The following is a 57671-nucleotide window of genomic DNA, read 5'->3' on the forward strand; positions in this document are numbered from 1 at the left end:
GCTGACCTTTTTCGGCAAATCCAAGAAACGGCGCACCGTCAGCGGCATTGTCTGATCGATGTGCAGCTTTTGCGGCACATAACCGATTTTGATGCCCTTGGATCGCGTGACAGTTCCCGTGCTTGGTTTCAACGCGCCAATCAAAACGCGCAATAGCGTTGATTTTCCGGACCCGTTTGGCCCCACAATCGTCACGATTTCACCCGGCACCAATGCCATGGTGACACGATCCAGAACTGTTTGGCCACCGTAGCGGACAGCAACCTTGTCAGCAGTCAAAAGTGTCATGACGGGTCCTGACAAGTTGGGCACAGACCTTCGGCCTCGATCACAGTTTGCTCGATCTGGAAACCGGCAGAGGCCGCACTTTGACCCAAGGCGCTATTACCTGCCTGCGCTTCAGCGACAGTTCCGCAACCACGACAGATCATAAATGCCGGATCGTGGGTCGTATCAGGATGCGCGCAGGCCACGAAGGCATTCAAACGTTCGATCCGGTGCACAAACCCTTGATCCACAAGGAAAGACAACGCGCGGTAGGCCACAGGTGGCTTCGCCCCAAAACCGTCTGCATCAAGCCGCGCCAAGACATCATATGCGCCAAGGGCTGCATGTGCTTCGAGCAAGATTTCAAGCGTCCGACGCCGCACCGGCGTGAACTGCACCTTCCGCGCCAGACACGCAGCATCCGCCGCTGATAACGCGGTGGCCACACAGGCACGATGGTCGTGCTTTGCGAATCCTTTGGCGGGTGTCGTTTCCATCTTGCCATCCATGTTACGTTATAACATACCACAATTTATGTTGATTCACTCAAAGAGGCAAGTCATGTCCCTACGTTCTCTCCCACTTTTGTCACTACTGGCGGCTGTCCCTGCCGCTGCTTGGGCCGATGCGCCACAAGTTATGACCGATTTTGGCCCGACCCATAGCATCGCGACGACATTGATGCAGGGCGTTGGAACTCCGGACGTCCTGCTAGCCCCCGGCGACGATCCCCACGATTTTACATTGCGTCCATCACAGGCCCGCACACTTTCCCAAGCTGATCTTGTGATTTGGGTGGGCGCATCCCTGACACCTTGGCTGGTTGATCCGCTTGAAAACCTCGCGGGTGACGCCGCGCACCTGTCACTGCTTGAAACGGAAGGATGGAACCTGCTGCCATTCCGCGATCTTGATGAGGCCATGGGCCATGATGATCATGCAGAGCACGACGATCACGCGGAACATGAAGATCATGCGGAACACCGTGATCATGATGATCACGAAGACCATGATGACCACGCGGAACATGACGATCATGATGATCATGCGGGCCATGACCATGGTGAATTTGATCCGCATGCGTGGCTCGACCCATCGGTCGTATCCGCATGGGCCGATGCAGCTGCACAAGCCTTGATCGCCCAAGACGCGGAGAACGCGGAACAATACGCCGCGAACCTTGCGGCATTCCAAACAGACCTCACAACACTCTCGGCAGAGCTGGCCGCCATTGCGACACAGATCGACGGCACACAGATCATTCTGCCGCACGACAGTTTCCAGTATTTTGAAGTCGGTGTCGGACTGACCCCTGCGGGCTTTATCTCCAACTCCGAAGACGCCGATCCTGGCCCCGGCCACCTGCGCGAGCTGCGTGAGATGGTCGAAGCGGGCGACGTAACTTGCGTGCTGCACGAATCCCCAACGGACGCGGAATGGGCTGCTGTTCTGATAGAGAACACAGCAGCACAAACGGCGATGGTCGATGCAACAGACCGCGCGGGCGTGGGTTACATCGCGATGATGACAAACCTCGCAATGACTCTGCGCGATTGCGCCAACTAAGGGTCAGCTGACGCTTCCAGTGCGGGGTATTTCATGCCCAGTGTGATGCCCCGCACCACAAAACTTAACAATAGCCCAAGCCATAAGCCGTGGTTTCCAAACGCGGCCATCAATGGAAACACACAGGCGAAATAGACCAAGGCCGAAATGATCATCATATTGCGCATGTCTTTGGTTCGTGTGGCCCCGATAAAAATACCGTCCAACATCCACGACGCGACCCCCACCAAAGGGGCTGCAATCATATAGGGCAGGAAAGTACGGCCCGCCGATTGAACCTCTGGCGCTTTGGCCATGGTGTCGATGATCGCAGGTCCGAAGATCGCAAAACAGGTTGCTAGAAGTAGTCCGGCCGCAGCCCCCCATCCAAAGGTCAAAAAGGCGGCGCGGCGCAATGCAGCACGTTTTTTGGCCCCCAAAGCTTGACCCACCAGCGATTCCGCAGCGAAGGCAAATCCGTCTTGCGCATAAGACGTGATATACAGAAACTGCAGAAGCACTTGGTTCGCGGCGAGATTCACGTCACCAAAATCAGCCCCCCAGAACAGGAAGCTGACAAAAATCGCCTGTAATAGAACGGAACGGATCATGATGTCCGTGTTCACAGCCGCCATATTTTTCAGGCGAATGCGGTCGAAGATACGTTCTGCATTACGCCATGCAGTGCCTTTGAAAGCGTCGCGGCAAAGCCATAGACCCAAAGCAAGTCCTGCCCATTCGGCAATAAACGTGGCCCAGCCAACACCAGCTACGCCCCAATCAAAGCCCAGCACGAATACCAGATCGAGGATGATGTTTGCCCCGTTCATCAACACTTGGATCGCGAGGATTGCCTTGGTGCGTTCTGACGCCACCAGCCAACCCGTAATCCCGTAAAGCGCAATAGTCGCAGGGGCGGACCACACCCGAATCGCCATATATTCACGGGCAAGGCTTTCGACTTCGGGACTGGCAGGCGACAGGTTGAACGCGCCATAAAATAGCGGGATTTGCAGCAGAACCATCGCAAACCCTGCAGTCGCGCCAATCAACAAGGCACGCGACAGCAAAGCGGCGACTTCGGGTTGGTCCCCTGCCCCATGCGCTTGGGCGGCAAGCCCCGCGGTGCCCATCCTTAGAAATCCGAAGATCCAATAGAACGCGGTTAAGATAATCGCGCCAATGCCAACTGCCCCAATTGGCGCGGCTTCGCCCATCTGCCCGACAACACCCGTATCCACAGCCCCCAAGATCGGCACGGTCGCATTAGACAGCACAATCGGGAGCGAGATTTGCAGGACCCGGCGATGCGTCAGGCTATCGGTTTTCATCAAGGTTTAGACCTGTCCGGCATCAGGAAGTGACCCGTCGCTTGGGCGAACAGTTTGGACCGGTTGTCTTGCCAGCCTTCGACGTGCACCGATGCGTAACGACGGCCGGACCGGTTCACCCGCGCACGCGCATATGCATCACGTGGCAGGCCGGATCGTAGGTAGTCAACGGTAAAGTCGATGGTCTTTGGCAGCAAAACGCGGGTCGGCACATCGGTTGTCGGGGTTTCGACATCGTCCCAGATCATTTCCCAACTCAACTGGATGATTGCCGTAATCTCAAGAAACGCAGCTGTCACGCCGCCATGGATCGCAGGAAGCATGGGATTGCCGATATGATCTTCTTTGAACGGCAAAACCGCAGTCAATTCGTCACCGCGGCGATCGAACTGCACTCCGAGAAACTGAATGTAGGGCACATCGGCCAGAAGGTTCTGAAGGGCAGCATCGCGCCTTTGTTTGACGACCTGCACGGGTTCTGGCTTTTTCATGTCGCCACCTTTTTCACTTGTGGGACGGTGAACGCACCAGTCGCAGTCGCCACTGGGCGATCTTTATCGTCATCCGTGGCAACAGCGCGTACAAAGGCCACATTGCGGGTGACATGATAACATGTGGCTGTCGTGGTGATCGACTGTCCGGGCGTCGCAGAGCGCATATAATCGATGCGTAGATCCAGCGTGGCAGTGGGTACACCTGCATTCGGGTGACACATAACGGCTGTGCCACAACACGTATCCATCAATGCAGAAACCGCACCACCATGGATCACGCCTGTTTCAGGATCGCCAATAAGGCGTTCGTCGTAGGGCATGGAAATCACCGCTTCGCCATCACCGGAATGTTCCACATGCATCGCGAGCGCTTTGGCGTGGGGCATGTTTTGTATGAACGATGCAACCATTGTTGCTTGCTCGTCTGGTGTCATCTGGTGACCCTCGCAATTGGTATTGCCCCACACCTGACATTCTCGGACGCTTACGAAAAGCTGTTTCTTGGCATCCCCAATGAAGGGCGATTGGCACGTTGCCTTGGATTTAGTGCGCGCTATACTAGCGTCATGGAGAACGAAATGTCTGAGCCCCGCCTGTCCTTTAAAGAAATGTGTGCCAAGTTCGATGTGACCCCACGGACCTTGCGCTACTACGAGTACATCGAACTACTTAGCCCCGAAAAAGAGGGCCGTTCTCGTTTCTATGGCAGCAAAGAGCTTGCACGCATGACTTTGATCTTGCGTGGCCGCCGTTTCGGGTTCGCGTTGGAAGACATTCGCCAGTGGCTGCAAATCTACGAAAACGAAGGTACGCAAGCGCAGATGGAAACGTGGGTCAAACTGGCCGACAAACAGTTGGTTGAACTGGACGAACAGCGCAAACAGCTGGATGACACGATGACCGAATTGAAGCGTTTGCGCGATCTGACAGCCAAAAACGTCGGGTGACCTAGGGTCAATTTTTATCACGGACCCGCATGGGCCCCGTGATCAGGCCCGTCGTGCGGATATCAGGATGCGATACAAATTCTTCACACGCATTGCCTGAATTTTTGACGCTTCGTGAAACCGCAGACATCGCAAAGCCCTTATTCTTAGACGAATCCGGTATGGAAATCCTTACCCGCTTTCCCGTCTGAGGGGAAAACCAACTTTCCCTTCCCTCTTATTAAATTACGCGTGACCTAGGGTGACTTTTGCTGACCTTTCGTCAGGCGCAAAATGACGCCACGTTCCGTTTACGTTAACGTCAACAAAGCTTGTAAGGTTCGAGTCGACGGCGCACCTCGGCTGCACAACGAACAACATGCAGCCCAAGGATTGCACAATGACAACTGAAACAATGACCATTCGCGACATGTGCGCGAAATACGACGTAACCCCCCGCACTTTGCGGTTTTATGAACAGAAAGAACTTTTGTTTCCTATGCGTGACGGCCAGCGCCGGATGTTCACAAAGCGTGATCAAGCCCGCCTCAAATTGATCCTCCGCGGTAAGCGGTTCGGGTTCAGCCTAGAGGAAATCAGGCAGCTGCTGGACATGTACCACATGGGCGACAGCCAACAGGCACAGCTCGCGAAAACATACGAACTGGCCAAAACGCACCTCGCCGACATGATCGCCCAGCGCGATGAACTGAATGTCGCCATCGAGGAGCTGAAGACACAAATGGAATGGGGCGCACAGCGCCTTAAGGATTTGGCAAACGGCAAGATCGCCGCTGCCTAAGAGTTGATACCGGAGGAGACCCGCACATGCCGATCTACAATAGCCCTACAAAAGACATGCAGTTTGTGTTGCACAATCTGCTGAACGTCAGCGCCCAAGACGTCCCGGGCTACGACGATCTTGATGCGGAATTCACAAGCGCCGTGCTTGAAGAAGCCGGAAAAGTCGCAACCGACGTATTGCTGCCGCTGAACGCGGTTGGCGACACCGAAGGATGCGTGCTTGAGAATGGCATCGTGCGGACACCAACCGGTTTCGACGAGGCCTTTAAGGTCATGAAAGAAGGCGGTTGGACCGCAATGGATTGCGATCCGGAATATGGCGGCCAAGGTTTGCCCTATGTGATGAACTCTGCGGCACAAGAAGCATTCGTGTCCGCCAACATGGCCTTCAACATGTACCAAGGCCTGACACACGGTGCCTATTCCGCGATCCACGCCCACGGCACGGACGCGCAGAAGCAAAAATGGCTGCCGAAGATGGTCACATGTGAATGGACCGGCACCATGAACCTGACAGAACCGCATTGCGGGACTGACTTGGGTCTGATGCGGACCAAGGCCGTGCCACAGGACGACGGGTCTTATAAGGTTTCTGGTCAGAAGATCTTTATCTCTGCCGGTGATCACGATCTTGCTGACAACATCGTCCACCTCGTCTTGGCAAAAATCCCGGGTGGCCCTGAAGGCATCAAAGGCGTGTCCCTGTTTATCGTTCCAAAGGTTATGGTCGATGATGAAGGCAACCTTGGTGATCGCAACGGCGTGTCCGTTGGCAAGATCGAAGAAAAGATGGGCATCCACGGCAATTCCACCTGCGTGATGAACTACGACGAAGCGACCGGTTACCTTTTGGGCGAAGAGCACAAAGGTATGCGCGCGATGTTCACAATGATGAACGAAGCGCGTCTGGGTGTGGGCCTGCAGGGCTATGCGCAAGCCGAAATCGCGTACCAGAACGCCGTGTTCTACGCGAACGACCGTCTGCAAGGTCGTGCCGTGACTGGCGTTGAGTACCCTGAAAAAGCTGCTGATCCGCTGATCGTGCATCCTGACATCCGTCGTAACCTGATGGACCAGAAAAGCTTTGTTGAAGGGGCGCGTGCCTTCACGATGTGGGGCGCAAGCCTGATCGACCGTGCGCACAAGAACGACGACAAAGACGCGGACGGCCTGATTTCATTGATGACGCCAGTGCTGAAAGGTTTCTTGACCGACAAAGGCTTTGAATACGCAACAGCTGCACAGCAAGTTTACGGCGGCCACGGCTACATCGAAGAATGGGGCATGTCCCAGTTCGCCCGTGATGCACGGATCGCGATGATCTACGAAGGTGCAAACGGCGTGCAAGCGCTTGATCTTGTTGGCCGTAAACTGGCGCAAGACGGCGGCAAGCACGTGATGGCGTTCTTTGACATGGTGAAGAACTTCATCAAAGAAAACGATGGCGACGAAGCGCTGAAAGCTGACTTCCTTGAGCCACTGAAAGCGGCATCCAAGGACATGCAGGCTGCGGGTATGTATTTCATGCAGAATGGCATGAAGAACCCGAACAACGCGCTGTCAGGGTCTTACGACTTTATGCACCTGATGGGTCACGTTTGCCTTGGCTTGATGTGGGCACGCATGGCGAAAGCCGCGCAAGAAGCGCTGGATGCTGGCGACACCGATGTAGACTTCCTGAACACGAAAATCGCGACCGGGAAATACTACATGGCACGTCAATTGCCTGCGACGGCAATGCACCTCGCGCGGATCAACACCGGCGCGGACACTGTGATGGCACTGGACGCCGCACAGTTCTAACGACACGATGGAAGGCGGGCTTTGCGGCCCGCCTTTCCCCAAGGAGGAGTGTCATGCCCAAACGATTTCGCCTCACACGTCGGTTTCCTGTCGGAATGACAGAAGACGGGTATCGGAGGTTGACCCGCTTTGCGGATGATGCGGGATTGGAAAAAGGGGAGGCTTTGAGTTTTGTGTTCGAAAACTTCGATGCGTTGATGGACGACGACAATCTGCGAAGCAGATTGCGGCAGTTCACGACAACATTGGAGCATCGCAAGCGGTGACGTCGCATTTTCGAGTTGTTTTGGGCAGATGAAACAGCAACGGTGCAGCTTCATCCCATTCGGCTACTCGCACAAAGGCGACTAATCAGCATGGGCCGTTAATTGGACGCAGCGTTCTGCTTTCATCTGTCCAAGAACAACTCAAATCTCTGTCCTATGATCTGGACGCACCCTCGAAAGGGACCACACCATGACAATGACCTTGCACTGCTTCGGCGAAAGCGGAAATGCTTACAAAGCGGCTTTAACACTAGAGCTCGCAGGTGCTGACTGGACACCAAAGTTTGTTGATTTCTTCAACGGTGAAGGCCGGTCCGACGCGTTCCTCGACTTAAACGTCATGGGCGAGGTTCCAGTGCTGGAAGATGGTGATATGGTCCTGACCCAGTCCGGCGTGATCCAAGATTATGTCTCATCAAAGACTGGCAAATTAGGCGGCAAATCGGCTGCGGAACGCCGCGAAGTGCTGCGCTGGATGTTCTTTGACAACCATAAGGTATCCGGCGTTGCTGGTAACCTGCGGTTCTTGATGAATTTTATGCCAGAAGACCGCCGCAACGCTGATGTGATCGCCTTTCAAGCTGCCCGCCTTAAGTCCGCATTGAAGGTTGTCGAAACGCAATTGGGCCGTACTGCATGGCTGGCTGCCGACGACATCACAATCGCTGACATCGCCGTCGCCGGATACTTGTTTTACCCAGAACCGTTCACATTTGACCGTAAAGATTACCCCAATATCGGCCGCTGGATGGACGCAATCGCCGCCCAACCCGGTTGGAAACACCCATACGACTTGATGCCCGGCTCACCTGCCGATCGCACCTAAATACCCGGAGGAAACTATGACCGAAGCCTATATCTATGATGCTGTCCGCACCCCGCGCGGCAAGGGCCGCAAGGACGGCAGCTTGCACGAAGTGACGTCAGCCCGCCTGTCTGCAGGCGTGATGAACGCACTGAAAGACCGCAATGGTCTGGAAGGTCACGCCGTAGAGGACGTGATTTGGGGCAACGCCACACAGGTTGCCGAACAAGGTGGCTGTTTGGCCCGTACTGCAGTGCTGGCTTCGGACCTGGATCAATCGATCCCCGGTCTGTCGATCAACCGCTTCTGCGCTTCTGGCATGGAAGCTGTGAACCTTGCTGCGAACCAAATTCGCGGCGGGTCCGGTCAGGCTTATATCGCAGGCGGCGTCGAAATGATGAGCCGCGTTGCCATGGGGTCAGACGGTGCAGCCATCGCTGTTGATCCGTCTATCGCAATGGATCAATACTTTGTTCCGCAGGGTATTTCGGCTGATATCATCGCCACCGAATATGGGTTTACACGCGAACAGGCCGACCAACTGGCTGTTGAATCCCAGAACCGCGCTGCGGCTGCATGGGCGGACAACCGGTTTGCGAAATCTATCGTGCCTGTCAAAGACCAGAACGGTCTGACCATTCTGGACCACGACGAATACATTCGTCCGGGCACAGATATGGACGCATTGGCCAAGCTGAACCCAGCGTTCCAGATGATGGGCGAACAGATGCCTGGCTTCGATAAAGTCGCGCTGATGAAGTACCCGCATCTTGAGAAGATTAACCACATCCACCACGCTGGTAACTCTTCCGGTATCGTGGACGGCGCTGCTGGCCTGTTGATCGGGTCCAAAGAATACGGTGAGGCGATGGGCATCAAGCCACGCGCGATCATCAAGCACACCGCCAAGATCGGCCTTGATCCGACAATCATGCTGACTGGTCCGGTTCCTGTAACTGAGAAGATTCTCAAAGACAGCGGCATGGCGATTTCCGACCTCGACCTGTTCGAAGTGAACGAAGCCTTTGCATCCGTTGTCCTGCGCTTCATGCAGCGTTTCGATGTCGATCCATCCCTCGTGAACGTCAACGGCGGCTCTATCGCCATGGGTCACCCGCTGGGCGCCACAGGTGCGATCATCATCGGCACATTGCTGGACGAACTGGAACGCACTGGCAAAGGCACTGGCCTTGCCACCCTCTGCATCGCATCCGGTATGGGTGTCGCAACAATCATCGAACGCGTGTAAGGAGCCACCGATATGACTGATTTTACTATGAAAATCGATGCCGACGGTGTTGCAACCATCACTTGGGATGTCGCTGGAAAATCCATGAACGTCCTCAGCCTGCAAGGGTGGGAAGATCTCGAATCTTGCATTGACATGGCGTTGGCAGATGATGCTGTGAAAGGCATCGTTATCACGTCTGGCAAGGATACATTTGCCGGGGGCATGGACCTGAATATCATTGCCAAGATGAAGGCCAGCGCGGGCGACAACCCTGCCAAAGGCCTGATGGACGGCCTGATGAAATCCCATGGCATCCTGCGCAAGATCGAACGTGCGGGCATGGACCCAAAAACCAACAAAGGCGGCAAACCGATTGCTGCCGCCCTGCCCGGCACCGCCTTGGGCATCGGTTTGGAGATTCCGCTGGCGTGTCACCGGATTTTTGCTGCGGACAACCCCAAAGCCAAGATCGGTCTACCAGAAATCATGGTCGGCATTTTCCCCGGTATGGGCGGTACGACCCGTCTGGTGCGCAAACTCGGTGCGATGGCGGCCTCGCCGTTGTTGCTTGAGGGCAAATTGAACAACCCGCAAAAGGCCAAGGCCGCTGGTGTGATCGATGAAGTCGTGGACGCTGACGAAGTTGTGGCCAAGGCCAAAGAATGGGTTTTGTCAGAACCTAAGATCGTAAAACCATGGGACGAAAAGGGCTACAAAATGCCCGGCGGCGCGCCGTACCACCCTGCTGGTTTCATGACATTCGTCGGTGCATCCGCGATGGTGAACGGCAAGACGCAAGGTGTCTACCCTGCTGCGAAAGCGCTGCTTTCCGCCGTTTATGAAGGTGCGATGGTACCTTTTGATACGGCCATTAAGATCGAGGCCCGCTGGTTTACCTCTGTCTTGCTGAATCCATCCTCCGAGGCGATGATCCGGTCACTGTTCATCAACAAAGAAGCGCTAGAAAAGGGTGCGAACCGTCCTGACGTGGCAGACCAGAAGGTGTCCCAAGTTGGCATCATCGGCGCTGGCATGATGGGTGCGGGCATCGCGCTCGTCTCTGCTTTGGCGGGGATCAAGGTCGTGCTGATCGACGCGAAACAGGAAGCTGCGGACAAGGGTAAAGACTACACTGCCGCCTACATGGACAAAGGCATCGCCCGCAAAAAGGCGACACCTGAAAAGAAAGAAGCAATCCTTGGCCTGATCAACGCGACGACTGACTACGACGCGCTGAAAGGTTGTGATCTGATCGTAGAAGCCGTGTTCGAAGACGTCAGCGTGAAGGCTGACGTGACTGCCAAGGTACAGGCCGTGACTGGTCCTGACTGCATCTTTGCGACTAACACATCGACGCTGCCGATCACTGAACTCGCAAAGGCATCAAACGACGCTGAAAAGTTCATCGGCATCCACTTCTTCAGCCCTGTGGACAAGATGATGCTCGTTGAGATCATCAAAGGTGCGCAGACTGGTGATGTGGCCGTGGCCAAGGCGCTCGATTTCGTGCGTCAAATCCGCAAAACACCTATCGTTGTAAACGATGAACGGTTCTTCTATGCGAACCGCTGCATCATTCCATACATCAACGAAGGTATCCGGATGGTAAAGGAAGGTGTCGAACCTGCCCTGATCGAAAACGCCGCGAAACTGGTTGGTATGCCGCTTGGTCCGCTCCAGTTGACCGACGAAACGTCCATCGACCTCGGCGTGAAAATTGCGAAAGCGACAAAAGCCGCGATGGGCGATGCCTACGACGACGCGCAGGACGAAGTGTTGTTCTGGATGTTCGACGAAGGCCGTCTTGGCCGCAAATCTAACAGCGGTTTCTATGCTTACGACGACAAAGGCAAACGCCAAGGTCTGTGGGAAGGTCTTTCCGCCAAATACCCAGCAGCCGACGAACAGCCTGATCTGATCGACGTACAGCACCGCCTGTTGTTCGCTCAGACGTTGGAAGCGGTCCGCGCGCTGGAAGAAAACGTGCTGGAAGACATCCGCGAAGGCGATGTTGGCGCGATCCTTGGTTGGGGTTTTGCACCTTGGTCGGGCGGCCCGTTCAGCTGGCTTGATATCATCGGCACGCCTTACGCGGCAGAACGCTGTGATCAACTGGCGGAAACATACGGTGAGCGTTTCAAAACACCTGCCCTACTGCGCGAAATGGCTGACAAGACCCAGTCGTTCTACGGTCGGTTCGGGACCAAAGCGAACGCTGCTTAAGCTAACCAAATCATCGAAAAGGCCCGCCAATGTGCGGGCCTTTTTGCGTTTAGCGGCCTCTTTTCCAGATGATCAGCCCCGCCAGAACGATCACGCTTGCGCCAACAATCTCGATTGCGTCAGGATAAAGTGCAAAGATCAGAATGTCCGACGCCATCATGTAAATGAGATAGCTGTACGAGATCGGCATCAACGCATTTGCAGGTGCGATATTATGAGCACGTGTCAGGATTTCATGCCCCGCCCAAGCGCAAAGACCCAGCATGCCCCACATCACCAATTCGGGCCACGTATTCGCCGGTTCCCAGACCGCATAAGCCATCGGTGCAATCACAATCGTACCGGTCAAACCGCCGTAAAACTGTAGCGTTTGGGTTTCGACATCTTGGGTCAAATACCGCGTCAAAAGCGAATAGGCCGCGAGTAAGAACGCGTTCACCACGCACAATAGCGCCGCCCAATGGTAATCGACGCCAAAAGGCTGGATAACGATAATGACGCCCACAAATCCCAGCAGGATCGCGCCCCACCGCCACGGTCCAACCCTTTCGCCCAAAACCTGGACGGACAAGAGACACACGATGATGGGGACTGAAAACGCGATGGCCGAAATGATCGTTAGCGGCAGATAGGTGATCGCGATGAAGTTCAACATCGTCGCGACCACCAAAAGCAAGGCCCGCAACACAATTAACGGCAGCTTGGGGTGGCGCAGTGGGGTTTGTCCGGTCGCTGCAATCCCCGCGCTAATGGCAAAGTGACCCGCATAGCGCAGAAAGGCGACCTGCAGCGCCGGAAACCCTAGCCCAATCAACCACTTCGCCGTTGTGTCCACCATGGTGAACAACAAATAGACGACGAGCATCATCAAGATGCCGACGCCTATTCTGTCGGGCGTTGTGGCGTCTCTCACCTAGTTTTGGCCGAACATTTTGGAATAGAAATCAACCATTTGCGACACCATTTCATCGCCATGACCTGCGTCTTTTGCGGACTTCATCGCATTCAACGGGCCACCGACAAGCGCGGACTCTGTACCCGCATCCTTTGCCATCTGGTCGTAATACCCAAGGTCCTTGGCCGCATTACCGATGCTGAAAGCCAACATATCTGGATTGCCGTCGATTGCGTAGCCTTTCACCAGATCCATCATCATCGATTTCAACGGACCCGCCGCGATGACATCAAAAACTTGCTGACGGTCCACACCTGCGACGTCCGACATCGCAAACACCTCGCCCATCGCGTTTGCAACGGTCATCCCGAAGAAGTTGTTCATCAGCTTGATCGTGTGGCCCGATCCAACGGCACCCAAATGAAAGACGTTTTCGCCCAAGTCATCCAAGACTGGTTTGATCTTGTCAAAAGCGGCTTTGTCGCCGGAAGCCATGATATTCAATTTGCCGTCGTAGGCCTGCTGGGGCGTCCGACCCAATGGACCGTCCAGCATCGTGCCGCCCGCCGCCGCGACTTTTTCAGCCAGGGCGCGCGTGCTTCCGGGCAGCGACGTGCCGAAATCGATGACGACTGCGCCTGATTGAAGTCCTGCAATCACGCCATCTGCGCCCGTCATGCGGGCTTCCACACTGGCGGATGTGTCCATGCACAGCATGACGATATCACTGGCATTGGCCACGTCGCGCGCGGTGTCCACTTCGGTCGCCCCGCGTGCAACAGCCGCATCAATGTTCGGGCGAGACCGGTTCGCAGTCACGGTCACCTGATAACCCAAGTCCTGAAGGCGAGAGACCATAGCCGATCCCATCAGCCCCAGTCCGATAAATCCAATGGTGGGTTTCGTCATGCTATCTTTTCCTTCGTATCTTCGGGCTGCAGTATTTGCTGCGCCAAGAGCGTTTCAATGTCACGCGTTACCTTCAACGTCCGCGCAGCATCATCGACATCAATTATCGGTTCGACAGTGCCTGCAATCACTTGGCAAAAATGCGTCAGTTGCGCGATCAATGGTACCGTCTTGGTAGCAGATAAGGTTTGTGCTGTCGCGGGCTGTGACCAATCTGTGGCACCCCCCCATAACGTGAGGGATGGGAACGCGATCCCACCCTGCGTGCCCGTAATCCACCACATATCCTGACCAGTTGTACCAATGTTGGGGTTCTCTGCTGTTCCGGCTTCAAAACCCCACGGGCTGGGCGCGGTATCGGCAAAGCTGATTGTCGCACACAGCCCGCTTTCAAACCGCAAAACAGCGCCACCGCTTTCGACTTTGTCGCTGCCGCGTTGTGCATTTGATCCAAGGGCTGCAATGTCGGTGACCTCGCCAAAGATGAACCTGAGCAAGTCGATGTCATGCACAAGGTTAATCATCACTGGACTGCCATCCGTACGCCGCCAATCCGCGTTAAAATAGCTGTCATGCTTACGCATCGCCCATATCAACGTAGAGGTCACGGGCGCGCCAATCTTGCCAGACAAGATTGCGTCCCGCAGGACGTCAATAGATGGATGATAGCGTCTGTGGTGGCCAACAAGACACCGTGCACCGTGTTTACGGACGGCCCGCCCGAGATCGCGGGCTTCGTCCAAAGTCGCCGTAACCGGCTTTTCGATCAACATATGCCAACCGCGCTGCGCACATTGCATTCCATGGGACGCGTGCAATCCGGTAGGTGTCGAGATGATCACACCATCGACGTGCACATTCACATCGGCAATGTCGCGAAAGACCGGGGCAGCGATCCCATCCACCTGCACCGGATCAACAACACCTGCCAATGTGCAGTCAGGATGATCCTGCACCGCCGCCACATGCCGCGCGCCGATCAGTCCGGCCCCTATAACAAGGATATCAGGCACAGAATGGACTATCCGCTTGCCACCGATGTTGGTCGATATGGGGCGACGTGGCCGCTGTCGTCCGCGCCTGTTCCCACAGACCCAGCCACGTGCGCCAGTCCCGCAATTCCGTCTGCGGCTGCGCCCGCGATCTGGCAACAAAATCGGGGAACTGCTGACGTCCTGTGTTCTGCCCACTCACGTTATATCGAATATCAAACGACCATCTGTAACCGTCAGACGTGTTCGGCCCCGAACAATGCGGGGTCAGCGGGTGTATCAACAGGATACTGCCTGCCGTCATTTCCGCATCAATTGCGCGATCTTGGTCAAGGTGTGCATCAGGGATCGCAGTTTGAATTTGCGGGCAATGCGGCAACATATCATCGGGCGGATTGGGGATCAGGCGCAAGCACCCGTTTTTTACCGTCGCATCCGTCACTGCGATCCACACCGTAACGATATCTGTTTCATCAGCCAACGGATGCCCGACGCCGCGATCCTGATGCCATGCAGTGACGCCGATATGGGCACGCGTTTCACCTTCGGGCACTTCGCGTTGGGGCGGCTTAATGCGGACATGCTGAATCGGATTCGACGTCAGCTCACCACCAAGAACGGTTTCGACGACATCAAGGATCGGGTCATGTGTGACCAGATCAAACACGGCGGGTCCAAAATGAAACGGCGTGTCTTCCGTGATATCAGCATGAGGAAGCGAGATATCGAGCGGTTGAAACCACTCAACTCCAGCCGCCCGAGCCCGATCAAGTTTCGCCCAGAAATCAAGTCCTTCGGCTGGATCAGTCACCAAACCCTGTGCGAACCAATCGTCGTACAATTGGTCCATAACCCCATCGTATTCTCCCCGAATTGCACGCAGCAAATCGGGGGACACGACGTCTTTAACGATCAGGTAGCCGTCCTTCTTGAACAGCGCAATTTGATCTGCCGTAAGGGTCACAGCAATATCGTCACGATGGATGGCCACACGAGCAGCACGGTGATGGCGATCAACTGCACACAGATAAACGGCAGGAACCCACGGAAGATGTCCGTCAACGAAATATGCGGCGGTGCCACCGACTTCAGGTAAAATGCAGCCGGTCCGAATGGTGGCGACAAGAAACTGACCTGCATGTTCATACAGAACAAAACACCGAACCAAATCGAGATTTGTGATGGCTCAAGTTGACCGATAAAGCCGATTTCTTCGATCGGTAGACGTTTCACAATCGGAAGGAATACCGGAATGATCAGCAACACGATCCCGACCCAATCCATAAACGCACCCATAAAGAGCAGGATCAGCATCATCGTCAGCAAGACGGCCATCGTAGGCATGTCCGCGCCAACGATCAGATCTGCGATGTAAGATGGACCGCCCGCAAGTGTGTAGGCCCCCGCCAAGGCGGCCGCCCCGATGGTCACCCAAATGATCGTGCCGGTGGACCGCAACGTCCGCATCAGCGCGTCCCACACCAGTGATTTCGATGCCTCGCCGCGGATCAACGCGATCACAAAGACGGCCAATGCGCCCATGCCCGCTGCTTCGGTGATCCCCGAAATGCCGCCATAGATCGACCCGAGCACGATGCCGATGACGGTGAATGGCGGAACAAGGCCCTTGCCGTGTTCCCAACCGACTTTGACACGTTCTATCCCGAACACAAAGAAAGCCAACACCAGTGCCGCGACCAAATAGCCGATGATATAGGGGATATGATATGCCATCCCCCATGCAATCGGATCAACGTTTTCGCCCATGTTAGTGTTCTGACCTGTCACGGTGAAGAATAAGGCACGCAGCAACAACAGCGTCGTGAAACCCGCCGTTAGGACGGACAAGAACGCACCGAACAGACCCAGCTTTTGGCGTCCTGTCGGCTCACCCGGTTGCGGTTCTGGCAATGGGGCCAGCGACGGGTTCAGGTTCGTCCGGATCAAAATGTAGATGATAAAGAAACTGGCCAGCATGAAACCGGGCAGGAACGCGCCAGTGAAAAGCGCCTTGATCGACGTTTCAGTGATCAGGCCGTAAATGATCAATACGATGGACGGCGGGATCATTGTTCCCAGCGACCCTGACGCACAAATCGTCCCGATGGCGAGGTTCTGATCGTAGCCAAGCCGTAACATCTGCGGCAGTGCGATTAGGCCCAACAGGACGACTTCACCGCCGATAATGCCAGACATCGCCGCCATAATCACAGCCATCAAAGATGTGACAATCGCGATGCCACCGCGCACGCGGGACAGCCAGTAATCAAGCGATGTGTACATTTCCTTGGCGATGCCGGACCGCTCCAGCAAAGCCGCCATAAAGATGAACAAGGGTACGGATATCAGGACATATTCGGTCATAAGATCGAATATCTTCTGGGTGAGCAGGTATAGCGGCCCCGTCCCCGGTCGCCCCGTCAGCATGCCATCACCCCATGAAAACGGGTTTGTCAGCAATGCCGGTTCAAATTTCATCACCAGCACCGCGACCGCCAAAACAGCTGACGCAAAGCCAAGCGGCATACCAATCGCTAGCAGGACCAACAGGCCCAGAACCAGCACAATCGAGATTGTTCCGACGTCCATTATTTCGCCCCTACGCTGCGTTTGATCGCTTCAAGTTCTTCGTCATCCATGTCCGTCGCACTCGCGATCACGGGTTCGGTGTTCCAATCGGCGATCAAGTTGATCACAGACTGGATCGCTACCAGCGTAATGATGATCAGGATCATTGGCTGGATCGTCGCGGGGATCGGCGGATCAAAGGCGGTGCCGAACATCTCCCACCGGTAAAATTTAGTCAGAAACACCTGCTTGTAGCTACCGAAGACGAGGAAGAAGGCGAAAACGCAGATAAAGAAGACCGACGCCGTATCGCACGCTTTTTGCGCCCAACGCGGCATAACTTCGTAAAGGATGAAGATACGGATGTGGCTGCGTTGCTGCATGGCGTAAAAGCCTGAACACAAAAACACAAAACCCGCGATCCACAGCGTCAGCTCATTCGCCCAAAGTGTTGGTTTCTCAATCGCGTAACGCAGGAACACCTCGTACATCATCACCATCGTCATCAGCAAAACCAGCATCATAGTGACGCGACCGATGAAAATCGCCACGCGGTCGATGGCGCGCCAGTCTTGGAATTCCATCGTCGCGACTTTGATGGTCCGCATCCCCAAGACGAACAGGATTGGAATAAGGACCAGCGCTGTCAGGTCGATGATATCAATGTGCCCGCCGACCACGGCTCCGAGATTGGGCGTGACGTCCTTGCGCAATTGCAATGCTTCGATCTGGCCATACAGGCTTTCGTTCGCGGGCGGCAGAAAGTCGAGAATGAACGACGGCATGTGCCAAATCACCCATCCCATGCAGATGATAAACGCCAATGGAATAATCCATTCCAAAAGGCCTCCTGTTTCTGCTTCGTCCATGACTGTCCCCTCCCAAGGTCGTCTAAGTAATCTCGAATTCTTTGATGAAATCCGTGTTTGGCGTAACACCTATTCCCGGTTTGTCCGGGATTGTGACGGTGCCGTTGGTCGTCTTCACTTGGCCTGCGATGTCCAGCGGGTCTTCCAAAAGGTCATCGCGGAAATGATTATGTGTGGTGTCGAATTCCAACATCGGTTCCCACGGGTACAGCCCGCCAGGCATAGGCGGCATCGCTGCAAGCAGTTGCAGGTTCACAGCAACGGCGATGTCTGAACCCCAGACGTGGTTAATAACAGGCGTGAAATGCGCGTGGCAAAGGGCCAGCACCCGTAGATATTCGCTGATCCCGCCAAGGGCGCAAACTTCGGGCTGCGCGATATCAAGACCGCGATTTTCAAGGATTTGGCGCCAGCCCCAGCGGTTGAACTCGGCTTCTCCGCCCGAAATATTGATGTCGAGACCAGCGCGCAATTCGCGATAGCCATCGTGATCTTCAGGCGCGATGGGTTCTTCGAACCAATACGCATCAAGATCTTGCAATGCACGGCCAACGTAAAACGCGTCCGACGTTGTGTAGCAATGATTGGCATCCACCATGAAACGGAAATCGTCGCCGACACCGCGTCTGACCGCTTCGGCCAATTTCGCATCCGGTTTCGGCCCCAACCCGACTTTCATCTTGGTCGCGGCAAAGCCCATTTCTTTAATCTCAGCGGCTTCATCAACGAAACGCGCCGCCAAGCTGTCAGCGGTTTCATCAGGGCGCAGCATCATCCCATAGCCGTAAACGGTGACGTGGTCGCGGTGTGCGCCACCGATCAGCTTGTGAATAGGCAAGCCTGCGACCTTACCCGCGATATCCCACAGCGCGATATCGACACCGGAAAGGGCCTGCATCGGCATGCCTTTTTGTCCGTGGTCGCGCAAAAGGTTGTAAACTTTGTGCCAGATCACATCGCGATCCATTGGGTCCATTCCCAAAATCAGCGGTTGGATCACACGTTCAACGATAGCTTTGTTGGCCAGCGCCACATTGCCCGGACCAAAACATTCGCCCCATCCGGTGATGCCTTCGTCCGTCGTCACTTCCACCAAATGGGCAGACCGTTTCGCGTAATACTGCTGCGAATAGCCCAAAGGCTCTGGCAGGTCATACTGCAAAACATGGCTTTGAATCTTAACGATTTTCATAGGTGCCTGGCGGGGAAAGAGGTGAAAACGGCAGGGCCATCAAATAGCCCTGCCGAATGTCTGTCAGTCGTGCGTCTGAAGGATTACTTCAACAGACCCATCTGTGTCAGGAAGGCAATGTGGCTTTCCAAAAGTGCTTCTGCCTCTGGTGTCGTGGCAAAGCTTGTCCAACCGGCTTTCACAGCTTCGCGGTACTGTGCCAGTTCTGCTTCAGGCCATTCGTACAGGTTCACACCCTTCGCACGCAGATCAACAGCGGTCTGTGCGTTTTGCACTTCGTTTGCTGTTGCGTTCTTCAGCGCCAATGCTTCCATCGCAACGGTCATAATGCGCTTGTGGTGCTCTGGCATCGCGTCCCAAATGTCCTTGCGGCAAGCAAGGTGGTCGGCTGGCATCGAATGGAAACCCGGGAAGTTCGTGTGCTCTGCAATGTCATACAGACCAAGGCCCACGTTGTTCGTCAGGTTGGCCGCATCAGCACCGTCGATGATGCCTGTTTCAAGCGCCGTAAAGATTTCGTTGAAATCCATCACGATCGGGGAAGCACCCATTTCGGCAAACACGAGCGTTGCCAAACCTGGAGGTGAACGGAACTTCCACCCTTCAAAGTCGGCGACGCCTGCAATTGGCTTAGTCGACGCAAGCGATTCAGGACCAGGGATCCACCAGCCGACAAATTCCATGTCGTATTGGTTGTACAGATCGTTGATTTTCGACGCACCGTCGGCGTGCAGCATCCAAGCAAGCTGCTGATACGGGTTCGTGTAGCCACCCAGCAAATCGCCAGTGAACTGGAACGCTGGGTTCTTACCGGTCTGGTAAGCACCACCTGTCATGTCGCAATCAAGAATACCTGTGGCCGCCGCATCAAACGTTTCTGCCGCTTTCACAACAGAACCGGAATAGAACATTTCGATCTGGATCTCACCGTTGGACATCGTCTGGATGTCTTCGATGTATTCTGCAGCCATTTGGCCAGACAGCGTTTCAGGCGAAAAGTGGGTTTGAATACGCAATACAGTTGAGGCATGCCCATCTGCGTAGGCAGCAGACGCCATCATTGCCACACCGGCAACAGCCGTCGTCAGTTTCGTCATCAATTTCATTTTAGTCCTCCCTAGGGCCAAATCAGCTTTTTCCCAGCTCCTCCCAGAGACTGGCATTGATTTTGGTAAGTTTAACGCTAACGGCGGGTTTACGCTGCGACAACAAAATTCTTGCTTTTTCCATAATTTTGATAATATCTCAAAATCTCAAAATTTTTTTCGGATGTAGTTGCGGACATGGCCATTGAAATACCAATTTTTGATACCGTACGAGATCGGATCGTCAACGGAGAATTTGCGCCAAATCAACGCCTTAAGTCTGCAGACCTTGCACAAGAATACGCGATCTCTGCATCCAGCATGCGTGAAATCCTGTTCCGGCTTTCGACCGTCGGTTTGGTGAATTTTCAAGAACAGCGCGGGTTTCGGGTCCCCGAACAATCCGACCGCTTGCAGCACGATCTGACACAATTTCGCGTTTTACTCGAGTCAGAGGGCGCGGTGCTGTCAATTCGTCACGGCGACATCGACTGGGAATCCCGACTGATGGCCGCCCACCATCGCCTGTCCCATATTGAAAACCGGATCAACGGTGGGCCCTTTGCGACCGGCCTGCTCACGCTTTGGACACGCGCGGAACAGGCTTTCCATCAAACTCTGATCGAAGCTTGCGGATCAGACGTTTTGAAAGAAGCACATGATGTCGTTTACCATCGTTTCCGCCAACAGATGATCGCGAAGGATCGCGATTTTGAATACGTTCCTGAAAATGTCACCCAACATCAAGGCATCCTAGATGCAGTGCTTGCCAAGGACGAAGCCCTAACGCGCAGCCGCATTCACGAGCATTTGTCGCGGAACTTTACCCGCCCGGTTTAGGGTTTGCCTCATGGCAACCCATTGAGATCAAGCAACTCTTCAAACAATCCCGAATGATCACGATCGCCTGCATCCATCTGGGTCATATAGCGGTGAAATCTGTCGCGCACATGCTGAACAACTGGCAGTTTCAGTGATCCAGCCTCCGCCAGCACGTTGTCGAGATCCTTTAGCTGCAGCTTGGTCAGCCCCCCCGGAACGAAGTCGCGGTTCGTCATCCGCGCCCCATGCTGCTGCAAAATCGTGCTATCCGCGAATCCGCCTTTCAGCGCGGAACGCACCGCAGTGGCGTCTGCCCCATTCTGTTCAAGCAACAACATTGCCTCGGCGACGGCGCCGATGGTCACCGCCACAATGGCTTGATTGGCCAGCTTCGCCAATTGCCCAGCGCCCGTCGGTCCGACAAGCGTCGGCCGTCCCATGGTTTCAAACACGGCTTTTGCGCTTTCAAAAACAGTAGCGTCGCCCCCCGCCATAATCGCAAGCGTCGCAGCCTCTGCACCCTTCGATCCGCCTGATACTGGCGCATCAAGGAAGGAAACATCCGACGTCGCGAGGGTGTCCGCGAATGCGCGGGCCTCTTCCGGTTTGGTGCTCGACATATCGAGCCAAATTGCACCGGATTCCAACGCTGATTTTGCCTCTGCAATAATGCTTTCGACCGCCGGACCGTCCGACAGCATCGAAATCACAACATCCGCTTGCGTGACTGCATCGGCGACAGTGTCCGCAACCATTGCGCCGTGCGCGGTTAACCCTTCTGCCTTCGCGCGGCTGCGGTTCCAGACGGTCACATCGAACCCGGCCGACGCGATGTTTCGGGCCATCGGGTAGCCCATCAAGCCTGTGCCAAGCAGTGTGATTTTGCGCGTCATGCGGGACCCTTTCGGTTCGTCGTAGCGTTGCAAACCTGCCGCGAACCTGCGTAGGCTTTCGGTATTCATGCGGCGAAGATCGCGTGATTGCAAGAAACCCCAGCCTGTCGTTCATCTACCAAAGGACCTTACCGTGCCAAAGATAACCCCCGAAAACCTGCGGTCCCAAAAGTGGTTCAACAACCCTGAAAACCCTGAAATGACAGCGCTTTACCTTGAACGCTACCTCAACTACGGCCTGACCCGCGAAGAGCTGCAATCAGGCAAACCAATCATCGCGATTGCGCAAACCGGCAGCGACCTTAGCCCATGCAATCGCCACCATATCGAACTGGCGAAACGCACGCGTGACGGGATCATTGCGGCGGGCGGCGTCCCTCTCGAGGTGCCAGTACACCCCATCCAAGAAACCGGCAAACGCCCCACCGCGAACCTTGATCGCAACCTCGCATATCTTGGTCTGGTAGAGGCATTGTTCGGGTATCCAGTCGATGGTGTCGTGTTAACGATTGGCTGCGATAAAACCACGCCTGCCCTGCTTATGGCCGCTGCAACAGTCAACATTCCAGCAATTGCATTGTCTGTCGGACCGATGCTGAACGGCTGGTACGAAGGCGAACGTGCGGGGTCCGGCACCGTGATTTGGAAAGCCCGCGAAAAGCTGGCGGCAGGCGAAATCACCGACGCCGAATTCATCGAAATTGCCGCCGCATCTGCCCCATCCGTGGGTTATTGCAACACGATGGGGACGGCCACGACGATGAATTCTTTGGCCGAAGCATTGGGCATGCAATTGCCCGGCTCGGCCGCCATTCCGGCGCCCTACCGCGAACGCGGGCAGATTAGTTACGAGACTGGAAAACGCATCGTCGATATGGTTTGGGAGGACCTGCGTCCCACTGACATTATGACGCGCGAAGCCTTTGAAAACGCGATCGTTGTGAACTCTGCCCTCGGCGGGTCAACCAACGCGCCCATCCATTTGAATGGCATCGCCAAGCACCTTGGCGTCGATCTGAGCAACGACGATTGGCAGGCGCATGGACACGCCGTCCCGTTGCTCGTGAATCTCCAGCCAGCAGGCAAATATCTTGGCGAAGATTTCCATCGCGCAGGCGGCGTTCCCGCGGTCGTGGGCGAATTGATGCAGGCCGAAATGCTGCCGCATCCAGATGCAGTAACCGCGAATGGCAGGACTATGGGCGACAATTGCGCGCTACGCCGGACGATAAACGATGACGTGATTTTACCCGTCGCAGACCCATTGATGCAGGAGGCGGGATTTATCAATCTCAAGGGCAATCTGTTTGACAGCGCGATCATGAAAACCAGTGTGATCAGCCCCGCGTTTCGCGAAACTTATCTGTCGAACCCGGATGACCCTGACGCGTTTGAAGGCCGTGCTATCGTGTTCGACGGGCCAGAAGACTACCATCATCGGATTGATGATGAGGCCGAAGGCATCGACCAGAACTGTATCCTCGTGATGCGCGGCGCTGGCCCTAAAGGGTATCCCGGCGGGGCCGAAGTCGTGAATATGCGCGCCCCATCTTACCTTCTGAAACAAGGGGTTGAGGCATTGCCGTGTATCGGTGACGGGCGGCAATCAGGCACGTCAGGTTCCCCGTCTATCCTGAATGCATCGCCAGAGGCTGCGGATAACGGCGGGCTCGCGTTACTGCAAACTGGCGATACGATCCGCATCGATCTGAAAACTTGCACCGCAAACATTCTGGTGTCCAACGACGTCCTACAAGCACGCCTTGAAGGATTGATCGCTGCGGGCGGCTTCCCGATCCCTGTTTCACAATCCCCGTGGCAAAAGTATTTCCGCGACATGGTCGAACCGCTCTCCGACGGGATGACCTTGCGCGACGCGTCCAATTACCAAGACATCGCGCGCAAACATATGCCGCGCGACAACCATTGAGGCCACGATGACCGACCTTTTCACAATCGCCCCGCTGAACCCCACAATCCGCGCCGCTTTGAACACCGCATTTACCGTGCATCACGTAGATGACATGGACGATCCCGTCGCTTGGCTTGCCGAAAATGGTGCGGGGATCGCGTATGCGCTAACAGACGGACATTACGGGATAAAGTCGGAATATCTTGCAGGGCTGCCTGACCTGAAATTGGTCAGTTCAAATGGTGTGGGCTATGATGCAATCGACACCGACGCTGCTGTCAAACGCGGCGTCATCGTTACTCATACGCCCAACGTTTTAAACGCCGAAGTCGCAACAACAACGCTCATGCTTCTGATCGCTTGCTACCGGAATTTCACGCGAGAGGTTGATCATGCCGTATCGGGCCGTTGGGCGGAAACGGGCAATCTGCCGCTGTCGCGGAGCGTCGATAATCGGACCATCGGGATTTTGGGTTTAGGGCGGATCGGGATGGAAATCGCGCGGAAACTCGCGCCGTTCAACTCAAAAATCCTGTATCACACGCGTACAAAGCGTGATGTGGATTACACCTTCTACGACGATTTGACAGCAATGGCGCGCGAGGCAGACGTGCTGATTTCCATCGCACCAGGTGGCGCCAGCACGCATCATTTGGTGAATGCCGACGTCATGGCGGCCTTGGGTCCCGATGGTGTCTTGATCAACGTAGGACGTGGTTCCGTTGTCGATGAAGCGGCGCTGATCAATGCGTTAGAGACAGGAAAACTGGGCATGGCAGGCCTGGATGTCTTTGAAAACGAACCACATATTCCCGAAACGTTACGGAAGATGCGCAACGTCGTTTTGACGCCGCACATTGGATCAGCCACAGTTGAAACACGTGCTGCAATGGCGCAATTAGCGGTCGATAATCTGTTGCAGCACCGCAAAAATGGTACGGTGATTTCTCCCATACCGGAATGCGCATCGCTGCTTTAGCCGTGCATTTGCCCAAAAACCGCGCGCTAGACCTTTTCGATGGCGCCTTCGACCAAAGCACCCGCGCCCTGAATAACACGCCCCGCCAGCGCACACCCTGCTGCGATCTGGTCTTTGACGTTCCCTTCAGTGCCAAGAAATCCGGCGTTAAAGCTGTCGCCAGCCGCAGTCGTATCGCGCACTTTGTCAGCCATCTGTGGGGCGAAGCTGCCGCTTTCATCGCCGGACAAATAACTAATTTCACCACCGCCGTTCTTCACGATAATCGTGGTGCAGCCCGCACCTTGATACCGCGCTTGGGTCGCTGCAATATCGGCATCACCAAAGAATAACGCTTCTTCATCGTGTGATGGGAAAACGATGTCACTGACGCTAGCGAAATCCATGACAGCCGCGCACATCGTCGCCACATCAGGCCACAGCCGCAGACGCAGGTTCGGATCAAACGCGATCGTAGCCCCACTTTCACGTGCGGTGATCAAGGTTTCACGAAGTGCTGCACGTCCGGCATCATCAAGAATTGCGATAGAAATCCCAGAGAGATAGACAATATTTGCGCCAGCCACAGCGCCCGCAACCAGCCCGTCTTGCCGCATCATTTCACGGGCCGCGGCCTGCCCGCGCCAATATGCAAAACTACGTTCACCGTCTTCCAAATGGATCATATAAAGACCCATCGTGTGCGTGGTCAGTCGCCCGATATGTTCTGTGCCGATACCTGCCGCTTGGGTGAAATCCGCCATCTTGTCCGACATTGTGTCGGTCCCAATACACGTGACATAATCCACATCCCAGCTGGGTTGTAGCTGTGCAAGATACCAAGCGGTGTTGAACGTATCCCCCGCGAATGACGCACCAAAATGATCAGGCGTCCCGGTGGGCGCCATTTCGACCATGCATTCCCCGATGGACACAATACGTTTTGCCTTGGTGATCATGTGCTTCCCCTTATCGCGTACTAGTATACCAGATTAACCTTCCCTAGCAACGTTAAGCCCTGACGGCAAGATCAACGGTATGCAGTTCCTTACCTTTATCACTAACGGAACCATGCCTATGTATTAACCACGTCCAACACGGACTGGAGGCACGAGGATGATTAAGATTGCAGGGACTGGCGCTGCGCTGCCCGAAAATTGCGTCTCGTCGTCCAGCCTTGACCTCATCCACGGATACGACGGGTCACTTGCAAAGGTTACAGGTGTCGATCAGCGCTATGTCGTTGATCAGGAAACACAAATTGACCTTGCGAAAACTGCCGGCCTTGCGGCACTAAAGGACGCAGGATTAGCCGTTACCGATATCGACACAATAATTTCAGGCTGCGCGGTCCCCTATCAAAGTCTACCAGCGACCGCCCCGTTAATCATGCAGCGCTTGGGGATCGCTGATGGCACAGCCAGCGCATTTGACGTCAACAGCACCTGTCTCAGTTTCCTCACGGGGATCGACATGGCTGCCGGATTGATTGCATTGGGTAGGGCGAACACAGTCTTGGTTGTCGCCTCAGAAATCGCGTCCCGCGCGCTGCCTTGGTCCACGGCCCCGGAAACAGCCGCGCTCTTTGGTGATGGCGCAGGTGCAGCTGTGATCACCAAAGGGGAAACACCTTACACAGCCGTCATGCGTACATATCCATCTGCCTATAACGCCTGTCAATTAGGGGCGGGCGGGACACGATTTGACTACCACAACGACCCCGTCGGGTTCGACAACAACGCCCTTTTCCAAATGGATGGCAAGGCTCTATTCCGGTTAAGCGCTGCGCACTTCACTGATTTTGTTGATGAATTACTGATGCACGCTGGCTGGGAAATTGGTGATGTTGATCTTGTCGTACCACATCAGGCGAGCCCCCACGCGCTACGCCATATGATCCGCCAACTTGGTGTCCCACGCGAAAAAGTCGTCGACATATCCGCGACCGTCGGGAACCAAATCGCGGCTTCTTTGCCGATCACATTGGACCATGCGCGGCGGAATAATCGGGTCAAAGATGGTACAAAACTGCTCATGCTCGGGACGTCTGCCGGCGTGTCTTTCGGCGGTCTCGCGATGGAGGTTTCGGAATGACGAAAACGCTCGTCACGGGCGCTACAGGTTTTCTGGGTGGTGCAGTCGTCGCAGCCCTGCGCGATGCGGGTGAAGACGTCGTCGGCACCGGTCGCAACCTGCAGAAATGCGCGGATCGCGGCTTCACTGCTGTAAACCTTTCGACGTCTATCGAAAGCTGGCCAAACCTAGGTAAAATTAACCAAATCGTGCATTGTGCCGCGCTGTCTGCGCCATTCGGGCGGTATGCGGATTTCGTGAATGCGAACGTCGTGGCCACACAAAATCTTGTCACATTCGCGAAACGGCAAAACGTCAGCCGTTTCGTCCACGTCTCGACATCGTCGGTGTACTTCGCGCCCAAAGATCAGCTGAACGTCACCGAAGACAGCCTACTACCCCGCCCCGTGAACGCCTACGCCAAGACCAAACATCAATCCGAAGACATTGTGTCGGGCGCAGGCAACCTATCCCCCATCGTGTTGCGACCAAGGGGCATTTACGGCAAAGGCGATACGGCTCTGCTACCCCGCCTTTTGCGTGTCGCAGCGCAAAGGCCTTTACCGATTTTTCGCGATGGGATCGCCGAAATCGATCTGACGCATGTCGATGACGTCGTAAGCAGCGTGTTGGCTGCGCTGAGCGCCCCAAAAGTCGCTGGCATCATCAACATATCGGGGGGCGAACCCCTTCTGATCCAAGACATCGTCAACGCGGCAACGGGTAAAGCAGGCGTATCAGTTGCTTGGCGCAAACAGCCACTGAAACTAGCGATGGGCTTTGCCACTGCGCTTGAAAACCTAGCGCGCATTGATCCGTTCGGACGTGAACCCATCATCACGCGTTATGCGTTGGGGCTGTTCGCTTACAAGCAGGGACTGTCCATACAGAAGGCGCGTGATCAGCTGAACTGGTCCCCCAAAGTGAACTTCGCCGAAGGGCTGGAACGGACGTTTTCCCCATGAAAGTCGCATTTGCAAATAGCGCAATCATGCCGACGATTGAACGCTTGATCTTGCGCAAAGGGAGCCGGCAGAAAGTGTCGCTGCGCGTGCGTTACGGCATTGTTATTCATCCGAAATTGGGCCCCACGTTGATCGACACAGGGTATACACCAGAGACAACCCAAGGGCCGCGATCTTGGCCATTGCGCCTATATGGCATGGTGTTTCGGCCCCGACTTTTGCCGGATGGTCAGATCGATGTGACACTTCAAAAGTTCGGTTTGATCGCAGACGATATCAAACACGTCATCATCACCCATTTTCACGCCGATCACATCTCTGGACTGCGCAGATTTCCCAATGCCCGTTTCTACGTCGATCAAGACGCGGCGCAAAGCGTCTTGGCTGGACCAGGCTTCGCAAACATCAGACATGGTTTTTTCAAAGAATTGTTGCCGGACGACTTCGCGGAACGTTTGATCGACTTGAAAGCCCAGCCAAGATTTGAAACCGGCAACGCCCTACCAGACGGTTTTGACCTGGCGGGAGATCATAGCATGATCGCGATCCCGCTACCGGGCCATACACACAGCCATTTCGGCATCTATTTCCCAACACTTGAACGACCATTTTTATATGCGACCGATGTCCAATGGTTAAGCGCGGCGATCATCGACGACCGCTTGCCTGGTTTCCCGTCTAGCATCGCCACTGCCGATACAAGGAAAGCCGCTGCATCAGCAGATATCGTCCGACAATACGCCTGCGCGGGCGGCGAAGTCGTCTTATGCCATGATCCCAAACAAACCGCTTGGGACATATGATGCTTACCGAAACCGCACGCGCATTTGCATCGACGCGCTGGCACTCCCGCGCCCACCAAAGCCGCGAGAGCTTTGAACGGTGGCAGAAAAAGCGCCTTAAAACATGGCTGCGAACATCCCTTCCGAAAGTCGCCGCCTACCCTGATCCTATGAGCCGTCTGGACGAGCTACCGATCATCGAAAAGGCCGATCTGATGGGTGCGTTCGATCAGTACAACGTGCCCCGTATAACCGCACAAAGCGCGTGGCAGACTTTGTCGTCAGGCGATCAGATTGGTGACATGATCGTCGGGGCCAGCACCGGAACGACCGGTAATCGCGGGCTTTTTGTGATTTCCCAGCAGGAACAATATCGGTGGCTTGGGACAATTCTGGCCAAGACGATGGCGGACATGTTGTGGCAACCGCAAAGGGTCGCAATCATCCTGCCCCGTAACACCAGCCTGTACGACAGCGCCAACCGGACGCGGCATTTGGATTTGCGGTTCTTTAATATCACGCAAGGTGTAGAGGCTTGGATCGACGCGCTCATACACTTCAATCCAACGGTGATCGTCGCCCCGCCACGTATTTTGCGCCATCTTGCGGAAACCGATGTTCCCTTATCGCCGAAGCGTGTTTTCAGCGCCGCCGAAACCTTGGACCCAATAGATGAGACAATCATCACGGATCGGTTTGGCGGCCCGCTCCGCCAGATTTACATGGCAACTGAAGGATTGTTCGCCGTGTCGTGCAAGCACGGAACGCTGCACCTAGCGGAAGAGTCCGTGTTCTTCGAACTCGAAACCGTGGATGGCGGGCTGGTGTCCCCAATCGTCAGCTGTTTTCAACGCGAAACGCAAATCATGGCGCGCTACCGGATGAATGATCTCTTGCGCCTTTCAGCAACCCCCTGCCCCTGCGGATCACCGTTAACGGCCGTATCGGAAGTTGTAGGGCGCACAGACGATACGTTCGATTTTGGCGCGATTTTTGTGACGCCTGACACCATACGGGATGCAGTGGTACAGGCGCATCCGGACATTGCAGATTTCAGGGTCGCTCAAAGTGGTAAGTCGACGGTGATTTTAACATTACCAACGTCATCTGCGCCCGATGTCGCTGCTCGGGCGTACGACGGCCTGCGTTCCCTGTTCGATATGCGCGGGCTTTGCGTGAACGTGATTTTGCGGCACGCGGATCTGACATTGGAAACCGACCAAAAACTGCGTCGGGTCCGCAAAGACTGGACCGGATAGCGATGTCAGCCTCCACAAACCGCGCTCAGGACTTTGCAGCATTATTCAATGCCTTTCCGGTTAACGCGCTCATCGCGAACCTTCAAACGACAGTGAAATCGATCGATGTGGATGGGGCGACGTTGCCACTCACGCTGAACGACGGAGGCGCTGATAAAACCTGTTACATCTGCTGCCCGTCAACGGCCTATATTGACTACGCCATTGATGAAACGCGCCATTTCGTCAGGCGGCCCATGCTCCGCCGCCTGATCGAAGGTCTAATCAAAGCCTGTGGGCCCATTGTACAAGCCGCGGGTCTGGATCTTCAGGTACAGGTGAACAACTGGCTGCTTTCGACCAACCCGATGCCCGCTATCTCAGATGCTTCAAACCTACGGGATCGACTGCTAGCAACGTATCCCGACCGCGCGATTATCATCAGATCGCTCAATGACATCGCTGATCCGACAACCATCGATCAACTGCGTCAAAGCGGCTTTCGCATGCTGCCCGCACGGATGGTCTACATCGCAGCCAGCCTTGATGATCGCAGTTTGTCGAACAACATGAAACATGACCGCCGCCTTCTACGGAACACCCCGCTGCAATTCGTCAATAACGACGCGTTTTCCGACGCTGATTACGTGATCGCCGAACGGCTTTATGCCCAGCTTTATCTTGAAAAATACACACCACTGAATCCGCAGTACACGGCGACCTACATCCGCGAAATGCACCAGCGTGGGCTGTTCACGCTGATGGGGCTGCGGGATGAGACTGGAACGCTGGTTGGTGTCACAGGATTATTTGAAAACGCTGGCACCCTGACCCAACCGATTGTGGGATATGATACAAATCGGCCGCAGTCCGAGGGGTTGTATCGGATGGTCATGGGTTTGGCCCAAAACTACGCCATCGAAAACGGGCTGTTCTTTCACATGAGCGCGGGGGCCGCATCTTTCAAACGCCTGCGTAGGGCAAAGCCGACCGTCGAATACACCGCCGTTTACGTCGATCACCTGCCGCGCAAACAACGTCTCGCCGTGCGGGTGATGGAACAGGTTCTGACCCGCATCGGCGTTCCGCTATTGAAAAGGTTTTCATTATGACATCAAACCATTGGCAGGCCGTCGCGCTTTCAAAAGACATACGCCGAAAACCCTTGCGGGTGATGCTGGACGGCACCCCAATTGTCTTGTTCCGCGCGACGGACGGTCTCACCGCGCTGTCCGACAGATGCCCGCACCGCTTGGTCGAACTATCGAAAGGTCGGGTGGTCGATGGAGAGATCGAATGCCCTTACCATGGTTGGCGTTTTGGCGGTTCGGGGCAATGCACAGCCGTACCCGGTCACGCAGGTGATCTGCCGAAAGCCCGCGTGAAAACGTGGCAGGTGTGCGAAAAAGAAGGGGCTGTTTTCATCAGTCACAGCCCGCAGTCCGCGCCCCCATACACACATTGTGCCACCGGGCAGGACGTGATCACCCGCATGGTCCGATCAGACACACAATCGACCGTTATCGATGCCGCCGAAAATATTCTTGACGCGACCCACACGCATTTCACTCACAAGGGATTGCTGCGGGGCCTCAGTTCAAAACGTGTGCTAGTCGACGTGACCGTCACTGGCGGCGATGGCTGGGTCGAGGCTTGCTACACCGGTGAAGACAAACAGCAGGGTGTCGTCAGTCGCACATTGGAAGGGACGCGCACGAAGACAATTGGACGGTTTCGCGCACCCGGCATCGCGGAATTGGAATACTGGGGACCCGACGGTCTGACCCTCGCCACCACCTTTCATCTTCGCCAAGAGTCCCCGGATCGCGTCGAAGGGATCGGGTGGTTGATCGGGCCAAACACAGGCATCGGCGCACAGATAAAGGCATTAGCGTTTAAACCGATGTTCAAACTTGCACTGCATCAGGACCGTCGGGTGCTGTCGTCGGCCAGTCTTAATGCCGCGTTATGGCCCGATGCCAAACCGGTCGTGGGGCCATTGGATTTCCTACGCAACGATATCGCCGCCATTATGTCAGGCCGTTTGCCGGACTGCGCTGAAACCCCAAGAACCCATCAAATTCAGCTTTGATCCGGTCCATTCCATTCAATATCTCGGGTTGATGCGGACTGAAGGCTGACACGATCGCGCAGTGCAATTTTCCCGATTTCCACCAAAGCACTGAATTGCTGACCCTTAGGACGCGGGTCAGCAGGCCAATCCAACGGGTCTTGGGCGGCCCGATACCTGCGCCAGAATTCTCGAATCCGCCCTGTCCTGATCGCCTTGGGCAGCCCATAAACCCACATCGCGAGTTTCACGGCTTGGGTTTGCGATACATCAGGCACAATTGCGGGTCCCGCATCGCAAACTGCGGCTCCAAAGGCCGCTGGATCACGGAAAAAATGCACGCCACTTGTGGCCCGCGGATTGCATTCAAGCGGCATGATCGTGCCATTAGCCTGCCGGATGAAATCGAATGAAATCTGTCCGGTCCAACCTGTGCCAGCAACAAAACGGGTCACAAAATCCGTGATCTGATCATCATGAACAGGCGCAAAACAAATGCCCGCACCTTTGCCCGCGCGATACAACGATTGGTACTGCGCCAACCCTAACATTTTACCATCTTTCGCAATGGCATAGGTGCTAATTTCAACACCATCGACAAACGCCTGCGCGACCCATGGCGATGCCGCCGTAGGGTCCACTGTGGCACGTTGCAGCGCGGAAGGCTTGATCATGACCTTCGATGCAAACCGTGACCACTGCGGTTTAAACACGACGCTTTCAGGCTGCGCATCTCGATCAGCCTTCGACTTCAGCAGCGCTGTTTCGGGCGCGGGCAAGCCCAACTCCTTCACTGTTTCAATAAAGGCGTACTTGTCATGAACTCGCGCGAGACCAGCCAAATCAGGGCACCAAATTGGTACCTTGAAGTCGACTTTTATCATCGAAAGGTAAAAGACCTCTTCACAAGTCGGGATAATAAGATCGACGTTGTGATCAGTCGCAATCCGTTGAATTGCCGAACGAAACGCAGAATGCGCGCTGCGTGGTGACGGCAAAAGGTGGAACTGCGTGCAAGCAACACTGGAGGCGGCCATCGGCGACGGGATGCTACAAGCAAGATGAACGCGGTGTCCCGCAAAATGAAACAACCGCGCAAGATGCAGCGCAACTGGGGCGCGTGCGCCAGTAATGAGGATATTTTTCGCAGTCATTTGGCCAGTTTAGCCGAAACCATCTGTCTGTTCTGTAAGTTTCTTACGCTGCGACTTGATACGGCGTTTGCATTGCAATCTCACCCAATCCGTCAAGCTCCATGACCGCCACCAATGCACGCGCTGCTTCTAGCGACAACGTGCTATAGACGGACAATCCAGCGTCAAAAATGTCGTTGGATTTCGGGCAAAACATCAATGCGCCGGTGTTGGCAAAGATGATTTCGTCTTGTGCAAACGCCAATGTGATCAATTCGATCTGCTCTGCTGGCGGCACGCGTACGATCCCGCGAAATCCTTCCAATGCAAGTGCCGGGATCATCGCGAACGGATCGCCAAACACTTCTTCTGCCGCGTCCGCTTCGATCATGACCGATTGGGTCGGCATCAAGATCATGTCGTCACGGTTGCCCAACGCTTCGGCAGGAACAAACAGCGGCCACGTATCTGCAGGGGCCAATTCACCGCCTGTAACCAGTATTTGACGGTGCACCGCGGCCACTGTTTGCATGCCCCCGTCGAATGTCAGAACCAGATCGCCAACAGCAACAGCCGCGACGTCGCGCCACCCGAATTGCGTTGCGACCTGTGTGCCGGCGACAAGCCCGGTCGCCAATTCTGCCAACGTCGCGTCAGCCAATAAGCCAGCCTCGGCTACTGTACTGCGTCCCCAAACGTCCTTTTTAAATTCAAACATTGGCACAATCCCCTTTTCCCGTGGCACCGACCGAATTGGTTTCAGTTCTCGCCGCTTGCACAACCAGTAGGCGACGATTCTCAAGACAATCGTGCGTTGGAAAAAGGGCAAGTTTGCGTCTTTGTTGCGTGGTTACTGGGGAATTAACCCTTATGGGTGGTATTCACCACAAACTCGAAACAAATTTCGATCCCAACGGCAACTCGTACAACCCTAACGCTCAAATCTATATCCGAAATTGGCGATATCATCGGCGCACACCGTTGCGATGATCCGTGCATCAGCGTCGTTGTAATAGTGTCGCCAGTCACGTTCACGGTCGGACGCATTGACGCGATTCACTTTACAAACAAAGCCAAGATGATCCCAAAGCGGCCGTAGATCATCTTCCAAGGCTTCAAGCCGCGCAAATAGATTGCAACGCAAAACGCCATCCGTGTCGGTGACATAGGACTGAAATGGCTGAGATTGGAAACCTGCCATAATCGCCTTGTGATTGATAAATTCGCTGAATGTCAGGCTTTGCGCCAATCCCACTGCAGGGTGGTGAAAACGTTGCGATTGCAGCCAATGATAATAGCTGACCGCCCTGTCCCAAGGGTTACGCACAATCGTGAAGACGAAAAATTCCGACGGATCAACAACACCCGCGACGTCGGCCAGCGTACTGTGTTTCCAAAGCCGCCCCGCAGGTGTCAGGTCTTTCAACCGACCTTTGCGACGTTTTGCCTTGGGCGTGTCACCAATCAGGATGTCATCCTTCATCGCACGATCTTCTAACGCCAAGGCCAGCGATGTTCCCCCCGTTTTGGGAATATGCACAAAGATATACTGACGGCCCTTTGAAATGATCATGCGACAGCTTCGGCTTGTCCTGTGCGCAGCGAAATGATGATGCCGGACGCCACGATCAGCAGAAGTCCGATTGCCCCCACACCGTCCGGCACCTCGCCCCACAAGGCGATCGCCCAAAGCGTCGCAAATACGATCATGCTGTTTTCAAAGACGGCCACAAAACTGGCCTCACCTAACTGATATGACTTGATGATCAGGCCGACCCCGATCAACGATCCGACGCCTTGTATCAGCGTCAGGATCATAAACGTCCCCTCAAAAGGCACCCAGCCACGGAACACAAATCCGTCGGCGCCCGCAGGGACATCTGTCACGAAATGGCCGATCAGGATCAGACCTACTCCGCCAATCACCAACATAAAGCCAAAGAACATCGCAAGCAGTGAAAGCGTCCCTTCGCCGTCACACCACCGCCGCGTTGTAATGATCCCCATCGCGTGAAACGCACCCGCGATCATGGGGGCGAAAGTCCACAAAGACAGGCTTTGCAAATCCGGTCTCAGCACAAGAACGATACCGACAAACCCGATGACCACAGCCGCGCTGCGTCGCAATCCAACCGTATCGCCGAAGAACAGAACCGAAAAAATGACCACAAATATAGGCGCGGTGAATAACCCTGCCACGGCCTGCGCAATCGGCATGATCCCTAGACAGCCGAAATAGATCAACATGGCGACGGTCGCAAAAAAAGTCCGCCCTAGAACCAAGACTGAACGCTTCGGGCGCAGTCCGATTTTCATGGAGGCCGCAAAAACGCCTAGAATCCCCAATGCGATCAAAGACCGCAAAAAATGGAACTGCCACAAACCGCCAGTTTCAGCGGCTAAGCGCATGAAATTGTCGATCAATCCGAACAACGCCATGGCGCTCAGCGTGCAAAGAACTGCAAGCCTCGGGTTTTGGTCTGATGCGCCCAATTCGGTCTCCTTATTTCGTTCTTTGACCTTGTCGTTTTCGATAATCCCTGACTAGTCTAATTCGGACAACATTTGGGAGGTGTGCGTCATGGCGTGGATGAAAGACGAAACCGGCTTGGACAAATGTGCGGCCAATCATGTGCCGCTCACACCTTTGTCCCATTTGATACGTGCGGCGTCCGTCTTCGCGGATCGGACCGCTTTGATCTACGGCGACACGCGACTGACCTATGCGGACTACTACACCCGCGTGACCCGCTTGGCGTCCGCTCTGGTGAAATCCGGCGTCAAACCCGGTGACGTGGTGGCGACGATCCTGCCAAATATTCCTGCTCAATCCGAAGCCGCCTTTGCCGTGCCTGCCTGTGGTGCTGTTTTGAATACCATCAACACGCGCCTTGATGTGGATACGGTCGCCTACATCTTCGATCACGGCGAAGCGTCCGTTGTGATCTGTGATAGCCAGTTTCTACCCATGTGCATGAATGCCGTGGCACTCATGGACGGCCCGGCCCCGTTGATCATCGAAGTCCCCGATCCCGTTGCAGGCGTGCCCGGCATCGGCGAACAGCAAGATTACGAAGACTTTCTGGCAACTGGTGATCCCGATTTCACATGGATCATGCCCACAGACGAATGGGAAAGCCTCGCGCTGAATTATACATCCGGCACGACAGGCCGCCCCAAAGGCGTCGTCTACCACCATCGCGGCGCTTACCTGATGACCATGGGCACGCCGATCTCGTGGCAATTGCCGCTGTTTCCGATCTATCTGCAAATCGTACCGTTGTTCCACTGTAACGGCTGGAACCACACGTGGATGATGCCAGCACTTGGCGGGACGGTTGTTTGCTGTCGCGATATTACGGCGGCGGCGATATATGACGCCATTGCCGATCACGGCGTCACGCACTTCGGGGGCGCTCCGATTGTCCTGAACTTAATCGTGAACGCAGCCACGCGCCGCGACTTTGATCACACCGTAGAGGTTTACACCGCAGGCGCCCCACCCGCCCCTGCAACACTGGCCGCGATTGGCAAGCTTGGCTTCAATGTCACGCAGGTCTACGGGCTGACGGAAACCTATGGCCACGTCACCGAATGCGTCTGGAACGACATGTGGAATGACCTGCCAGCGGATGAACAATCGGCGATCAAAGCGCAACAAGGCGTGGCTTTCCCGATGATGGACGACATTACGGTGGTCGGTGAGAACATGACCCAAGTGGCGATGGACGGGGCCACGCAGGGCGAAATCGTGATCCGCGGGAACGCGGTTATGAAAGGGTATTACAAAAATCCGCAAGCGACCGCCAAAGCTTTTGCTGGCGGCTATTTCCATTCCGAAGATCTCGCGATCCAACACCCCAACGGCTACATCCAAATCTCGGATCGGGCCAAGGACATCATCATTTCCGGTGGTGAAAACATCTCGTCTGTCGAAGTCGAGGCCGCACTGATGCACCATCCGGCTGTGAACCTATGTGCCGTCGTGGCCAAACCGGATGACAAATGGGGCGAAGTGCCCTGCGCCTTCATCGAACTCAAAGACGGGGCGGCGGCAGACGAAGCAACCATTATCGCGTTCACCCGCGAACGGCTTGCTGGCTTCAAAACGCCCAAAAAGGTCGTGTTCCAAGACTTACCCAAAACGTCGACCGGCAAAATTCAGAAGTTTGAACTGCGCAAATTGGCAAAAACGTTCTGATTTCATCTGCCCACCACAACTCATTTCAACATCAGCGGCAGGCGCATCTATTCAACGTCGTTCCAGCACGCTAAACTATTGAAAAGAGTGAAACAGGCATATGACGGCACTGACCCAATTTGAGCGGCTGGAAAGCGGCGGCGTGTGGCGTGAAACCGCAACGTCGGATCCTATCGAGGTGACCGTTTCCTTTGGCAAAGCCACACTGGTCTTGCACGACAGCACGGAACAACCCGTCACACATTGGTCCCTGCCTGCCGTGATGCGACGCAACCCCGGTGTACGACCTGCCCTATTTGCGCCAGCGCCCGACGCCGAAGAAACCCTTGAAATTGAAGACGACTTGATGGTCGACGCGATCGAAACGATCCGCAAGGCTTTGCTTAAATCCGTTCCCAGTGCGCCGCGCCTGCGCGGGTTCGTCACATTGGGCATACTTGCGGCGATCATAGGCGCTGCTGCCCTTTGGGGGCCTGGGGCATTCATGCGTCAAACGCTTTCGGTGGTCCCCGATTCAAAACGTAACGAAATCGGCGCGACCATTTTGGGGCATTACCAACGCCTGACCGGACCGACCTGCCGCAATCCTTTAGGGGCCGCACCTCTCGCAAAGCTGAAAACACGGCTCATGGGACGTGATGCGAAAGGCCAGATCGTTGTCGTACAAACGCTCCCGCAAGGGGCCACTGTCCTGCCCGGCAACATCGTCTTGATCGACCGCGCCTTAATCGAACAACTTGACGATCCGGCTATTGCGTCCGGCTTTATCGTTGCTGCGATTGCTGGCCGCGATAGCCACGATCCGCTCGGCGACGTTCTGACGGATGCAGGTCTGAATACAACTGTGCAGCTTTTCACCACAGGCGATATCCCCGGTGACGTCCTGTCGAACTATGCCAAGTCGGTTCAAGCGCTAGACGTCACACCAGCCAAACCTGACGACCTTCGCACGGCTTTTGATGCGGCGGACATACCGTTGGCCCCTTATGCCGCTATTCGTGATCCTGACGGGGCCCAACTGGGCGAAATCACAGACGGAGACACAGCGCCGATCCTGACAGATAGCGAATGGGTCCGTTTGCAAGGCATCTGCGCCAGCTAAACAGCCCAATCCGACACCCGCGCAAGAAAAGACCCCGCGATAACGTGCGAGGCCCTTTCCCGGGAGAACCGATTAGTTCCGGGTAAACGCGTCCGAAAAGCCTGCGGCGCGCGCGGCTTGTAGACCAGTCTGAAGTTGTGATGCGGCTGTGAAAGGTCCCAAGACCACGATCTTGATCGCTTGGCCACCGCGTGTCGTGTTTGCGAACGTAACAGGCCAACCACGTGCTTGGAATTGCCCAGCGAGGCGATTTGCGTTTGCATGATCACCAAAGCTGCCAACCTGCACAAAACGATGCGTTGACGCCGCAGGTGCGCGGACTGTGGCAGATGCCACGCTTTTTGATGATACAGTCGCGGTTGGGGCCGCCGCTGGTGCTGCGATCAGCCCCTCTGCAATGGCTTGTTCACGCGTGATGCGACGAACACCGCGGTTTGGATTGATCCGCCCGTCATTCCAAACACGGGTGTAACCCGCAAGTGGCCGGATCGGTGCGGCAGCACGCACAGCGGCTGGCGTTGGGTTAGACGCGGGAACGACAGGCCCTGAAAAAAGCGACGTCGGGGCCGTCGCACGGGCGCTATATTCGGTACCGGATGGCGATTCCGTTTGCGGCCCACAACGTACAGGGTTGCCTGGCGTCGCAATAAGATACTGGGCGCTGATGCCCGTCACACCCGGACACGCGCCGGTGCTGATAACACTCGTCGCAGCAGGCGCTTGAGCCGCTGGTGCACGCGGTGCCAGCGCCATCATTGGTGCAGACGGGGAAGCGGGGCCAGCATTCGTGGCAACTGCCGCGACGACAGTTGGTGCGGGCAAAGGTGCAGGTGCTGCTGGACATGCAACAGGTTGGCCCGTCGCGAAGTCTGTAAACCGACGACCAGTTGCGGCGATTTCCGCGCAGATTTCTGCCAATGTTACGCGGCGCGGTTCAGGCGCGGCGACCGCGGCAGGCACGGATGCGGCAATCACCTCTGGCGCGGGACCACAATCAATAGGTGCGCCGGTTGATCCACTGATAAATCCGGTCTGTACACCAGAGCGCCCGTCACAGGCTTGCGCCAATGTGATCCGTGGTACGTCGGTTACGGTCGCGACCGCAGGGACAGGAACAGCCGCCTGCAAAGCGGCCGGAAGCGGTAGTGGGGCTTCGGGAGCTGGTGCCGCTGCTGCAACAACCGGTGCCGGGCCACAATCAATGGGTTCGCCACTGGACGTCGCGAAACCTGCCTGAATACCAGAGTTTCCCTCGCACACCTCAGCTAAAGTCACACGGCGGGGTGCGGGCGCTGCGGGTTCGACAACAGGCGCAGGGACTGCCGCTGCCACCACTGGTGCGGGCTGTGGCGCAACCACAGGTGCTGGCGCGGGCGTAGGTGCGGGGGCCGCAGTTACGCGAGTTTCAGGCACGTCAGTGAAAGTGATGATAGGGCCAGAAGCAGCCGTCGGACCGGAAGCACCTGAAATCTGTGTCGGTTGAAAACCGCAAAGCTGATTACGCTGGCGATCAACGCGCGGCACCCAATTCACAAGAACGCCTTGGCCTGCGCGCACAAACGCGCAGCCAGCGCTATCGACATACTGAGTTCCACGGTAAGATGTCGGCGGAAACTCGGCCGGTGTGGCAAGCGATTGCGCTTGCACTGCCAACGTTGCCCCAGCCGTCAAAGCCACAACACTTACAAAACCGTATGCCGCCCGTACCATATTGGTTGTATTCCCCACCATATTTTGTGTGAGGATGCCCCAATCGGCCTATTTTGTAAACAATCTGTTTACAAATGTACTGCGATTACTTCGTGCCAAACATCCGGTCGCCCGCATCACCAAGACCCGGCACGATATAGCCCTGCTCATTCAAATGGCTATCGACCGCAGCCGTGACAATTGGCACATCAGGATGGGCTTCTTTCATGCGGGCAATTCCTTCAGGGGACGCCAGCAAGCAAAGGAAACGAATGTTTTTGGCCCCTGCTTTTTTGAGCAAATCAATCGCGGCAACAGACGAATTACCGGTCGCCAACATCGGATCAACCGCAATCACCAGACGCTCTGACATCTCTGTCGGAACCTTGAAATAATACTGCACCGGCTCCAGCGTTTCTTCGTCACGGTACAACCCGACAAAGCCAACACGGGCTGACGGGATCAGTTCAAGTACACCATCTAAAAGGCCGTTCCCCGCCCGCAAGATCGACACCAGCGCCAGCTTCTTACCGTCTAGAACAGGGGCATCCATTGGCTCAAGCGGGGTATCAATCCGCTTTGTCGTCATCGGCAGACCGCGTGTGACCTCGTAAGCCAAAAGCTGTGAAATCTCTCGCAGAAGCTGGCGGAATACAGCCGTAGATGTATCCTTCTGGCGCATCAGCGACAGTTTGTGCTGCACAAGCGGATGGGTCACATGGTTGAGATGTTGTTCAGTCATTTTTGGCATCCTCTAGGCGTTTGACAATCGCAGCACGCGTGGCGTCGTCACAAAAAGCGGCTTCAATTGCAGTCGTATTCAGCGCGTCAAAGTCTGGGCGATCCCAGCCAAAGACGCGGTTCAGGTTTTCGAATTCTTCAGTCATTGTCGTGTGAAAAAACGGCGGATCATCCGTAGACACAGTCACCTTCACGCCGCGATCACGCAGTTTGGCGATCGGGTGGCTTTCCCAGCTTTCAACGGCCTTAAGAACAACGTTCGATCCCGGGCACACCTCTAGAACGACACCGTCTTCAGCCAGTTGATCAACCAACGCATCGTCATGGATCGCGTTAATTCCGTGACCGATCCGTTCGACTTTCAAATCGCGCAGGGTGTCCGCGACCATGTCTGGCCCACCCCATTCGCCTGCGTGGCACGTCAACCGCAGTCCGGCTTCGCGTGCCATGTCAAAACTATAAGCATAATCGCCGGGCCGCCCGACCTGTTCAGCGCCAGCCATGCCAAATCCGGTCAAATAATCGCTTGCCGTTTCAGCGGCGCAATGCGCGGCCTTTTTGGCTTGCTCTGGGCCTTCGTGGCGCAGGCACGTCACAATCGCACGGTGCACGATGCCGAAGTCTTTTTCAGCGGCATCAGCCCCTTCTTTGATCGCGGCCAGAAATTCACGCCAAGCGACAAGATCGCATTTCCCGCAGAAATCGGGCGAAAGAAAGGTTTCTGCGTAGATCACACCTGACTTTGCGGTCTCTTCCAACGCAACATAGGTCAGACGCCGGAAATCTTCTGGCGTTGTCAGCGCAACAGTTGCCCCGTCATAGACCTGAATGAAATGCGCAAAGTCACGGAAGCTGTAGTTGCCGTCGTCGTCGAAAGACGCGCTCACGTCGATCTTCTTTTCCTGTGCCAACTGGCGGATAAACGACGGTGGTGCAGCCGCTTCGTGGTGCAAATGCAGCTCCACTTTTGGCATAGTCGCAAAGGTCATAAAAAGCTCTTTCCTTGGCCCGCGTAGGGCACGTTCAGATGGTCCGCAACAGAGGCGGCCACATCAACAAAATCAATCTGCCCTAAAGGCTTGGCACCGATCCCGTGAACCAACACAGGCACCCGCTCGCGCGTGTGGTCCGTTCCGGGCCAAGTCGGGTCATTGCCATGATCTGCGGTCACGATCAACATATCATCAGCACGCAGGCGCGGCAGAATTTCGGCAAGCGCTGCATCAAACCATTCCAGATGCGCGGCATATCCCGCAACATCCCGACGATGGCCGTATTCACTGTCAAATTCCACGAAATTCGCAAATATCAGCGACCCTGCCTCGGCCGTATCCACTAGCCTGCTCAGATCACCCATCAAGTCCGCGTCGCGGCCTTTTGTGGTGGTATCAATGCCCCGCATCGAGAAAATATCACCAATCTTTCCAACACCATGCACCATGCGTCCGGCATCATGGACATAATCGCACAGCGTGGGCGAAGGTGGCGCAATGGCAAAGTCACGGCGGTAAGCGGTTCGTTCAAATCCGGTTTCAGGATCACCAATGAAAGGCCGTGCAATCACCCGCCCAATCTTCATCGCGTGCAACGTCGGCGCGATATCTGCGCAAAGCTTCAACAGCCGCTCACGTCCGAACGTTTCTTCATGCGCTGCAATTTGCAGCACGGAATCCACGGACGTATAGCAGATCGGCCATCCGGTCTGCATATGCCGTGCGCCTTCCTTCTCGATCACAGTCGTACCGCTGTCGTGACGGTTGGCAAGAATACCGCCCGTCCCCGCAGCTTCACAAATCATCACGGTTAGTTCGTCCGGAAAGGTAGGTTCTGTTTTGGGAAACGTATGCCAATCCCACGGCACAGGGACGCCCGCCAATTCCCAATGGCCCGAAGGCGTATCTTTCCCGCGCGAAATCTCTGTCGCAGCGCCCCATGCGCCCGTTGGTGACGTGGTAAATCCATCAAGAACGTCACCAGAGGCAAGCGTCACAGCCGCACCAAGCCCCAGCGCGTCAAGCGTCGGCACACGCAACCCGTGCTTTTGCGCAATATGGGCGACAGTGTTGGCGCACGTATCAGGTAAATCGCCATTGAAATATTGATCCGCATCAGGTGCGCCACCAATCCCCACGCTGTCGATCACAATGACAAAGGCACGGGCTTGATCGGTCATGGATCAATCCTTTCGATGATCAACGACGTGGGCGCGGGCGTCTCGCCTATCGTGATCGCGGCGCGCACGGCATTGGCAGCGGCATCTGCGGTGTCGTCATCTGCGGCATGAACAGTGCAAAGCGGCTGGCCCGCCGCAATCGCATCACCGACGCCGACCATATTGGCGAAACCGACAGACGGATTAATCTGATCTGTCTCGACCTGCCGTCCGCCGCCCAATGCAACAACAGCAAGTCCTAACGCTTCGCCATTGATCGCAGCAATATGCCCCGCATCGGACGCAACAATATCACGTACAACTTTAGCTTTCGGCAAATGCGTGTGCCAATCATCGGCCATGTCAGGTGGGCCGCCAAGCGCTGCAACCATGTCCGCAAATCGGGTCATCGCAGCGCCAGAACTGATCGCGCTTTCCAACCGGACCTTCGCCTTTGCTTCTTCTTCGCCATGTAACGCCAAAACGCGCGCGCCCAGCGCAACGCTCAAGTCGTAAAGGCGCGGTGCTGCGGCACGGTCACCGCCCAAAACTTCCATACAAACCGCGATTTCCAACGCGTTGCCCAGCGCTGGCGCCAGCGGGCTGTTCATATCCGTGACCATCGCCGCCGTCTTGCAGCCAGCCCCATTTGCGGTGCCAACCAAGGCGCGGGCCAATGCAGCCGCCTCGCCTTGGGTTTTCATAAACGCGCCGGATCCCGCTTTCACGTCCAACACCAGCCCATCCAGTCCCGCCGCCAATTTCTTGGCAAGGATCGACGCTGTGATCAAATCCATGCTTTCGACCGTCGCGGTCACATCACGGATCGCGTAAAGCCGTTTGTCTGCTGGCGCGATGCTGCCTGTCGCACCGACAATCGCGCAGCCAACATGGCCGACAATCTTGCGCAGCTTGGCCTCATCGACAGAAGTCGACAAACCGGGGATCGCTTCCAACTTATCAAGCGTGCCGCCTGTGTGGCCCAACCCGCGCCCTGAAATCATCGGCACGTAGACACCACATGCAGCCAATGCAGGCGCAAGGATCAGCGACACACAATCGCCAACACCACCTGTCGAATGTTTGTCCAGAACAGGCCCGTCCAGATCCCACGCCAGCACATCGCCACTGTCGCGCATACCGGTGGTCAACGCCACGCGCCCCGCATCAGACAGGCCATTCAGGCACACCGCCATCGCAAACGCGCCAGCCTGCGCATCGCTGACCGCACCAGTCGCCAAACCATTGGTAAACCAAGCAAGCTCTTCTGGCGCAGGGGTTTGCTTGCGGCGCACCTTCGCAATGATCGCACGGGCATCCATAACTTACGTCCGCGTCATGTAATCAGCGTCGAATGATCCGGGCAGCAGTTGGCCGACGGTTGTCACCTCCTGCGGGCCATCGGTTGTCAACATTGTCACAACCGCATCACCGCCCGCAAATTCAGCCAGTTTTTGACGGCATCCGCCGCATGGCGTGACAGGTTTGGGACTATCGGCAATCACGGCGACTTCGACAATGTCGCGTTCGCCTGCGGCGACCATCGCGGCAATCGCACCGGCTTCTGCACAGGTGCCTTCGGGATAGGCCACGTTTTCGACGTTGCAGCCGACATAGATATTGCCAGCAGCCGTTTTCACAGCCGCGCCGACTTTGAAATTCGAATAAGGGGCGTGGGCATTTTCGCGCACAGCACGGGCGGCATCGGTCAATAACATACAAGGCTCCTGTCGTTTGATCGGATCAATGTGACGAAGCGCGCGGGGCGATGCAAGTCAGAGTTGGGTGCGGAAATCACCGCGCAGCGCAACTTCCAACAACTCCAGATCGTCGCTCGGCGCGCTATATCGCGTGCGCATCCCCGGCGGGATCACAAAGGCATCACCAGCGACCAACGTATGCGGGGCCTGTCCGTCACCTTCCAACACGAAATCACCCTGCATAACAAAGGTAAAATGGATGTCAGCATCATGTGCAGCCCAGACGGGATCGCCCTGCCCGCGCCGGATCACTTGGACACCTGCGACGTCCTTCGTGTTTGCCGCAATCGTCGTGTCGCGCACAATAAACCCCGGCAGCCGCGCGTCCATCCATGTGGCACCTTCCGCAACGTTATGCACAAAACGCTGGCCATCCCATTCGCGGTCACTGTTCACAACCGCAGTGGGCAAGGTCATCTCGTGATCGATTTCAGTCACGTGTTCAGCAGGTACACCAATCTCAATTACTTCGATCCCGTCAGATGCCTCCAACACGCGATGCCGGATTTCGGGCGGTTGGATAAAGCAATCCCCCGCCGTCAGCCGGATCGGCCCACCTTGATCTTCGTAGACGACATCAACCCAGCCACGGTAGCAGAAAATCAGCTGAAACCCGACCTTATGATAATGCACCATGTCAGGGACCGGACCGCCGTCAGGAATGCGAATGTGGCTCGCAATGATGGACCCGCCCAAACGGTCGGGGATCAAATCGCGATAATGCATCCCCGCGCGGCCAATCACCCACGGGGCTTGATCAGCAAGACGACGCACAACGAAGCTATGGTTCGTCTCGGGCAGGATCAGCGGTGGGTTTAGGGGCACCACAGAAATCTGCGTCCCTCCGGGCGATACAAGTTGCGTTTGCCCATCCGCAAACGTCCGATCATCGGTCGAAAACTGCAACCTGCCAGCCGATTGTACAGCGTCCACATCCAACTGAACCGCCAAACCATGGCCACGAAACGACGCGACTTTGGGATCATCGGCAGGATAAATACGATCCATTTGCATGCCCAACACCTTCGTAAAAAAGCCAATGTCAGCAGTCAGGTTCGTGGTCGGCAGGCAGATTTCTGCTCTGATCTCTGTTTTTTGCGTCATAGGTCACAATTTGTCGCGCGCATTGATGATTTGCAAGCTAAGTTGATCCATGGTTTGAGCAGGCAAAACACGAAGCTTTCCTTACGTCAGGAAAAGTAGTTTAACGTTAAACAAATTATTTGGGATGGCGATATGACCGATAAAGCGAAAGAGGCACTGCGCGACGCGGCACTGCATTACCACCAGTTCCCCAAGCCAGGAAAACTGGAAATTCGCGCAACAAAACCGCTTGCCAACGGACGCGATCTTGCGCGCGCCTATTCCCCCGGTGTGGCCGAAGCCTGCATCGAAATCAAAGGCGACGCCGACACCGCCCGCGATTACACGACGCGTGGCAACTTGGTCGGCGTGGTCACCAATGGCACGGCCGTGCTGGGCCTTGGCAATATTGGTGCGCTGGCGTCAAAACCCGTGATGGAAGGCAAGGCGGTTCTATTCAAGAAATTCGCCAACATTGATTGCTTTGACATCGAACTGGACGAACCCGATCCTGAAAAGCTGGCTCAAATTGTCTGCGCTTTGGGGCCGACCTTCGGTGCGATTAATCTTGAAGACATCAAAGCCCCCGATTGCTTCATCGTCGAAAAAATCTGCCGTGAACGCATGGATATTCCCGTTTTCCACGACGACCAGCACGGCACGGCCATCGTCGTCGGCGCTGCCGCAACGAACGCGCTGCGGGTCGCAGGCAAGTCTTTCGAGGACATCAAAATCGTTTCGACCGGCGGTGGTGCAGCCGGCATCGCCTGCCTCAATATGTTGCTTAAGCTAGGCGTAAAGCGTGAAAACGTGTGGCTTTGTGATATCGAAGGTCTTGTCTACGAAGGCCGTGAAAAAGACATGACGCCGCAAAAGGCCGAATACGCGCAAGGCACGACGCCCGCGACCTTGATGGATGTGATCGACGGGGCGGACCTGTTTCTGGGCCTATCCGGTCCCGGCGTTCTGAAACCGGAAATGGTCGCGAAAATGGCATCAAAGCCGATCATTTTCGCACTTGCGAACCCGAACCCGGAAATTTCACCCGACGACGCACGCGCTGTCGCCCCTGACGCCATCATCGCGACGGGCCGCAGCGACTATCCGAACCAAGTGAACAACGTCCTGTGCTTCCCGTTCATCTTCCGCGGCGCATTGGACGTCGGCGCGACAGACATCAACGACGCGATGAAAATTGCCTGCGTTGACGGGATCGCAGCCTTGGCTCGCGAAACAACGTCAGCCGAAGCAGCCGCCGCCTATTCCGGCGAACAGCTCACGTTCGGCGCCGACTACCTGATCCCGAAACCATTCGATCCGCGCCTGATGGGGGTCGTTGCGACCTCTGTGGCGAAGGCCGCGATGGAAAGCGGCGTCGCCAAACGCCCCCTCGCGGACGTCGACGCATACAAAGCAAATCTTGACGGATCAGTCTTCAAATCCGCTTTCCTGATGCGCCCCGTATTCGAAGCTGCTCGCAGCGCCAGTCGCCGCATTGTATTTGCTGAAGGCGAAGACGAACGCGTGTTGCGCGCAGCCCAAGCGATCATGGAAGAAACCACCGAACAACCGATCCTGATCGGCCGCCCCGAAGTGATCGAAGCGCGCGCGGAACGTGCAGGCCTGAAAATCAAGCCGGGCGTTGATCTGCAAATCGTGAACCCTGAAAACGATCCGCGTTATCGCGATTATTGGAACACCTATCATGACATCATGGCCCGGCGCGGCGTAACACCGAACCTTGCCCGCGCCATCATGCGGACGAACACGACGGCCATTGGCGCAGTCATGGTGCATCGCAACGAAGCGGATTCATTGATCTGCGGCACATTTGGTCAATTCCTGTGGCACATGAAATACGTGACCGAAATCTTGGGGTCCGCGTCATTACATCCTGTCGCAGCCCTATCCCTGATGATCCTCGAAGATGGACCGTTGTTCATCGCCGATACTCAAGTCCACGCGGAACCAACGCCCGAACAGATTGCAGAAACCGTGATCAGCTGTGCGCGTCACATCCGTCGTTTTGGGATCGACCCCAAAATTGCGCTTTGTTCACACAGTCAGTTCGGCAACCTCGACAATTCTTCGGGCCGTCGGATGCGCGCGGCAATGGAAATCCTTGACGCGGCTCCTCGTGACTTTGCCTACGAAGGCGAAATGCACGTCGATTCCGCGCTCGATGTTGAACTGCGCAATCGCGTATTCCCCAATGCGCACCTGCCCGGCCCGGCAAACTGTCTCGTTTTCGCGAATACCGACGCGGCGTCTGGCGTGCGCAACATCTTGAAGATGAAGGGTGGCGGGCTTGAGGTTGGGCCGATTTTGATGGGTCTAGGCAACAAAGCCCACATCGTGACACCTTCCATCACAGCGCGCGGTCTGCTGAACATGTCAGCCCTCGCGGGGACACCGGTTGCGCATTATGGCTGATACGCAAACCCCTGTTTTTCTTTGCTTTAAATGGGGTCAGGGGTATCCGTGCAAGTACACGAACATCTTGTATCGGGCCTTGTCCGAAATCATGACGACCCCGTTTCGCATGGTCTGCATCACGGACGATACGACCGGTCTAGCCGACGGGATTGAAACACAACCGCTGCCCAAATTCGCCATCGATCGCGCGGATTGGGTCAAGGGCATGTGGCCTAAACTATCCGCATTTGCGCCCGGCATCATCGCGCCGGGCACACCCGTGATCATGGTCGATGTGGACGTTGTCGTCTTGCAGGATTTGACGCCCCTTTTCGATCACATCAAGCGTGAAGGCAGCCTGCATATTATTCAGGAAATCCCCGACACCCTGCCCCGCATATTTCCAAAGATGTTCGGGAAGCCGCTGATGTCCAATTCATCCGTCGTCGGTTTTGTTGCGGGCACGCAGGACCACCTTTTTGAGATGTTCCATGATAAGACCTACGATCAGTTACGCGAATTCCGGAACGATCAGAACTTTATCCATTACCATGCCAAAGATAAGCAATCTTGGCCTTTGGGCTGGATGCTTAGCTTTAAGAAAAGCCTCGCCTATCATTTCCCGCTCGGCCTTCTCCGCCCCATAGCGCGGCCAAAGGATGCATATATCGTCATCTTCCATGGAAAACCAAATCCGGAAGACATGACCAAAGGGGCCTTCACCCGCTGGGGATCAAACGAGAAATTTGGCTATTTTCCGGTGAAGTGGATCAAAGAGTACTGGCAGAAATACGTCCGCCCGACCGACACCTAATTGGCGGCACGCGCTACCCCCCATCAGATTAGTCAATAAGTTTACAATCCTTCGCTTTTCCGTGCGGACCAAGCTTGCTCCACATTATAAAACCAGCAACAAAGTTGCGTAGACTTCGGGGAGGAAGAATATGTCGTACAAAAGCGTTTATGCCGCAGCAAAAGCGGATCCTGATGGGTTTTGGCTGGAACAAGCGAAGGCCATTGATTGGATCACACCGCCAACAAAGGCGCTGAACGACAGCAAGGCCCCACTTTACGAATGGTTCACCGATGCAGAGGTCAACGCGTGCTACAACGCCGTTGATCGTCACGTCGAAAACGGGCGCGCGGATCAGGCCGCGATTATCTACGACAGCCCGATCACGGGATCAAAGGACACGATCACCTTCGCGCAGTTGAAGGACAAAGTGGCAGGCCTGGCCGGTGCGATGCGCGACAAAGGCATCACAAAAGGCGACCGCGTTATTATCTACATGCCGATGGTGCCCGAAGCCTTGGTCGCGATGCTGGCCTGTGCGCGGATCGGGGCAGTGCATTCCGTCGTATTCGGTGGATTTGCGGCCAACGAACTGGCCGTCCGCATTGATGACGCGACACCCAAAGCCATTTTGGCCGCCTCTTGTGGTGTCGAACCCGGACGCGTTGTCGAATATAAGCCGTTGTTAGATAACGCAATTGAGCTTGCGGAACACAAGATCGACTTCACCATCATTCTGCAACGCGACGAACAGCGGTGCGACATGATCGCAGGGCGCGACTTCGATTGGAACGACGTTCAAGACGGCGTCGCACCGGCCGATTGCGTGACCGTTTTGGGTGATCATCCCGCCTATATCCTTTACACATCCGGCACGACTGGTCAGCCCAAAGGCGTAGTACGCCCGACGGCGGGGCATCTGGTTGCGCTGAATTGGACGATGAAAAACATCTATGATGTCGATCCCGGCGATGTGTTCTGGGCTGCGTCCGATGTAGGTTGGGTCGTTGGGCACAGCTATATTTGTTACGGGCCCCTGATCCACGGGAACACAACTGTTGTATTTGAGGGCAAGCCTATTGGCACGCCGGACGCAGGCACATTCTGGCGGGTCATTTCCGAACATAACGTGCGGTCCTTCTTCACTGCGCCTACTGCGTTCCGTGCGATCAAGCGTGATGATCCCACAGGTGCATTGATCAAGAACTACGATATCTCTTGTCTTCGTGCCCTGTACCTTGCGGGCGAACGCGCTGATCCAGACACGATCGAATGGGCGCAAAACGTCATGGGCGTTCCTGTTTATGACCATTGGTGGCAGACCGAAATCGGCTATCCAGCCGTTTGTAATCCAGCAGGTATTGAACCGATGCCCGTGAAAATCGGATCCCCAAGTGTCGCCCTTCCCGGTTTCGACATTCAGATTTTGACTGACGAGGGCGAACCGATGGCTGCGGGCGAACTAGGGGCAATCGCCATCAAGCTGCCCTTGCCACCCGGAACTTTGCCGACGCTTTGGAACGCCGAAGAACGGTTCCTTAAAAGCTATCTCAACACGTTTCCTGGTTATTATGAGACCGGCGATGCAGGGATGATCGACGAAGACGGTTACCTCTACATCATGGCGCGGACCGACGATGTGATTAACGTCGCGGGTCACCGGTTGAGCACGGGCGCTATGGAAGAAGTATTAGCCGGTCACCCCGATGTTGCTGAATGCGCCGTAATCGGTGTGACGGATCAGTTGAAAGGCCAGCTGCCGATGGGCTTTGTCTGCTTGAACAACGGGTGCGAAACGCCCAACGAGCAGATCATAGCCGATTGCATCAAACGTGTGCGCGATACGATTGGTCCAGTTGCGGCCTTCAAGCTTGTCGCTGTCGTCGACCGCCTGCCCAAAACCAGATCTGGTAAAATCCTGCGGGCGACGATGGTGAAAATCGCAGATTCCGAACCGTTCAAAATGCCTGCGACGATTGATGATCCCGCCATTCTGGACGAGATCAAAGCAGCGTTGCAGCCCATGGGTTACGCCGCAGACTGACAATACAATAGCCCCCCGCACTATGCGTGGGGGCTAGATCAGCGCCATACGTTCCGCCCTTTCCGGATCCGGAAACGGGCGGTACAGCGCCATATCGGCAACCCCGACCATTTGATGAACCGTCGTATATAGGCGTTCCGTTTGTTCATCGTGGGTGCCCGTAAATCGGAAGGCCTGATCAAGCTGCGTCATGTTCTCGACTTCGATCTCAAGTTGGAAATCACGGGCCACAGGCGCACCGAAGCCCAATTTGCGCCGACACAATCGCCATCCCAGTATCATCCCATTGATTTGCAAATGGGTCATCCACGCCTCGACCGCGACGGCAAAGGCTACTGCTTTTGCATCATCCTTTAGATCGATCGAGCATTGATAAAGATTCATAGGCTTGTCCTGCGCTGGGTTATGCACCCTACGCAGAACTAACCTTCAAAACCGTTAAGCGAACTGTTCGCGGATCAAACGTTCTTCTAGCCCATGACCCGGATCGAACAAAATGCGGTGCTGCACGCTTGGATCAGACCTGATTTCGACGCTCACCACATCCTTCACCGACTTGCCGTCTGCATCGGCCATCACCGGACGCTTTGCGCTGTCGATCACGTCAAAGCGCACAACGGCCCGCTTTGGCAATAACGCACCGCGCCACCGCCGCGGCCGAAACGCAGCCATCGCCGTCAAGGCCAACACGTCGGACCCGATTGGTAGAATTGGACCGTGAGCCGAATAGTTATAGGCGGTCGACCCAGCGGGCGTGGCGACCAATGCCCCATCGCACACCAATTCCTTCATACGCTCTTTGCCATCCACCGAAATCCGCAAACGCGCCGCTTGGGGCCCTGCCCGGAGCAATGAAACCTCGTTGATTGCCAATGCTTCGTGCATTTGCCCATCGACGGTCAGGGCATTCATCACCAACGGGTTTATGACTTCTTCCTCTGCCTCTTCAAGGCGGGCACGCAAATCATCTGCGTGAAACTCATTCATCAAGAACCCGACCGTTCCACGGTTCATCCCGTAGACTGGCGCGGACAGTTTCTGGGTCGCATGTAGGGTCTGCAGCATAAAACCGTCACCGCCCAAGGCGACGATGACGTCCGCTTCTTCCTGCGGCACATTGCCATGGGCCTGCGACAAGGCAGATAACGCCTGTTGGGCCAAGGGCACCGGACTGGCAACAAAAGCGATCTGACGACGCGGCATAGCACTGAATTCCTTAACAAGTCCTATAGACATCCCCTGATCAAAGACGAAACGCAAGCAACGGATCGGAAACCAATCATGACGGGCTCATAACGATCATGGTCGTTTTGATGCTTTTGACGAAGCCCATCCTGCGCTAAGACGCTGCCAAACGTCACCAAAGGGGATTTCCCGTCATGAACGACACTGTCCGCGATACCGGCTTTTTCACCGAAACCATCGCCACACGCGACCCAGAACTGCACGCTGCCATGCAGTTGGAACTGAAGCGTCAACGCAAAGAAATCGAACTGATCGCGTCCGAGAACATCGTCTCCGCTGCCGTCATGGAAGCCCAAGGCAGTGTCCTGACCAATAAATACGCCGAAGGCTACCCTGGTCGTCGTTACTATGGTGGTTGCCAGCACGTTGATGTGGCCGAAAACCTTGCCATTGATCGTGCTAAGCAATTGTTTGGATGCGACTTTGCGAACGTTCAGCCGAACTCTGGCTCGCAGGCAAACCAAGGTGTGTTTCAGGCACTGATCAAACCAGGCGACACCATTTTGGGCATGTCTTTGGACGCTGGCGGGCACCTGACCCACGGTGCAAAGCCGAACCAATCCGGTAAAATCTACAACGCGATTCAATACGGCGTCCGCAAGCAGGACAGCCTGCTGGATTACGACGAAGTCCAAGAATTGGCGACTGAACACCAGCCAAAACTGATCATCGCGGGCGGCTCTGCGATCCCGCGGATCATTGATTTCAAGCGCATGCGCGAGATTGCCGATTCTGTTGGGGCATATTTGTTGGTCGACATGGCGCACTTTGCAGGTCTCGTCGCGGCAGGCATCTACCCATCGCCGTTCCCATACGCGCATGTGGCCACCACAACGACGCACAAAACTCTGCGCGGTCCACGCGGCGGCATGATCTGCACCAACGACGAAGCGCTGGCGAAAAAGTTCAACTCTGCCATCTTCCCCGGCATCCAAGGCGGCCCGCTGATGCACGTCATCGCGGGTAAAGCTGTGGCTTTCGGCGAAGCGTTGCGCCCTGAATTCAAGTCCTACCAAGAACAGGTTGTGAAGAACGCCCAAGCGCTCGCTGATCAACTGATGAAGGGTGGCTTGGACATCGTATCCGGCGGCACAGACAGCCACCTGATGTTGGTCGACCTGCGCCCGAAAGGCGTGAAGGGCAACACAACAGAGGTCGCATTGGGCAACGCCCATATCACCTGCAACAAAAACGGCATCCCGTTTGACCCTGAAAAGCCGATGGTCACATCCGGTATTCGCCTTGGGTCCCCTGCAGGTACGACACGCGGCTTTACCGAAGTTGAATTCCGTCAGATCGCAGACTGGATCGTCGAAGTTGTGGACGGCCTTGCCGCCAACGGCCCAGACGGCAACGGCGAAGTCGAAGCCAAGGTGCGGGCCGAAGTTGAAGCGCTTTGCGATCAGTTCCCAATCTATCCGGAACTTTAAAAACAGACGCCTTTCCCGATATTTGATCGGGAAAGGCATCGCACGCAGGTCTTAACAAAAGACATACACCGTGCCACAAAACCGCATGACTGATATTGCGCCGCTCACGACGTTTCGTGGCTTTTTCCAACTCCTGATCCACTTCACGCTGAAACAGGCCTCCGCCTGCATATTTGGAATCTGTCTGCTGATCGCAATGATCGGAACGCGTATTATCTGGCAGGATGATTGGGGCTTCGCGCGGTATGATTGTTTGTTACTTATCGCGATTGCTCTGCAATTCATTTTCTTGAAAACCGGCATTGAAAGCATGGAAGAGGCACGGGTCATCCTGCTGTTTCATATCACCGGTACGGCTATGGAGATCTTTAAAGTCTATGCAGGATCATGGGCTTACCCCGACCCCAGCCTCATCCGCATCTACTACGTCCCGCTGTTTTCGGGGTTCATGTACGCCGCTGTCGGCAGCTACATGGCGCGGGTCGTGCGGTTGTTCGATATGGAAATGACGCCCTTCCCGCCCGCATGGATGCACTTCGGTCTTGCCGCGCTGGTCTACATCAACTTCTTCAGTCACCATTTCATCATCGACATCCGCTACGCGCTATTCGTCGCGACCATCCTAATCTACGGACGGACCCAAATCTGGTTTCGGGTCAGACGGCGCTGGATGTGGATGCCGCTGCCGCTGGCCGCGTTCCTGTCCAGCTTCTTTCTGTGGGTCGCAGAGAACATCGGAACAGCAACAGGCACGTGGCTTTACACCGGACAATCGGCATTCGAAATGGTGCGGTTTGCGAAAATGGGGGCGTGGTATTTGCTGCTTTACGTGTCTTTCGCGACGGTCACATTGGTGGTGCGGGTGACACCCGAGACAGGGCTGGAAAAGCGCCCCTTGGGCTAGACCAGCCCGCGCTGCACCATCACGTAAATCACTGCTATAAAAGTGATAATCAAAACGGCAGAGACTGCGCCAAGCATATTCAGCAACCGCCCTTTGAAACGATCGCGTGGGTCAATTGTCTTGAGATATGTGATGACCTTCGCTGCAGATTTACTGATCTGGTTTTGATCAACCATACGGGCCAATTTGGGGTTCTCGATCAGGGTGAGCGCATCCGCGACGCTGCGCGCGTCACGACGAATGCGGCGGGGCAAACGACGGCCCGCTTTGCGGATTTGGGCGTGGAGCGTACGACCACGGGCGCGAAGACGCGAATCGAGCAGCGCACGCATTTCATCCACTTGATTTTGAAGCATTTCTTCGGCCATTGTGGCAATATAAATGCTAGGCCTTTGGGGTCAACGCGAGAGAGGCACAATGCTGAATACCATCATTCACGGCGAACAAACTGACAAACCGACCTTGCTGATCGCGCATGGCCTTTTCGGGTCCGCGCGGAATTGGGGGGTGCTGGCGAAACGGCTGTCTGCGGACCGTCAGGTCGTTGCTGTGGACATGCGAAATCACGGCGCAAGCCCTTGGTTTGAAACGCATTCTTATGAAGATATGGCGGGTGATTTGGCCGAAGTTGTGGACGCGCCTGTGGACCTTTTGGGGCATTCGATGGGGGGAAAAGCCGCGATGGTGATGGCGTTGGCGCATCCGACGAAGATCAACAAACTGATCGTCGCGGACATTGCGCCTGTCACATACAACCACACGCAAATGGGGCCGTTACAGGCGATGCGGGACGTCGACATGACGACCGTAAATTCACGAGCGGACGCGAAGGCGCAGTTGAACTATCTTGATCCGGGAGTGGACGATTTTTTACTGCAATCCTTTGATCTGAAAGAGAAACGCTGGAAATTGAACCTCGACGTTCTAGCGGCTGAGATGCCCAAGATCATCGGTTTCCCGCATGTGGATGGGACGTTTGACGGGCCAACTCTGTTCCTGTCGGGGGCCGAATCTGAGTACGTCAAACCGGACTACCGCCCCACAATCAAACAGCATTTCCCAGCCGCAAAGTTCGCGAAAATTCCGGGGGCGGGGCATTGGCTACACGCGGAAAAACCGCGCGAATTCGAGGCCTCTGTTTCGGCGTTTTTGGACATGTGATTTGCGTGCACAAGGCGTGCACAACCCGTGCACCGCGCGGTCGGGTCGCGGACGGGTAACATCTGCACCGCATAAACGGGGTTTTCCACGATAAGGACCCCCGCCATGCCGCCCAAGAAAATGACTGCCACCGACCAGAAACGCTATGCCGAAATGGTGCAGGTCGCGTCGGAAACGCTGTGGGATTTCCGGCACCCTGATTTCGTGAAATCGATCCTGCCGCGCGAATGGTCGGACATCCCGCTGGACGCGGTACCGGAAAAAGTACGGATCACGCTGCGGGTGGATACGGACGTGGTCAAGTTTTTCCGCAAGCTGGGGCGCGGGGTCTATCAGGACCGGATGAACACGGTGCTGCGGACGTTCATGCTGGCGCGGCTGACAGAGGTGCTGGGGACCGACGAAGGGTTTATGCTGGCCGAGACGGACGAGCTGGGGAAGCTGTACCTGTCACAGGAGGCGGATTTGCTGGCAGAGGTCGAGAAGCTGCGGCGGAAACGGATGGGGATTGGGTGAGAGCTAAGGACTGCAAAAATATGCTATCTCATCTGTCCGTTTTCCAAATTTACTATCCACATCATAGGAGCTATGGAATTCAATCTTAACCGTTCGAAAATTTGCATGAAAGAAATTGATTAGGTCTGAAAATTCATGAGCTATCGCCGACTTAAGGGAATTTTCGTCCTCAAGCAGGGATGCAAAGTCATCTAATTTATCAAAATCAGCATTGTTGTCAGTCTCATTTCGCATTGCTTCGAAACTGTCACATTTTGAGAACAAGATTAAGACCGGACGACGCGAAACGTCATCATCCAAGAGTTCTTGTTTCAGAGTTAGCACTGAATTTTTCATCAATGCTTCAGTCGTCGCGACAAACGTCCTAATCGCTACAGCGTCCGAACTTACTAAATGCTCATAGAACGCTTTCGCATCAATTACAAAAATGTATCTGTCTGCGTTTAGAACCCATGAAAAGAATTCCTTGCTGATCAGCCCTTGATACACTTCCTGCTGTGAAGCCAAGTCTTCACCCAAAGCCTCTGAGTATTCACCTGGAAAGTCGGCAATTTCCACATCATATTGTGCCTTAACCAATCCCAATATACGCCTCGAACTAAGAAAGCGATATGCAAAGACATCGGTGTCCGTTGTTCGTGGTAAATGTTGGCCACCCTTAATGATCGCTAAATACCTTGTCACACGGTCTATTGTTTTCGAGCCGTTAACTCGCATACTACGAGCCGCTTTCCCCGACATAATTCGATCAAAAACCACAGTAATCATAGTGGTCTTACCTGCTTTTGGGCTACCTATAACAGCGATCTTCAATGAGCGCTTCACACCTTTCGTAAAAAGGGTGGAGAACTGCCCCAACATTAATATTGCAATTATTACAGGGAATATCTCGAAACCAACAGTGCGGATGACTTCAAGCAGCGGAGTGTACCAATCTATCTCCTCCATTCCTATGCCTCAATCATTCTAGTTATCGGGTTTCGTTTGATCCAAATATAAAAAGTGCAATATAATGAAAACAAGATTGTTAGCTGGGCTAACATCCTCATATCTTCGGGAAAATAGGAAGGAACAGGTATTCTGTCAGCTGCTACCCGAATATATGTAACAAGACCAAACAGAATAAATCCAACGGTTACAAGAATTCCTAGATGGCTTCGAACCTGTACCAACGTATGCGTAACCTCATCGTCCCGATCAATACCAGACGCCTTAGGGGTCCGCGACAGCAATAATAGTGCCCAAACACTAAATGTGAGTAACAAAGTTCCGCTATCGAAATAGTACCACCAGTCTTTCCCATCGATCATTAAGCATCGAAGCGTTATTTCTACAAAAAATGGAATCAACGGAAGGAAAAAGTCCCGAACAAAACTCAATTTA

Annotated in this window: 56 protein-coding genes (1 of these 56 only partly in view); 26 read left to right on the top strand and 30 right to left on the bottom strand. The window is 55.3% G+C overall.

The features are described 5' to 3' along the window. Positions 1–288, bottom strand: the beginning of a protein-coding gene (locus AC0L7R_RS14945) for a metal ABC transporter ATP-binding protein (protein ID WP_473657663.1). Its footprint begins 462 nt before the window's first position; the window shows 288 of its 750 coding nt (coding positions 1–288); it begins with the start codon at positions 286–288; the stop codon falls past the left edge of the window. Then, positions 285–764 (bottom strand): helix-turn-helix domain-containing protein, encoded by a 480-nt coding sequence (locus AC0L7R_RS14950; protein WP_473657664.1) that lies wholly within the window; start codon positions 762–764, stop codon positions 285–287. The genes AC0L7R_RS14945 and AC0L7R_RS14950 overlap by 4 nt, the downstream gene beginning before the upstream one ends. 64 nt (positions 765–828) lie before the next feature. Here AC0L7R_RS14950 and AC0L7R_RS14955 point away from each other — a divergent pair, with 64 nt between their 5' ends. Next, on the top strand, positions 829–1833 hold the full coding sequence (locus AC0L7R_RS14955; RefSeq protein WP_473657666.1) for a metal ABC transporter solute-binding protein, Zn/Mn family: 1005 nt from the start codon (positions 829–831) through the stop codon (positions 1831–1833). On the opposite strand, the gene AC0L7R_RS14960 is transcribed toward AC0L7R_RS14955, so the two are convergent. Genes AC0L7R_RS14960 through AC0L7R_RS14970 form a run of 3 tightly spaced genes read right to left on the bottom strand, consistent with a single transcriptional unit; the run spans position 1830 to position 4071 of the window. Beyond that, positions 1830–3143: an MATE family efflux transporter gene (locus AC0L7R_RS14960; protein WP_473657667.1), complete on the bottom strand. Its 1314-nt coding sequence runs from the start codon at positions 3141–3143 to the stop codon at positions 1830–1832. The two genes, AC0L7R_RS14955 and AC0L7R_RS14960, sit on opposite strands and share 4 nt — an antisense overlap. Next, positions 3143–3634 (bottom strand): hotdog domain-containing protein, encoded by a 492-nt coding sequence (locus tag AC0L7R_RS14965; protein ID WP_473657668.1) that lies wholly within the window; start codon positions 3632–3634, stop codon positions 3143–3145. Before AC0L7R_RS14965 ends, AC0L7R_RS14960 begins: the two co-directional genes overlap by 1 nt. Beyond that, positions 3631–4071, bottom strand: a complete 441-nt coding sequence (locus AC0L7R_RS14970) for a hotdog fold thioesterase (protein ID WP_473657669.1) — start codon at positions 4069–4071, stop codon at positions 3631–3633. Before AC0L7R_RS14970 ends, AC0L7R_RS14965 begins: the two co-directional genes overlap by 4 nt. A 144-nt stretch (positions 4072–4215) precedes the next feature. Here AC0L7R_RS14970 and AC0L7R_RS14975 point away from each other — a divergent pair, with 144 nt between their 5' ends. The 7 genes from AC0L7R_RS14975 (at position 4216) to AC0L7R_RS15005 (ending at position 11695) form a co-directional block, all read left to right on the top strand. Next, on the top strand, positions 4216–4584 hold the full coding sequence (locus AC0L7R_RS14975; protein ID WP_247127737.1) for a MerR family transcriptional regulator: 369 nt from the start codon (positions 4216–4218) through the stop codon (positions 4582–4584). Positions 4585–4963: 379 nt separating this feature from the next. Continuing rightward, on the top strand, positions 4964–5365 hold the full coding sequence (locus AC0L7R_RS14980) for a MerR family transcriptional regulator (protein ID WP_473657670.1): 402 nt from the start codon (positions 4964–4966) through the stop codon (positions 5363–5365). A gap of 26 nt (positions 5366–5391) precedes the next feature. Further along, positions 5392–7170 (top strand): acyl-CoA dehydrogenase C-terminal domain-containing protein, encoded by a 1779-nt coding sequence (locus AC0L7R_RS14985; RefSeq protein ID WP_473657672.1) that lies wholly within the window; start codon positions 5392–5394, stop codon positions 7168–7170. Positions 7171–7223: 53 nt separating this feature from the next. Further along, complete coding sequence (locus tag AC0L7R_RS14990) at positions 7224–7436, top strand: hypothetical protein (protein WP_348108426.1); 213 nt, start codon at positions 7224–7226, stop codon at positions 7434–7436. A gap of 190 nt (positions 7437–7626) precedes the next feature. After that, positions 7627–8262, top strand: a complete 636-nt coding sequence (locus tag AC0L7R_RS14995) for a glutathione binding-like protein (RefSeq protein WP_473657673.1) — start codon at positions 7627–7629, stop codon at positions 8260–8262. A gap of 16 nt (positions 8263–8278) precedes the next feature. After that, positions 8279–9490, top strand: a complete 1212-nt coding sequence (locus tag AC0L7R_RS15000; RefSeq protein WP_348108428.1) for an acetyl-CoA C-acetyltransferase — start codon at positions 8279–8281, stop codon at positions 9488–9490. Between the two features lie 12 nt (positions 9491–9502). Further along, positions 9503–11695 (top strand): 3-hydroxyacyl-CoA dehydrogenase NAD-binding domain-containing protein, encoded by a 2193-nt coding sequence (locus tag AC0L7R_RS15005; RefSeq protein WP_473657674.1) that lies wholly within the window; start codon positions 9503–9505, stop codon positions 11693–11695. A gap of 49 nt (positions 11696–11744) precedes the next feature. Here AC0L7R_RS15005 and AC0L7R_RS15010 read toward each other — a convergent pair whose 3' ends face one another. The 8 genes from AC0L7R_RS15010 to AC0L7R_RS15045 form a co-directional block, all read right to left on the bottom strand. Continuing rightward, positions 11745–12608, bottom strand: a complete 864-nt coding sequence (locus AC0L7R_RS15010) for an EamA family transporter (protein WP_473657675.1) — start codon at positions 12606–12608, stop codon at positions 11745–11747. Beyond that, positions 12609–13499, bottom strand: a complete 891-nt coding sequence (locus AC0L7R_RS15015; RefSeq protein WP_473657676.1) for an NAD(P)-binding domain-containing protein — start codon at positions 13497–13499, stop codon at positions 12609–12611. Continuing rightward, positions 13496–14512: a Gfo/Idh/MocA family oxidoreductase gene (locus AC0L7R_RS15020; protein WP_473657678.1), complete on the bottom strand. Its 1017-nt coding sequence runs from the start codon at positions 14510–14512 to the stop codon at positions 13496–13498. Before AC0L7R_RS15020 ends, AC0L7R_RS15015 begins: the two co-directional genes overlap by 4 nt. Further along, the gene (locus tag AC0L7R_RS15025; protein WP_473657679.1) at positions 14505–15455 is read right to left on the bottom strand and encodes a phytanoyl-CoA dioxygenase family protein; all 951 of its coding nucleotides are present in this window, start codon (positions 15453–15455) and stop codon (positions 14505–14507) included. Before AC0L7R_RS15025 ends, AC0L7R_RS15020 begins: the two co-directional genes overlap by 8 nt. Continuing rightward, entirely contained in the window at positions 15452–17080 is a 1629-nt protein-coding gene (locus tag AC0L7R_RS15030; protein ID WP_473657681.1) for a TRAP transporter large permease subunit, read from the bottom strand. The genes AC0L7R_RS15025 and AC0L7R_RS15030 overlap by 4 nt, the downstream gene beginning before the upstream one ends. Next, on the bottom strand, positions 17080–17928 hold the full coding sequence (locus AC0L7R_RS15035; RefSeq protein ID WP_247127367.1) for a TRAP transporter small permease subunit: 849 nt from the start codon (positions 17926–17928) through the stop codon (positions 17080–17082). Before AC0L7R_RS15035 ends, AC0L7R_RS15030 begins: the two co-directional genes overlap by 1 nt. 22 nt (positions 17929–17950) lie before the next feature. Beyond that, positions 17951–19120 carry an enolase C-terminal domain-like protein gene (locus AC0L7R_RS15040; RefSeq protein WP_473657682.1) on the bottom strand — a complete coding sequence of 390 codons (1170 nt, stop codon included), beginning with the start codon at positions 19118–19120 and terminating at the stop codon, positions 17951–17953. Positions 19121–19203: 83 nt separating this feature from the next. Continuing rightward, positions 19204–20226 carry a TRAP transporter substrate-binding protein gene (locus AC0L7R_RS15045; protein ID WP_348106769.1) on the bottom strand — a complete coding sequence of 341 codons (1023 nt, stop codon included), beginning with the start codon at positions 20224–20226 and terminating at the stop codon, positions 19204–19206. Positions 20227–20403: 177 nt separating this feature from the next. On the opposite strand from AC0L7R_RS15045, the gene AC0L7R_RS15050 reads away from it, so the two are divergent. Further along, complete coding sequence (locus AC0L7R_RS15050; RefSeq protein WP_247127370.1) at positions 20404–21045, top strand: GntR family transcriptional regulator; 642 nt, start codon at positions 20404–20406, stop codon at positions 21043–21045. 8 nt (positions 21046–21053) lie between these two features. On the opposite strand, the gene AC0L7R_RS15055 is transcribed toward AC0L7R_RS15050, so the two are convergent. After that, positions 21054–21920, bottom strand: a complete 867-nt coding sequence (locus AC0L7R_RS15055) for an NAD(P)-binding domain-containing protein (RefSeq protein WP_473657683.1) — start codon at positions 21918–21920, stop codon at positions 21054–21056. 133 nt (positions 21921–22053) lie between these two features. Between AC0L7R_RS15055 and AC0L7R_RS15060 the strand changes: the two genes are divergently transcribed. Both AC0L7R_RS15060 and AC0L7R_RS15065 read left to right on the top strand, forming a co-directional pair. After that, positions 22054–23850: a dihydroxy-acid dehydratase gene (locus tag AC0L7R_RS15060; protein WP_473657684.1), complete on the top strand. Its 1797-nt coding sequence runs from the start codon at positions 22054–22056 to the stop codon at positions 23848–23850. Between the two features lie 7 nt (positions 23851–23857). Beyond that, positions 23858–24811 (top strand): NAD(P)-dependent oxidoreductase, encoded by a 954-nt coding sequence (locus AC0L7R_RS15065; RefSeq protein WP_473657686.1) that lies wholly within the window; start codon positions 23858–23860, stop codon positions 24809–24811. A gap of 26 nt (positions 24812–24837) precedes the next feature. On the opposite strand, the gene AC0L7R_RS15070 is transcribed toward AC0L7R_RS15065, so the two are convergent. After that, entirely contained in the window at positions 24838–25749 is a 912-nt protein-coding gene (locus AC0L7R_RS15070) for a PfkB family carbohydrate kinase (protein WP_473657687.1), read from the bottom strand. Positions 25750–25906: 157 nt separating this feature from the next. Between AC0L7R_RS15070 and AC0L7R_RS15075 the strand changes: the two genes are divergently transcribed. The 6 genes from AC0L7R_RS15075 to AC0L7R_RS15100 are packed head-to-tail and all read left to right on the top strand — an operon-like array spanning position 25907 to position 31940. Further along, the gene (locus AC0L7R_RS15075; protein WP_473657688.1) at positions 25907–26884 is read left to right on the top strand and encodes a 3-oxoacyl-[acyl-carrier-protein] synthase III C-terminal domain-containing protein; all 978 of its coding nucleotides are present in this window, start codon (positions 25907–25909) and stop codon (positions 26882–26884) included. Continuing rightward, complete coding sequence (locus tag AC0L7R_RS15080; protein ID WP_473657689.1) at positions 26881–27828, top strand: NAD-dependent epimerase/dehydratase family protein; 948 nt, start codon at positions 26881–26883, stop codon at positions 27826–27828. Before AC0L7R_RS15075 ends, AC0L7R_RS15080 begins: the two co-directional genes overlap by 4 nt. Then, positions 27825–28631, top strand: coding sequence for an MBL fold metallo-hydrolase (locus AC0L7R_RS15085; protein WP_473657690.1), 807 nt, complete (start codon positions 27825–27827; stop codon positions 28629–28631). Before AC0L7R_RS15080 ends, AC0L7R_RS15085 begins: the two co-directional genes overlap by 4 nt. Next, on the top strand, positions 28628–29869 hold the full coding sequence (locus tag AC0L7R_RS15090) for a F390 synthetase-related protein (protein ID WP_473657691.1): 1242 nt from the start codon (positions 28628–28630) through the stop codon (positions 29867–29869). The genes AC0L7R_RS15085 and AC0L7R_RS15090 overlap by 4 nt, the downstream gene beginning before the upstream one ends. Positions 29870–29871: 2 nt before the next feature. After that, a complete protein-coding gene (locus AC0L7R_RS15095; protein ID WP_473657692.1) occupies positions 29872–30960 on the top strand; it encodes a GNAT family N-acetyltransferase in 1089 nt (362 codons plus the stop codon). Beyond that, on the top strand, positions 30957–31940 hold the full coding sequence (locus AC0L7R_RS15100) for a Rieske 2Fe-2S domain-containing protein (protein WP_473657694.1): 984 nt from the start codon (positions 30957–30959) through the stop codon (positions 31938–31940). The genes AC0L7R_RS15095 and AC0L7R_RS15100 overlap by 4 nt, the downstream gene beginning before the upstream one ends. Here the strand turns inward: AC0L7R_RS15100 and AC0L7R_RS15105 are convergent. The 4 genes from AC0L7R_RS15105 to AC0L7R_RS15120 form a co-directional block, all read right to left on the bottom strand. Then, positions 31931–33073, bottom strand: coding sequence for an ATP-grasp domain-containing protein (locus AC0L7R_RS15105; protein WP_473657695.1), 1143 nt, complete (start codon positions 33071–33073; stop codon positions 31931–31933). The genes AC0L7R_RS15100 and AC0L7R_RS15105 overlap by 10 nt on opposite strands. Positions 33074–33116: 43 nt before the next feature. Further along, positions 33117–33770 (bottom strand): Hint domain-containing protein, encoded by a 654-nt coding sequence (locus AC0L7R_RS15110; protein WP_473657696.1) that lies wholly within the window; start codon positions 33768–33770, stop codon positions 33117–33119. Between the two features lie 213 nt (positions 33771–33983). Then, positions 33984–34625, bottom strand: coding sequence for a sulfotransferase family 2 domain-containing protein (locus AC0L7R_RS15115; RefSeq protein WP_473657697.1), 642 nt, complete (start codon positions 34623–34625; stop codon positions 33984–33986). Next, positions 34622–35545, bottom strand: coding sequence for an EamA family transporter (locus AC0L7R_RS15120; RefSeq protein WP_473657698.1), 924 nt, complete (start codon positions 35543–35545; stop codon positions 34622–34624). Before AC0L7R_RS15120 ends, AC0L7R_RS15115 begins: the two co-directional genes overlap by 4 nt. Positions 35546–35633: 88 nt before the next feature. Here AC0L7R_RS15120 and AC0L7R_RS15125 point away from each other — a divergent pair, with 88 nt between their 5' ends. After that, positions 35634–37253 (top strand): AMP-binding protein, encoded by a 1620-nt coding sequence (locus AC0L7R_RS15125; protein ID WP_473657699.1) that lies wholly within the window; start codon positions 35634–35636, stop codon positions 37251–37253. 100 nt (positions 37254–37353) lie between these two features. After that, positions 37354–38355 (top strand): hypothetical protein, encoded by a 1002-nt coding sequence (locus AC0L7R_RS15130; RefSeq protein WP_473657701.1) that lies wholly within the window; start codon positions 37354–37356, stop codon positions 38353–38355. Positions 38356–38427: 72 nt separating this feature from the next. On the opposite strand, the gene AC0L7R_RS15135 is transcribed toward AC0L7R_RS15130, so the two are convergent. The 7 genes from AC0L7R_RS15135 to AC0L7R_RS15165 all read right to left on the bottom strand — a co-directional run bounded on the left by AC0L7R_RS15135 (position 38428) and on the right by AC0L7R_RS15165 (position 45801). Next, complete coding sequence (locus AC0L7R_RS15135) at positions 38428–40065, bottom strand: SPOR domain-containing protein (protein ID WP_473657703.1); 1638 nt, start codon at positions 40063–40065, stop codon at positions 38428–38430. Between the two features lie 85 nt (positions 40066–40150). Then, positions 40151–40786 (bottom strand): uracil phosphoribosyltransferase, encoded by a 636-nt coding sequence (gene upp / locus AC0L7R_RS15140; protein WP_247127388.1) that lies wholly within the window; start codon positions 40784–40786, stop codon positions 40151–40153. After that, on the bottom strand, positions 40779–41774 hold the full coding sequence (locus tag AC0L7R_RS15145) for an adenosine deaminase (protein WP_473657704.1): 996 nt from the start codon (positions 41772–41774) through the stop codon (positions 40779–40781). Before AC0L7R_RS15145 ends, upp begins: the two co-directional genes overlap by 8 nt. Beyond that, on the bottom strand, positions 41771–42958 hold the full coding sequence (locus tag AC0L7R_RS15150; RefSeq protein WP_473657705.1) for a phosphopentomutase: 1188 nt from the start codon (positions 42956–42958) through the stop codon (positions 41771–41773). The genes AC0L7R_RS15145 and AC0L7R_RS15150 overlap by 4 nt, the downstream gene beginning before the upstream one ends. Continuing rightward, a complete protein-coding gene (locus AC0L7R_RS15155) occupies positions 42955–44259 on the bottom strand; it encodes a thymidine phosphorylase (RefSeq protein ID WP_473657706.1) in 1305 nt (434 codons plus the stop codon). Before AC0L7R_RS15155 ends, AC0L7R_RS15150 begins: the two co-directional genes overlap by 4 nt. A gap of 3 nt (positions 44260–44262) precedes the next feature. Continuing rightward, on the bottom strand, positions 44263–44655 hold the full coding sequence (locus tag AC0L7R_RS15160; protein ID WP_247127392.1) for a cytidine deaminase: 393 nt from the start codon (positions 44653–44655) through the stop codon (positions 44263–44265). Between the two features lie 57 nt (positions 44656–44712). Next, positions 44713–45801 carry a cupin domain-containing protein gene (locus AC0L7R_RS15165; protein WP_473657707.1) on the bottom strand — a complete coding sequence of 363 codons (1089 nt, stop codon included), beginning with the start codon at positions 45799–45801 and terminating at the stop codon, positions 44713–44715. Positions 45802–45933: 132 nt separating this feature from the next. On the opposite strand from AC0L7R_RS15165, the gene AC0L7R_RS15170 reads away from it, so the two are divergent. The 3 genes from AC0L7R_RS15170 (at position 45934) to AC0L7R_RS15180 (ending at position 51032) form a co-directional block, all read left to right on the top strand. Then, the gene (locus tag AC0L7R_RS15170; RefSeq protein WP_473657708.1) at positions 45934–48213 is read left to right on the top strand and encodes a phosphate acyltransferase; all 2280 of its coding nucleotides are present in this window, start codon (positions 45934–45936) and stop codon (positions 48211–48213) included. Next, positions 48206–49009, top strand: coding sequence for a hypothetical protein (locus AC0L7R_RS15175; RefSeq protein ID WP_473657710.1), 804 nt, complete (start codon positions 48206–48208; stop codon positions 49007–49009). Before AC0L7R_RS15170 ends, AC0L7R_RS15175 begins: the two co-directional genes overlap by 8 nt. 130 nt (positions 49010–49139) lie before the next feature. Beyond that, a complete protein-coding gene (locus AC0L7R_RS15180) occupies positions 49140–51032 on the top strand; it encodes an AMP-binding protein (protein ID WP_473657712.1) in 1893 nt (630 codons plus the stop codon). 33 nt (positions 51033–51065) lie between these two features. Here the strand turns inward: AC0L7R_RS15180 and AC0L7R_RS15185 are convergent, their stop codons facing one another. Together AC0L7R_RS15185 and AC0L7R_RS15190 are read right to left on the bottom strand one after the other, a co-directional pair. Further along, positions 51066–51416: a DUF6614 family protein gene (locus AC0L7R_RS15185; RefSeq protein WP_473657714.1), complete on the bottom strand. Its 351-nt coding sequence runs from the start codon at positions 51414–51416 to the stop codon at positions 51066–51068. A gap of 54 nt (positions 51417–51470) precedes the next feature. Beyond that, a complete protein-coding gene (locus AC0L7R_RS15190) occupies positions 51471–52292 on the bottom strand; it encodes an NAD kinase (protein WP_473657716.1) in 822 nt (273 codons plus the stop codon). Positions 52293–52411: 119 nt separating this feature from the next. Here AC0L7R_RS15190 and glyA point away from each other — a divergent pair, with 119 nt between their 5' ends. Continuing rightward, on the top strand, positions 52412–53707 hold the full coding sequence (glyA, locus tag AC0L7R_RS15195; RefSeq protein ID WP_473657717.1) for a serine hydroxymethyltransferase: 1296 nt from the start codon (positions 52412–52414) through the stop codon (positions 53705–53707). A gap of 70 nt (positions 53708–53777) precedes the next feature. Continuing rightward, positions 53778–54611, top strand: coding sequence for a DUF817 family protein (locus AC0L7R_RS15200; RefSeq protein WP_473657718.1), 834 nt, complete (start codon positions 53778–53780; stop codon positions 54609–54611). Here AC0L7R_RS15200 and AC0L7R_RS15205 read toward each other — a convergent pair. Continuing rightward, positions 54608–54967 carry a hypothetical protein gene (locus tag AC0L7R_RS15205; protein WP_473657719.1) on the bottom strand — a complete coding sequence of 120 codons (360 nt, stop codon included), beginning with the start codon at positions 54965–54967 and terminating at the stop codon, positions 54608–54610. The two genes, AC0L7R_RS15200 and AC0L7R_RS15205, sit on opposite strands and share 4 nt — an antisense overlap. A 61-nt stretch (positions 54968–55028) precedes the next feature. On the opposite strand from AC0L7R_RS15205, the gene AC0L7R_RS15210 reads away from it, so the two are divergent. Together AC0L7R_RS15210 and AC0L7R_RS15215 are read left to right on the top strand one after the other, a co-directional pair. Then, positions 55029–55772: an alpha/beta fold hydrolase gene (locus AC0L7R_RS15210; RefSeq protein ID WP_473657720.1), complete on the top strand. Its 744-nt coding sequence runs from the start codon at positions 55029–55031 to the stop codon at positions 55770–55772. Between the two features lie 105 nt (positions 55773–55877). Next, positions 55878–56288, top strand: coding sequence for a BrnA antitoxin family protein (locus AC0L7R_RS15215; RefSeq protein ID WP_473657721.1), 411 nt, complete (start codon positions 55878–55880; stop codon positions 56286–56288). Positions 56289–56291: 3 nt separating this feature from the next. Here AC0L7R_RS15215 and AC0L7R_RS15220 read toward each other — a convergent pair whose 3' ends face one another. Continuing rightward, positions 56292–57236, bottom strand: a complete 945-nt coding sequence (locus tag AC0L7R_RS15220) for a TRAFAC clade GTPase domain-containing protein (protein WP_473657722.1) — start codon at positions 57234–57236, stop codon at positions 56292–56294. Between the last annotated feature and the right edge of the window lie 435 nt (positions 57237–57671).

It is taken from the genome of Yoonia sp. D2-7 (assembly GCF_055809435.1).

Excerpts from the sequence above, each read along its gene's own strand:
- AC0L7R_RS14950 (WP_473657664.1), bottom strand. The coding sequence starts at position 764 with ATGGAAACGACACCCGCCAAAGGATTCGCAAAGCACGACCATCGTGCC.
- AC0L7R_RS14955 (WP_473657666.1), top strand. The coding sequence starts at position 829 with ATGTCCCTACGTTCTCTCCCACTTTTGTCACTACTGGCGGCTGTCCCT.
- AC0L7R_RS14960 (WP_473657667.1), bottom strand. The coding sequence starts at position 3,143 with ATGAAAACCGATAGCCTGACGCATCGCCGGGTCCTGCAAATCTCGCTC.
- AC0L7R_RS14965 (WP_473657668.1), bottom strand. The coding sequence starts at position 3,634 with ATGAAAAAGCCAGAACCCGTGCAGGTCGTCAAACAAAGGCGCGATGCT.
- AC0L7R_RS14970 (WP_473657669.1), bottom strand. The coding sequence starts at position 4,071 with ATGACACCAGACGAGCAAGCAACAATGGTTGCATCGTTCATACAAAAC.
- AC0L7R_RS14975 (WP_247127737.1), top strand. The coding sequence starts at position 4,216 with ATGTCTGAGCCCCGCCTGTCCTTTAAAGAAATGTGTGCCAAGTTCGAT.
- AC0L7R_RS14980 (WP_473657670.1), top strand. The coding sequence starts at position 4,964 with ATGACAACTGAAACAATGACCATTCGCGACATGTGCGCGAAATACGAC.
- AC0L7R_RS14985 (WP_473657672.1), top strand. The coding sequence starts at position 5,392 with ATGCCGATCTACAATAGCCCTACAAAAGACATGCAGTTTGTGTTGCAC.
- AC0L7R_RS14990 (WP_348108426.1), top strand. The coding sequence starts at position 7,224 with ATGCCCAAACGATTTCGCCTCACACGTCGGTTTCCTGTCGGAATGACA.
- AC0L7R_RS14995 (WP_473657673.1), top strand. The coding sequence starts at position 7,627 with ATGACAATGACCTTGCACTGCTTCGGCGAAAGCGGAAATGCTTACAAA.
- AC0L7R_RS15000 (WP_348108428.1), top strand. The coding sequence starts at position 8,279 with ATGACCGAAGCCTATATCTATGATGCTGTCCGCACCCCGCGCGGCAAG.
- AC0L7R_RS15005 (WP_473657674.1), top strand. The coding sequence starts at position 9,503 with ATGACTGATTTTACTATGAAAATCGATGCCGACGGTGTTGCAACCATC.
- AC0L7R_RS15015 (WP_473657676.1), bottom strand. The coding sequence starts at position 13,499 with ATGACGAAACCCACCATTGGATTTATCGGACTGGGGCTGATGGGATCG.
- AC0L7R_RS15030 (WP_473657681.1), bottom strand. The coding sequence starts at position 17,080 with ATGGACGTCGGAACAATCTCGATTGTGCTGGTTCTGGGCCTGTTGGTC.
- AC0L7R_RS15035 (WP_247127367.1), bottom strand. The coding sequence starts at position 17,928 with ATGGACGAAGCAGAAACAGGAGGCCTTTTGGAATGGATTATTCCATTG.
- AC0L7R_RS15040 (WP_473657682.1), bottom strand. The coding sequence starts at position 19,120 with ATGAAAATCGTTAAGATTCAAAGCCATGTTTTGCAGTATGACCTGCCA.
- AC0L7R_RS15045 (WP_348106769.1), bottom strand. The coding sequence starts at position 20,226 with ATGAAATTGATGACGAAACTGACGACGGCTGTTGCCGGTGTGGCAATG.
- AC0L7R_RS15050 (WP_247127370.1), top strand. The coding sequence starts at position 20,404 with ATGGCCATTGAAATACCAATTTTTGATACCGTACGAGATCGGATCGTC.
- AC0L7R_RS15055 (WP_473657683.1), bottom strand. The coding sequence starts at position 21,920 with ATGACGCGCAAAATCACACTGCTTGGCACAGGCTTGATGGGCTACCCG.
- AC0L7R_RS15065 (WP_473657686.1), top strand. The coding sequence starts at position 23,858 with ATGACCGACCTTTTCACAATCGCCCCGCTGAACCCCACAATCCGCGCC.
- AC0L7R_RS15070 (WP_473657687.1), bottom strand. The coding sequence starts at position 25,749 with ATGATCACCAAGGCAAAACGTATTGTGTCCATCGGGGAATGCATGGTC.
- AC0L7R_RS15075 (WP_473657688.1), top strand. The coding sequence starts at position 25,907 with ATGATTAAGATTGCAGGGACTGGCGCTGCGCTGCCCGAAAATTGCGTC.
- AC0L7R_RS15080 (WP_473657689.1), top strand. The coding sequence starts at position 26,881 with ATGACGAAAACGCTCGTCACGGGCGCTACAGGTTTTCTGGGTGGTGCA.
- AC0L7R_RS15085 (WP_473657690.1), top strand. The coding sequence starts at position 27,825 with ATGAAAGTCGCATTTGCAAATAGCGCAATCATGCCGACGATTGAACGC.
- AC0L7R_RS15090 (WP_473657691.1), top strand. The coding sequence starts at position 28,628 with ATGATGCTTACCGAAACCGCACGCGCATTTGCATCGACGCGCTGGCAC.
- AC0L7R_RS15095 (WP_473657692.1), top strand. The coding sequence starts at position 29,872 with ATGTCAGCCTCCACAAACCGCGCTCAGGACTTTGCAGCATTATTCAAT.
- AC0L7R_RS15100 (WP_473657694.1), top strand. The coding sequence starts at position 30,957 with ATGACATCAAACCATTGGCAGGCCGTCGCGCTTTCAAAAGACATACGC.
- AC0L7R_RS15105 (WP_473657695.1), bottom strand. The coding sequence starts at position 33,073 with ATGACTGCGAAAAATATCCTCATTACTGGCGCACGCGCCCCAGTTGCG.
- AC0L7R_RS15110 (WP_473657696.1), bottom strand. The coding sequence starts at position 33,770 with ATGTTTGAATTTAAAAAGGACGTTTGGGGACGCAGTACAGTAGCCGAG.
- AC0L7R_RS15115 (WP_473657697.1), bottom strand. The coding sequence starts at position 34,625 with ATGATCATTTCAAAGGGCCGTCAGTATATCTTTGTGCATATTCCCAAA.
- AC0L7R_RS15125 (WP_473657699.1), top strand. The coding sequence starts at position 35,634 with ATGGCGTGGATGAAAGACGAAACCGGCTTGGACAAATGTGCGGCCAAT.
- AC0L7R_RS15130 (WP_473657701.1), top strand. The coding sequence starts at position 37,354 with ATGACGGCACTGACCCAATTTGAGCGGCTGGAAAGCGGCGGCGTGTGG.
- AC0L7R_RS15135 (WP_473657703.1), bottom strand. The coding sequence starts at position 40,065 with ATGGTACGGGCGGCATACGGTTTTGTAAGTGTTGTGGCTTTGACGGCT.
- upp (WP_247127388.1), bottom strand. The coding sequence starts at position 40,786 with ATGACTGAACAACATCTCAACCATGTGACCCATCCGCTTGTGCAGCAC.
- AC0L7R_RS15145 (WP_473657704.1), bottom strand. The coding sequence starts at position 41,774 with ATGACCTTTGCGACTATGCCAAAAGTGGAGCTGCATTTGCACCACGAA.
- AC0L7R_RS15150 (WP_473657705.1), bottom strand. The coding sequence starts at position 42,958 with ATGACCGATCAAGCCCGTGCCTTTGTCATTGTGATCGACAGCGTGGGG.
- AC0L7R_RS15155 (WP_473657706.1), bottom strand. The coding sequence starts at position 44,259 with ATGGATGCCCGTGCGATCATTGCGAAGGTGCGCCGCAAGCAAACCCCT.
- AC0L7R_RS15160 (WP_247127392.1), bottom strand. The coding sequence starts at position 44,655 with ATGTTATTGACCGATGCCGCCCGTGCTGTGCGCGAAAATGCCCACGCC.
- AC0L7R_RS15165 (WP_473657707.1), bottom strand. The coding sequence starts at position 45,801 with ATGACGCAAAAAACAGAGATCAGAGCAGAAATCTGCCTGCCGACCACG.
- AC0L7R_RS15170 (WP_473657708.1), top strand. The coding sequence starts at position 45,934 with ATGACCGATAAAGCGAAAGAGGCACTGCGCGACGCGGCACTGCATTAC.
- AC0L7R_RS15175 (WP_473657710.1), top strand. The coding sequence starts at position 48,206 with ATGGCTGATACGCAAACCCCTGTTTTTCTTTGCTTTAAATGGGGTCAG.
- AC0L7R_RS15180 (WP_473657712.1), top strand. The coding sequence starts at position 49,140 with ATGTCGTACAAAAGCGTTTATGCCGCAGCAAAAGCGGATCCTGATGGG.
- AC0L7R_RS15185 (WP_473657714.1), bottom strand. The coding sequence starts at position 51,416 with ATGAATCTTTATCAATGCTCGATCGATCTAAAGGATGATGCAAAAGCA.
- glyA (WP_473657717.1), top strand. The coding sequence starts at position 52,412 with ATGAACGACACTGTCCGCGATACCGGCTTTTTCACCGAAACCATCGCC.
- AC0L7R_RS15205 (WP_473657719.1), bottom strand. The coding sequence starts at position 54,967 with ATGCTTCAAAATCAAGTGGATGAAATGCGTGCGCTGCTCGATTCGCGT.
- AC0L7R_RS15210 (WP_473657720.1), top strand. The coding sequence starts at position 55,029 with ATGCTGAATACCATCATTCACGGCGAACAAACTGACAAACCGACCTTG.
- AC0L7R_RS15215 (WP_473657721.1), top strand. The coding sequence starts at position 55,878 with ATGCCGCCCAAGAAAATGACTGCCACCGACCAGAAACGCTATGCCGAA.
- AC0L7R_RS15220 (WP_473657722.1), bottom strand. The coding sequence starts at position 57,236 with ATGGAGGAGATAGATTGGTACACTCCGCTGCTTGAAGTCATCCGCACT.